Source organism: Streptomyces sp. NPDC093984, assembly GCF_044764595.1.
GTDB lineage: Bacteria > Actinomycetota > Actinomycetes > Streptomycetales > Streptomycetaceae > Streptomyces > Streptomyces cynarae.
In genome coordinates this window covers 1-56,465 of sequence record NZ_JBIWIM010000004.1, presented here as the reverse complement: position 1 = coordinate 56,465, position 56,465 = coordinate 1, and the positions used below count along the sequence as shown (strand labels likewise).

At 71.8% G+C, this 56,465-nt stretch carries 51 protein-coding genes (1 of these 51 running past the window's edge); 29 read left to right on the top strand and 22 right to left on the bottom strand.

Annotation, left to right across the window (positions count from 1 at the left end; translation table 11 throughout):
• The 3 genes from ACIRC0_RS16305 to ACIRC0_RS16295 form a co-directional block, all read right to left on the bottom strand.
• A protein-coding gene (locus ACIRC0_RS16305; RefSeq protein WP_403616632.1) for a nuclear transport factor 2 family protein crosses the window boundary here: on the bottom strand, positions 1-66 show its beginning. The gene continues 435 nt to the left of window position 1, outside the view; 66 of the gene's 501 nt are visible here — the first part of the coding sequence; its start codon is at positions 64-66; its stop codon lies off the left edge, out of view.
• Positions 63-950, bottom strand: a complete 888-nt coding sequence (folP, locus tag ACIRC0_RS16300; protein WP_403616630.1) for a dihydropteroate synthase — start codon at positions 948-950, stop codon at positions 63-65. Before folP ends, ACIRC0_RS16305 begins: the two co-directional genes overlap by 4 nt.
• Before the next feature lie 301 nt (positions 951-1,251).
• On the bottom strand, positions 1,252-3,090 hold the full coding sequence (locus tag ACIRC0_RS16295; RefSeq protein ID WP_403616628.1) for a phosphatidylglycerol lysyltransferase domain-containing protein: 1,839 nt from the start codon (positions 3,088-3,090) through the stop codon (positions 1,252-1,254).
• A 210-nt stretch (positions 3,091-3,300) separates the two neighbouring features.
• Between ACIRC0_RS16295 and ACIRC0_RS16290 the strand changes: the two genes are divergently transcribed.
• Both ACIRC0_RS16290 and ACIRC0_RS16285 read left to right on the top strand, forming a co-directional pair.
• Positions 3,301-4,431: an alpha/beta hydrolase gene (locus tag ACIRC0_RS16290; RefSeq protein WP_403616625.1), complete on the top strand. Its 1,131-nt coding sequence runs from the start codon at positions 3,301-3,303 to the stop codon at positions 4,429-4,431.
• Positions 4,432-4,793: 362 nt separating this feature from the next.
• Positions 4,794-5,960, top strand: a complete 1,167-nt coding sequence (locus ACIRC0_RS16285; protein WP_403616622.1) for a hypothetical protein — start codon at positions 4,794-4,796, stop codon at positions 5,958-5,960.
• A 95-nt stretch (positions 5,961-6,055) separates the two neighbouring features.
• Here the strand turns inward: ACIRC0_RS16285 and ACIRC0_RS16280 are convergent, their stop codons facing one another.
• Together ACIRC0_RS16280 and ACIRC0_RS16275 are read right to left on the bottom strand one after the other, a co-directional pair.
• Positions 6,056-7,387, bottom strand: a complete 1,332-nt coding sequence (locus tag ACIRC0_RS16280) for a PH domain-containing protein (protein ID WP_403616620.1) — start codon at positions 7,385-7,387, stop codon at positions 6,056-6,058.
• The gene (locus ACIRC0_RS16275) at positions 7,384-7,875 is read right to left on the bottom strand and encodes a PH domain-containing protein (RefSeq protein WP_263231220.1); all 492 of its coding nucleotides are present in this window, start codon (positions 7,873-7,875) and stop codon (positions 7,384-7,386) included. Before ACIRC0_RS16275 ends, ACIRC0_RS16280 begins: the two co-directional genes overlap by 4 nt.
• Positions 7,876-7,906: 31 nt before the next feature.
• On the opposite strand from ACIRC0_RS16275, the gene ACIRC0_RS16270 reads away from it, so the two are divergent.
• Positions 7,907-9,058, top strand: a complete 1,152-nt coding sequence (locus tag ACIRC0_RS16270) for an NADH-quinone oxidoreductase subunit D (protein WP_403616618.1) — start codon at positions 7,907-7,909, stop codon at positions 9,056-9,058.
• A gap of 91 nt (positions 9,059-9,149) precedes the next feature.
• On the opposite strand, the gene ACIRC0_RS16265 is transcribed toward ACIRC0_RS16270, so the two are convergent.
• Positions 9,150-10,154, bottom strand: coding sequence for an SAM-dependent methyltransferase (locus tag ACIRC0_RS16265; RefSeq protein WP_403616615.1), 1,005 nt, complete (start codon positions 10,152-10,154; stop codon positions 9,150-9,152).
• Positions 10,155-10,384: 230 nt separating this feature from the next.
• Here ACIRC0_RS16265 and ACIRC0_RS16260 point away from each other — a divergent pair, with 230 nt between their 5' ends.
• On the top strand, positions 10,385-11,590 hold the full coding sequence (locus ACIRC0_RS16260; protein ID WP_403616612.1) for a sensor histidine kinase: 1,206 nt from the start codon (positions 10,385-10,387) through the stop codon (positions 11,588-11,590).
• Positions 11,591-11,641: 51 nt separating this feature from the next.
• Positions 11,642-12,313 (top strand): response regulator, encoded by a 672-nt coding sequence (locus ACIRC0_RS16255; RefSeq protein WP_403616610.1) that lies wholly within the window; start codon positions 11,642-11,644, stop codon positions 12,311-12,313.
• Between the two features lie 40 nt (positions 12,314-12,353).
• Here the strand turns inward: ACIRC0_RS16255 and ACIRC0_RS16250 are convergent, their stop codons facing one another.
• Positions 12,354-13,460, bottom strand: a complete 1,107-nt coding sequence (locus ACIRC0_RS16250; RefSeq protein WP_403616607.1) for a DUF5937 family protein — start codon at positions 13,458-13,460, stop codon at positions 12,354-12,356.
• Between the two features lie 54 nt (positions 13,461-13,514).
• Positions 13,515-14,735, bottom strand: coding sequence for a threonine aldolase family protein (locus ACIRC0_RS16245; protein WP_403616605.1), 1,221 nt, complete (start codon positions 14,733-14,735; stop codon positions 13,515-13,517).
• Between the two features lie 196 nt (positions 14,736-14,931).
• Here ACIRC0_RS16245 and ACIRC0_RS16240 point away from each other — a divergent pair, with 196 nt between their 5' ends.
• The 10 genes from ACIRC0_RS16240 to ACIRC0_RS16195 all read left to right on the top strand — a co-directional run bounded on the left by ACIRC0_RS16240 (position 14,932) and on the right by ACIRC0_RS16195 (position 23,386).
• A complete protein-coding gene (locus ACIRC0_RS16240) occupies positions 14,932-15,864 on the top strand; it encodes a Rossmann-like and DUF2520 domain-containing protein (RefSeq protein WP_403616603.1) in 933 nt (310 codons plus the stop codon).
• Entirely contained in the window at positions 15,861-16,901 is a 1,041-nt protein-coding gene (gene panC / locus ACIRC0_RS16235) for a pantoate--beta-alanine ligase (RefSeq protein WP_403616600.1), read from the top strand. The genes ACIRC0_RS16240 and panC overlap by 4 nt, the downstream gene beginning before the upstream one ends.
• Positions 16,898-18,631, top strand: coding sequence for an L-aspartate oxidase (locus ACIRC0_RS16230; RefSeq protein WP_403616598.1), 1,734 nt, complete (start codon positions 16,898-16,900; stop codon positions 18,629-18,631). The genes panC and ACIRC0_RS16230 overlap by 4 nt, the downstream gene beginning before the upstream one ends.
• 5 nt (positions 18,632-18,636) lie before the next feature.
• Positions 18,637-19,614: a carboxylating nicotinate-nucleotide diphosphorylase gene (nadC, locus tag ACIRC0_RS16225; protein ID WP_403616595.1), complete on the top strand. Its 978-nt coding sequence runs from the start codon at positions 18,637-18,639 to the stop codon at positions 19,612-19,614.
• Positions 19,615-19,624: 10 nt separating this feature from the next.
• The gene (locus tag ACIRC0_RS16220) at positions 19,625-20,428 is read left to right on the top strand and encodes a type III pantothenate kinase (RefSeq protein ID WP_403616593.1); all 804 of its coding nucleotides are present in this window, start codon (positions 19,625-19,627) and stop codon (positions 20,426-20,428) included.
• Between the two features lie 199 nt (positions 20,429-20,627).
• Positions 20,628-21,350, top strand: coding sequence for a hypothetical protein (locus ACIRC0_RS16215; protein WP_403616591.1), 723 nt, complete (start codon positions 20,628-20,630; stop codon positions 21,348-21,350).
• A 92-nt stretch (positions 21,351-21,442) separates the two neighbouring features.
• Positions 21,443-21,622: a hypothetical protein gene (locus ACIRC0_RS16210; RefSeq protein WP_403616588.1), complete on the top strand. Its 180-nt coding sequence runs from the start codon at positions 21,443-21,445 to the stop codon at positions 21,620-21,622.
• A gap of 202 nt (positions 21,623-21,824) precedes the next feature.
• On the top strand, positions 21,825-22,253 hold the full coding sequence (locus ACIRC0_RS16205) for a BlaI/MecI/CopY family transcriptional regulator (protein WP_403617343.1): 429 nt from the start codon (positions 21,825-21,827) through the stop codon (positions 22,251-22,253).
• Positions 22,254-22,262: 9 nt separating this feature from the next.
• A complete protein-coding gene (locus ACIRC0_RS16200; protein ID WP_200422411.1) occupies positions 22,263-22,796 on the top strand; it encodes an amino-acid N-acetyltransferase in 534 nt (177 codons plus the stop codon).
• 251 nt (positions 22,797-23,047) lie between these two features.
• Entirely contained in the window at positions 23,048-23,386 is a 339-nt protein-coding gene (locus ACIRC0_RS16195) for an Lsr2 family protein (protein ID WP_366028054.1), read from the top strand.
• Here the strand turns inward: ACIRC0_RS16195 and ACIRC0_RS16190 are convergent.
• On the bottom strand, positions 23,365-23,997 hold the full coding sequence (locus ACIRC0_RS16190) for an SCO3374 family protein (protein WP_403616586.1): 633 nt from the start codon (positions 23,995-23,997) through the stop codon (positions 23,365-23,367). The genes ACIRC0_RS16195 and ACIRC0_RS16190 overlap by 22 nt on opposite strands.
• 430 nt (positions 23,998-24,427) lie before the next feature.
• Between ACIRC0_RS16190 and ACIRC0_RS16185 the strand changes: the two genes are divergently transcribed.
• Complete coding sequence (locus tag ACIRC0_RS16185; protein WP_388988020.1) at positions 24,428-26,947, top strand: ATP-dependent Clp protease ATP-binding subunit; 2,520 nt, start codon at positions 24,428-24,430, stop codon at positions 26,945-26,947.
• A 73-nt stretch (positions 26,948-27,020) separates the two neighbouring features.
• Here ACIRC0_RS16185 and ACIRC0_RS16180 read toward each other — a convergent pair whose 3' ends face one another.
• Positions 27,021-30,128 carry an NACHT domain-containing protein gene (locus ACIRC0_RS16180; RefSeq protein WP_403616584.1) on the bottom strand — a complete coding sequence of 1,036 codons (3,108 nt, stop codon included), beginning with the start codon at positions 30,126-30,128 and terminating at the stop codon, positions 27,021-27,023.
• Between the two features lie 239 nt (positions 30,129-30,367).
• On the opposite strand from ACIRC0_RS16180, the gene ACIRC0_RS16175 reads away from it, so the two are divergent.
• On the top strand, positions 30,368-30,928 hold the full coding sequence (locus tag ACIRC0_RS16175) for a M23 family metallopeptidase (RefSeq protein ID WP_403616581.1): 561 nt from the start codon (positions 30,368-30,370) through the stop codon (positions 30,926-30,928).
• Between the two features lie 18 nt (positions 30,929-30,946).
• Here ACIRC0_RS16175 and ACIRC0_RS16170 read toward each other — a convergent pair whose 3' ends face one another.
• Positions 30,947-31,546 carry a TetR/AcrR family transcriptional regulator gene (locus ACIRC0_RS16170; RefSeq protein ID WP_403616579.1) on the bottom strand — a complete coding sequence of 200 codons (600 nt, stop codon included), beginning with the start codon at positions 31,544-31,546 and terminating at the stop codon, positions 30,947-30,949.
• 172 nt (positions 31,547-31,718) lie between these two features.
• Between ACIRC0_RS16170 and ACIRC0_RS16165 the strand changes: the two genes are divergently transcribed.
• The 3 genes from ACIRC0_RS16165 (at position 31,719) to ACIRC0_RS16155 (ending at position 34,366) form a co-directional block, all read left to right on the top strand.
• Positions 31,719-33,314 carry an MDR family MFS transporter gene (locus ACIRC0_RS16165; protein ID WP_403616576.1) on the top strand — a complete coding sequence of 532 codons (1,596 nt, stop codon included), beginning with the start codon at positions 31,719-31,721 and terminating at the stop codon, positions 33,312-33,314.
• Positions 33,315-33,450: 136 nt separating this feature from the next.
• Positions 33,451-33,864: a helix-turn-helix transcriptional regulator gene (locus ACIRC0_RS16160; RefSeq protein WP_403617342.1), complete on the top strand. Its 414-nt coding sequence runs from the start codon at positions 33,451-33,453 to the stop codon at positions 33,862-33,864.
• A gap of 58 nt (positions 33,865-33,922) precedes the next feature.
• Positions 33,923-34,366, top strand: a complete 444-nt coding sequence (locus tag ACIRC0_RS16155) for a VOC family protein (protein WP_384611750.1) — start codon at positions 33,923-33,925, stop codon at positions 34,364-34,366.
• A gap of 57 nt (positions 34,367-34,423) precedes the next feature.
• Here the strand turns inward: ACIRC0_RS16155 and cseC are convergent, their stop codons facing one another.
• The 5 genes from cseC to ACIRC0_RS16130 all read right to left on the bottom strand — a co-directional run bounded on the left by cseC (position 34,424) and on the right by ACIRC0_RS16130 (position 39,012).
• Complete coding sequence (gene cseC / locus ACIRC0_RS16150) at positions 34,424-35,764, bottom strand: two-component system sensor histidine kinase CseC (protein ID WP_403616573.1); 1,341 nt, start codon at positions 35,762-35,764, stop codon at positions 34,424-34,426.
• Positions 35,765-35,778: 14 nt separating this feature from the next.
• Positions 35,779-36,483 carry a two-component system response regulator CseB gene (gene cseB / locus ACIRC0_RS16145; protein ID WP_366028062.1) on the bottom strand — a complete coding sequence of 235 codons (705 nt, stop codon included), beginning with the start codon at positions 36,481-36,483 and terminating at the stop codon, positions 35,779-35,781.
• A gap of 25 nt (positions 36,484-36,508) precedes the next feature.
• Positions 36,509-37,165 carry a hypothetical protein gene (locus ACIRC0_RS16140; RefSeq protein ID WP_403616571.1) on the bottom strand — a complete coding sequence of 219 codons (657 nt, stop codon included), beginning with the start codon at positions 37,163-37,165 and terminating at the stop codon, positions 36,509-36,511.
• Positions 37,153-37,692, bottom strand: a complete 540-nt coding sequence (locus ACIRC0_RS16135; RefSeq protein WP_200422421.1) for a SigE family RNA polymerase sigma factor — start codon at positions 37,690-37,692, stop codon at positions 37,153-37,155. Before ACIRC0_RS16135 ends, ACIRC0_RS16140 begins: the two co-directional genes overlap by 13 nt.
• 360 nt (positions 37,693-38,052) lie before the next feature.
• Positions 38,053-39,012 (bottom strand): A/G-specific adenine glycosylase, encoded by a 960-nt coding sequence (locus ACIRC0_RS16130; protein ID WP_403616568.1) that lies wholly within the window; start codon positions 39,010-39,012, stop codon positions 38,053-38,055.
• Between the two features lie 239 nt (positions 39,013-39,251).
• Here ACIRC0_RS16130 and ACIRC0_RS16125 point away from each other — a divergent pair, with 239 nt between their 5' ends.
• Positions 39,252-40,064 carry a hypothetical protein gene (locus ACIRC0_RS16125; protein WP_403616566.1) on the top strand — a complete coding sequence of 271 codons (813 nt, stop codon included), beginning with the start codon at positions 39,252-39,254 and terminating at the stop codon, positions 40,062-40,064.
• 112 nt (positions 40,065-40,176) lie between these two features.
• Here the strand turns inward: ACIRC0_RS16125 and disA are convergent, their stop codons facing one another.
• Both disA and radA read right to left on the bottom strand, forming a co-directional pair.
• Complete coding sequence (disA, locus tag ACIRC0_RS16120; protein ID WP_103842159.1) at positions 40,177-41,301, bottom strand: DNA integrity scanning diadenylate cyclase DisA; 1,125 nt, start codon at positions 41,299-41,301, stop codon at positions 40,177-40,179.
• An 81-nt stretch (positions 41,302-41,382) separates the two neighbouring features.
• Complete coding sequence (gene radA, locus ACIRC0_RS16115) at positions 41,383-42,792, bottom strand: DNA repair protein RadA (protein ID WP_403616563.1); 1,410 nt, start codon at positions 42,790-42,792, stop codon at positions 41,383-41,385.
• Positions 42,793-43,017: 225 nt separating this feature from the next.
• On the opposite strand from radA, the gene ACIRC0_RS16110 reads away from it, so the two are divergent.
• Positions 43,018-44,739, top strand: a complete 1,722-nt coding sequence (locus ACIRC0_RS16110) for a hypothetical protein (RefSeq protein ID WP_403616561.1) — start codon at positions 43,018-43,020, stop codon at positions 44,737-44,739.
• A gap of 24 nt (positions 44,740-44,763) precedes the next feature.
• Here the strand turns inward: ACIRC0_RS16110 and ACIRC0_RS16105 are convergent, their stop codons facing one another.
• On the bottom strand, positions 44,764-45,633 hold the full coding sequence (locus tag ACIRC0_RS16105) for a hypothetical protein (RefSeq protein WP_403616559.1): 870 nt from the start codon (positions 45,631-45,633) through the stop codon (positions 44,764-44,766).
• Between the two features lie 71 nt (positions 45,634-45,704).
• On the opposite strand from ACIRC0_RS16105, the gene ACIRC0_RS16100 reads away from it, so the two are divergent.
• From ACIRC0_RS16100 to ilvD, 3 genes are all read left to right on the top strand, one after another.
• Complete coding sequence (locus ACIRC0_RS16100; protein ID WP_403616557.1) at positions 45,705-46,637, top strand: Ppx/GppA family phosphatase; 933 nt, start codon at positions 45,705-45,707, stop codon at positions 46,635-46,637.
• A gap of 176 nt (positions 46,638-46,813) precedes the next feature.
• Positions 46,814-47,638: a sugar phosphate isomerase/epimerase family protein gene (locus ACIRC0_RS16095; RefSeq protein ID WP_403616555.1), complete on the top strand. Its 825-nt coding sequence runs from the start codon at positions 46,814-46,816 to the stop codon at positions 47,636-47,638.
• A gap of 137 nt (positions 47,639-47,775) precedes the next feature.
• Positions 47,776-49,629 carry a dihydroxy-acid dehydratase gene (gene ilvD / locus ACIRC0_RS16090; RefSeq protein ID WP_403616553.1) on the top strand — a complete coding sequence of 618 codons (1,854 nt, stop codon included), beginning with the start codon at positions 47,776-47,778 and terminating at the stop codon, positions 49,627-49,629.
• Between the two features lie 49 nt (positions 49,630-49,678).
• Here ilvD and ACIRC0_RS16085 read toward each other — a convergent pair whose 3' ends face one another.
• Positions 49,679-51,772, bottom strand: coding sequence for a serine/threonine-protein kinase (locus tag ACIRC0_RS16085; protein ID WP_403616550.1), 2,094 nt, complete (start codon positions 51,770-51,772; stop codon positions 49,679-49,681).
• A gap of 181 nt (positions 51,773-51,953) precedes the next feature.
• Here ACIRC0_RS16085 and ACIRC0_RS16080 point away from each other — a divergent pair, with 181 nt between their 5' ends.
• The 4 genes from ACIRC0_RS16080 (at position 51,954) to proC (ending at position 54,596) form a co-directional block, all read left to right on the top strand.
• Positions 51,954-52,268, top strand: a complete 315-nt coding sequence (locus ACIRC0_RS16080; protein ID WP_403616547.1) for an SH3 domain-containing protein — start codon at positions 51,954-51,956, stop codon at positions 52,266-52,268.
• Between the two features lie 48 nt (positions 52,269-52,316).
• Positions 52,317-52,811: an EamA/RhaT family transporter gene (locus ACIRC0_RS16075; RefSeq protein ID WP_403616545.1), complete on the top strand. Its 495-nt coding sequence runs from the start codon at positions 52,317-52,319 to the stop codon at positions 52,809-52,811.
• 66 nt (positions 52,812-52,877) lie between these two features.
• Positions 52,878-53,654 (top strand): class I SAM-dependent methyltransferase, encoded by a 777-nt coding sequence (locus ACIRC0_RS16070; protein ID WP_403616542.1) that lies wholly within the window; start codon positions 52,878-52,880, stop codon positions 53,652-53,654.
• Positions 53,655-53,786: 132 nt separating this feature from the next.
• On the top strand, positions 53,787-54,596 hold the full coding sequence (gene proC, locus ACIRC0_RS16065; protein WP_403617341.1) for a pyrroline-5-carboxylate reductase: 810 nt from the start codon (positions 53,787-53,789) through the stop codon (positions 54,594-54,596).
• A gap of 122 nt (positions 54,597-54,718) precedes the next feature.
• Here proC and trpS read toward each other — a convergent pair whose 3' ends face one another.
• Positions 54,719-55,753: a tryptophan--tRNA ligase gene (gene trpS / locus ACIRC0_RS16060; RefSeq protein ID WP_403616539.1), complete on the bottom strand. Its 1,035-nt coding sequence runs from the start codon at positions 55,751-55,753 to the stop codon at positions 54,719-54,721.
• Position 55,754: 1 nt separating this feature from the next.
• A complete protein-coding gene (locus ACIRC0_RS16055) occupies positions 55,755-55,904 on the bottom strand; it encodes a hypothetical protein (protein WP_200422434.1) in 150 nt (49 codons plus the stop codon).
• Positions 55,905-56,465: the final 561 nt, after the last annotated feature.

Genomic DNA, 56,465 nt, shown 5'->3' with positions numbered 1-56,465 from the left:
CATGGCCTCGTAGAAGGCGGTGTTGGCCAGTTCGACCTGTTCGACGTCGGTGTGGGCGGTGCTCACCGGGCTCCTTCGGGGGTTCCGGTCGTGCGTGCGTCCTCCAGGGCGCGGGCGACGCGTACGGCGTCCGCCGTCGCGCGCACCTCGTGCACGCGCACGGCCCAGGCGCCGGCGTCCGCGGCGAGTGCGGAGACGGCGGCCGTGGCGGCGTCGCGCTCCCGTGCGGGCGGGGGTGCGCCCTCGGGCCCGGCCAGGACGCGGCCGAGGAACCGTTTGCGGGAGGCGGCCACCAGGAGGGGGTGGCCGAGGCCGAGCAGGCGGTCGAGGTGGGCGAGCAGGACGAGGTCGTGCTCGGCGTCCTTGGAGAAGCCGAGACCGGGGTCGACGACGATGCGGTCCGGGGCGACGCCGCCCTCGAGGACGGCCTCCACGCGCGCGTGCAGCTCGTCCACGACCTCGGTGACGACGTCCCCGTACACGCCCTTGACGTTGCCGCCCTGCAGGAAGCCGCGCCAGTGCATGACCACGAAGGGGGCGCCCGTGGCCGCGACGACCGGGATCATCGCGGGGTCGGCGAGGCCGCCGCTGACGTCGTTGACGAGCGCGGCACCGGCGGCGAGGGCCTGCTCGGCGACACTGGCGCGCATGGTGTCGACGGAGACCGTGACACCCTCGGAGGCGAGGCCGCGCACGACGGGGATGACCCGCCTCAGCTCCTCGGCCTCGTCGACACGGGTGGCACCGGGGCGGGTGGACTCCCCGCCGACGTCGACGAGGTCGGCGCCCTCGGAGACCAGGTCGAGACCGTGTTTGACGGCGACGGTGGTGTCGAACCAGCGGCCGCCGTCGGAGAAGGAGTCGGGGGTGACGTTGACAACCCCCATGACCGCACAGCGGTCCCACACCGGAAGACCGGCCACGCGGCCCCGCCCACTCTTCGTGCTCATACGTTCAGCGTAGGCCCCCGGGGCCTGTCTTTCGGATCAGCTCGGCGTCGTGAGGCGTGGCAAAGACAGGCCCGAGCCGCCCGGCACCCGGCCCACGGGGCGGGTGGCCGCCACAGCGGGTCGGCGGCGCCGGGGGCGGCGCCTCCGGGATACGGCTGGGTCGGAGGACGGCTCGTCGGGCACGGCGCCGCCTGGGACGGCTCCGCCCGTCGCTGCGGAGTGCGGCTGCGGCCGGCTCCGGGGACGGCCCGGTCGAGGCCCCCCGGGGGATCGGGGCCTCGACCGGGCCTGGCGGGGCCTGTCAGGCCCGGCTGGGGGTCCGTACCCCGCGTTCCGCCACGCCGTGCGCGCACGGGCGCGGGGCCCGGGACCTGCGGCGCAGGACGCGGGGGAGGGCCAGGTTCACGAAGCCCTCGGCCTGCATGACCGCGAAGCCGATGCGCGGGAGGTCGCGGGTGGAGGCGTACACCATGAAGCGCGGCTCCCAGCGCGGCTGGAACTTGGCGTTGAACTTGTACAGGGACTCGATCTGGAACCACCGGGAGAGGAAGACCAGCAGCCCTCGCCACGCCCGCAGCACGGGCCCCGCACCGATCTTCTCGCCGCGGGCCAGCGCCGAGCGGAACATCGCGAAGTTCAGCGAGACCCGCTCGATGCCGAACTTCGGGGCGGCCTGCAGCGCGGCCACGATCAGCAGTTCGTTCATGCCCGGGTCGGCCGAGCGGTCGCGGCGCATCAGGTCCAGGGAGGCCCCGTCCGTGCCCCAGGGGACGAAGTGCAGGACGGCCTTGAGGTCGCCGTACGCTCCCGCCTCGGCGTCCGCCTTGTGGGCCGTCGCGATCAGGCAGTCGCCGTCGGCCGGGTCCCCGACACGGCCGAGCGCCATGGAGAAACCGCGCTCGGTGTCCGTACCGCGCCAGTCCTCGGCCGCCCGTCGTATGCGCTCCAGCTCGCCCTCGCCGAGGTCACGGATGCGCCGTACCCGGGTCTCGTAACCGGCGCGCTCGATGCGCTTCACCATCTGGCGCACGTTGCGCATCGCGCGCCCGGAGAGGGAGAAATCCTTGACGTCCACCACCGCCTCGTCACCCAGTTCGAGGGCGTCCAGGCCGGTCTCGCGGGTCCACACCTCGCCGCCCGTCTCCGAGCAGCCCACGACCGCGGGCGTCCAGGAGTGCGCCTTGGCCTCGTCCATGAACCGCTCGATGGCGCCCGGCCAGGCCTCCACGTCGCCGATCGGGTCGCCGCTCGCCAGCATCACGCCCGACACGACGCGGTACGTCACCGCCGCCTTGCCGCTCGGTGAGAAGACGACCGCCTTGTCGCGGCGGAGCGCGAAGTGGCCGAGGGAGTCACGGCTGCCGTGCTTGTCCAGCAGGGCGCGCAGCCGTGCCTCGTCCTCCTCGGTGAGCTGGGCGGCCGGGTGTTCGGGCCGGAACGCCAGGTAGATCGTGGTGATCGCGGTGATCAGACCGAGCGCGCCGAGCGAGAAGCCCACCGTCCAGGAGGTGTTGCCGGTGTAGTCGACCGGGCCCTCGAAGCCGAACAGGCCGTACAGGACGTGTTCGAGGCGGTCGGACAGGCTCGGGTCGCCGACCATGCGGTGCGAGTGGACGCTGACGATGACCAGGCCCAGCCCCACGGAACCGGCGCCCATGAGGATGAAGTTGGCCAGGGCGCGCCAGCGGCTGCGCGGGTCGGGCAGGGCCGCGAACTCGCCTCGGTGGCGCAGCAGCGGCACCAGCAGCGCCACCGCGATGAGCACGCCGACGAGCGAGTGGCGGTAGACGTACTCCGACACGGCGCCCGCCGGAAGGAGCAGTACCGCGGCGCGCCACGCCCGGCGCTTGCGCCGGCGCAGCCCGTGGGCCAGGAGCAGCAGCAGGACGCCCGCGCTCAGGGACAGGGCCGCGGCGAAGGGCCCGAACGAGCCGGGCAGGACCTCGGCCATGCGGTGCATACGGCTGTGCCGGAAGCGCGGGAACACGCCGCCGGCGATGTCCAGGACTCCCACGAGGGTGCAGGCCCTGGCGATCAGCGTGGGAACGGCCTCCGGACGCGGGCCACGGAGTATGCGCCGCACCACAGGTGATCGCTCCGGAACCTCACCCGACTTTTCCCCATCTATCCTGACAGACATCGCATCCCGTAGTTCTGCGAGAGACCTTGAGCCCGGTGCCGATCGGGGCATCCGGCGACATTGCGCCCTCTAGGACGGTGTCTCGGGGAGAGAGGTTCACTCCCCATCACAAAGCTGGTTCAAAGCCGACGGAAAGTCCGGGGCAAGGACCGGCGAAACCGCGGGGGCGGGCCCCGCGGCCGTATGGAAAGCGCAGGCAGGAAAGAGCCCATGGGTCTCACGAGCAACAAGGTGCTGGCGCTGGCGATCGTGTTCGCCGTGCTGCTGTTCGCCGGCACGGTGTGGTACTGGCCGCGGCTGGCGCGACGGAACTGGCGGGCCGTCAGTGGACGGGTCGGTCTGCTGTTCGCCACCCAGTTGTCGATCTTCGCGTCCCTCGGGCTCTTCGCCAACCAGTCCTTCGGCTTCTACGCCAGCTGGTCCGATCTGTTCGGGCAGGACAAGGGACAGGGCGTGGTCGTCGACAACGGTGCCACGGGAGCGAGCGGCGGAGCCGTCCAGGTGGTCGGCACGCAGAAGGTGAACGTGGCGGGCGGCGGACAGCCGCAGATCGGCGGACAGATCCAGAGAATCACCATATTCGGCGCCAAGACCCATATCGCCACGCCGGCGTACGTCTACCTGCCGCCGGAGTACTTCCAGCCGCAGTTCCGCACGCGGTCGTTCCCGGTGGGCGTCGTCCTCACCGGCTACCCGGGTACGGCGGAGGCGCTCATCAAGGGGCTGAAGTACCCGCAGACGGCGCACGACCTGGCCAAGAGCGGCAAGATGCAGCCGATGATCCTGGTGATGCTGCGCCCGACCGTGGTGCCGCCGCGGGACACGGAGTGCGTGGACATCCCGGGCGGGCCGCAGGTCGAGACCTTCTTCGCGAAGGACCTCCCCGACTCGATCAAGTCCCACTACAAGAGGGTGGGCGTCAGGCCCGCCGGCTGGGGCATCATCGGCGACTCCACGGGCGGCTACTGCGCGCTGAAGTTCGCGATGCACCACCCGGACGTCTATGCCGCCGCGGTGGGTCTGTCGCCGTACTTCAAGGCGCCGATCGACCCGACCACGGGCGACCTCTTCCACGGGAACAAGGATCTGCAGAACCGCGCCGACCTGATGTGGTACCTCAAGCACATGCCGGCGCCCAACACCTCACTGCTCGTCACGAGCAGCAAGCACGGCGAGTTCCATTACAAGGCCACGCTCAAGTTCATTCAGCAGGTGCGGGCCAACAAGGTGACCCGGATCTCGTCGCTCATCCTCGACAGCGGCGGCCACAACTTCAACACCTGGCTGCGGGAGATCCCGGGTTCGCTGGAGTGGCTGAGCGGGCGGCTCAGCGACCGCTGAGCGGGTGAATGGGCGGTATCTCCACGGGAATTCGCCGCAATCCGGAGACGGCCGGCTCCCAGTTCCCTTTCGGGAGGGGAGCCGGGCCGCGGTAACGAGCTTCCGGCCGCACGATAAACGATCTTGAAGATCTGTCCCGGCGGCTCAGGAAGGGGCTCGCGGAGTGCCGAAACGGCCCGGCGGAGCGGCCCATGCCTCCCCTTCGGGCGCCGGTGGCGTATCCGCGTCCGAAGGGAATCTCCCGGATTCGGGAGGGTGTTGTTCTCATTCCGGTGCCGTGGGGCTGTGGGAACGTTGCGGTGTGGCCGCATTTTTACCGGGCGTGGCACCATCATTCGCCTACGCGCGGTAAGTTTCTGGCCATGCCACGTGGACGTCACCGTCATTCCCCACCCTTGCACAGGCTGTTGCCTCCTTCGGTGATCGCAGGCGTCTCGGTCGTCTGCGCCGTGGGGCCCTGGTTGTTCACGGAGCCGCTGGTGCTCCGTGGGCTGGCCGCGGGTGCCGCGGTCACGACGATCCTGGGCTCGGTCGTCATGCGCCGCTGGGACCTGGCCGCGGGCAAACGCGTCGCCGACCTCACGCGCGCGCGTGCGAGCGACGAATGGCGTCACGAGGAGCGCGTCGCCGAGCTGGAGACCGACCTCGAGGAGTCGCGCGAACTGCGCGCCAAACTGGAGCAGAGGCTCCGCGCCAAGCGCACGGAACTGGCCAATCTCCGCAACGAACACGCCGCCCTGCTGCGGCGGTACGCCACGGCGGAGACGGAGCGCGCGAGCGCCCTGGAGGGCCGCCGCCGGCTGGCGATCGAGGCCGCGCCCGCTTCGCGGGAGCTGTCCGCGCCGGTCACGGAGGCGCCCGCCACCGAGCCGGACAAGGACGCCGGGCCGGCACCGTCCGCGCCCCGGGCGTTCTCCCCGGAGGGCCCGGCGCTCTTCGCGGCGGCCAACGAGGCGCTGGCACGGCTTGCCCGGGGCGGGGACGCGGGCGCGGCCGGAGAGCCGGACGCCGGCTCCGGGGCGGCGAGCGAGAAGGACTCCCCGACGAAGGGCGGCCCGGACGACGACGGTGGCGAGCGCGCCTCCGCCGACCCCGACGCCCCGGAGGGCCCCGAGGCCGGCGCCGAGACCGAGGGCGAGGGCGAGTCGGCCGCCGAGCAGGAACCCCCGGCCGCCTCGAAGGAGCAGCAGCCCCAGCCCCCCGCCGCCAAGTCGGCCCACACCACCGGTCACTTCACGGTGCCGACCGCCGTGGCCGTCGTGCCGTCGGCCCCGCGTCCGCGCCCGGCCGTCGAGGGCGGGTTCGACTTCTTCGGCACCAAGTCGCGGCAGAGCCTGGAGTCCGTGCAGAACGAGGACCTCGCGGACGTCGTCGGCCAGGAGGCGCTCGCGGTGCACAAGGCGGAGTCCGAGTCCGGCTTCAAGTCCGCGGATCCCGAGGCGCGCGCCGTCGGCCAGGTCATCGACCTGACGGCGCACGACGAGACCGAGCGGATCGACGTCCAGGGGCTGCGGACCGCGGCCTCCTGAACCCGCCAGGACGTGGAATGAGGGGCGGCGGCACATCAGGTGCCGCCGCCCCTCACGTCGTCACGTCGCCCCTCGTCGCGTGGTGGCGCTGCCGCCTACGAGGCCATCCACCGGTCCGGCCGGGCGTCCCGACGCCCCGTGCGCGACCGGTCCGCCTGCGCGTACAGCAGCTCCGTCGCCTCCTTTGCGTCCCTCAGGCCCGCCGTGACCGTCTCGTTCGCGCCGGTGTCCAGGTGCACGTCGGCGACCCGCCACAGTCGCTGCCAGGGCCCCTGCGTCAGCCGTGCGCTCTGCACCTTGGCGTGCGGGACGAGGGACAGGGTGCGGCGCAGCAGGCCGCGCCGGGCGGCGAAGACCGCCTCGGTGACGGCCAGCCCCTGGCCGCGCCACCACACCGGCAGGCACCGGGCCGCGCGCCGCGGCGGCCGGGACAGGGACGTCGGCACGGTCACCCCGGGCAGCACCCGGGCGATCACCGACTCGGCGGCCGCGCGCGGGGCGACCGGGACCAGCACCGAGTTGGACGAGCCGGCCACGCCCAGTTCCACCCGCACCCAGCCGCGCCTCCGCCACAGCAGCGGCTCCACGATCCGTACGCTCTGCACGCGCCCCGGCGGCACCGTCTCGTGCGACCGGTCCAGCAGCCCGTGGTCGATACGGAGCCCGTCCGGCGACTCGCCCACCGTCCAGTCGTACGCGCGCACGAAACGCCCCGCCGACCTGGTGGCCGCGCCGCCGAGCAACGGCAGCCCGGCGGCCAGCACCGCCCCCACGCTGTGCGTGCCGAGCCACACCAGCGTCGGCACGACCAGGGCGGCGAGCAGCGAGCCCCAGGTGGCCCCGATGAGGAGGAGCGAGACGGCCAGGTCGCCCGGCGGCACGTGCAGCAGCCGGCGCACCGGCGCCTCGCCGACCTCGCGCGCCGCCTCGGGGGCGAAGCCGGCCGCGCGGGCGAGGAGCTCGGCCCGCAGCGCCCGCGCCTCCCCCTGGCCGAGATAGGCCAGTTCGTCCTTCTTGTGGGTGCCGATGACGTCCAGCTTCAGCTTGGCGACACCCACGAGGCGGGCCAGCAGCGGCTGGGTGACGTCGACGGCCTGCAGCCGGTCCAGACGGATGTGCGCGGTACGGCGGAACAGCAGGCCCGTGCGGATGCGCAGTTCGGTGTCGGTCACCGAGAAGTGCGTGAACCACCAGCTGAGGAAGCCGTACAGGGCGGCGGCCGGCACCAGGACCGCGAGCCCGATGAGGAGCGCGGTCGCGGTCAGCTTCGCCAGCTGCTCCTGGGCCTGGTTCGGGTCGTGCACGGCCCAGCCGACGACCACGGCGACCGGCGCCCAGGCGCGCCGCAGCGGGGTCACGGGATGCAGCCGCCGCTCGGCGCCGCGCTGCCCCTCGGGTATGCCGGGCTGTGCCCCGCCGTCGCTCACAGCCCCGCCGATCGGGCCTCGCCCAGCTCGGTCAGCCGGTCCCGCAGCCGCTCCGCCTCGGCCGGATGCAGCCCCGGGATCCTGGCGTCGGTCGCGGCTGCGGCGGTGTGCAGCTGGACGCTCGCCAACCCGAAGTGCCGTTCGACGGGACCGGAGGTCACCTCCACGAGTTGCATGCGGCCGTAGGGCACCACGGTCTCCTCCCGCCACAGCACGCCCCGGCTGATCAGCAGGTCGTCGGCGCGCTCGGCGTACCGCCAGGAGCGCCAGTTGCGGCCGAGCAGCACCCAGCCCCAGGCGAGCCCGGCCAGCGGCAGCAGTGCGAACAGCGCCCACACCGGCCCTGCCAGCAGCCCGGGCAGCAGCGCCACCACAACGGCCCCCAGCCCCAGCCACACCACCAGCAGCATCCGCCGCATCCTCAGCAGCCCCGGCGGCAGACCCGTCCAGAGGGGCTCCCCGCCCGCCTTCACCGTCCCCGTTTCCATGGCGCAAGCGTACGTACGAGAGACTGTTTCCATGACTCCTACGACGGAGACCATGGTCGGGATCGGCGGCGCCGCGGAGAGCACCGACATGGTGCTCAACATCGGGCCCCAGCACCCGTCCACGCACGGTGTGCTGCGGCTGAAGCTGGTGCTGGACGGCGAGCGGATCAGGCGCGCTGAGCCGGTCATCGGCTATATGCACCGCGGTGCGGAGAAGCTGTTCGAGGCGCGTGACTACCGCCAGATCATCATGCTGGCCAACCGCCACGACTGGCTCTCCGCCTTCTCCAACGAGCTGGGCGTGGTCCTCGCCGTCGAGCGGATGCTCGGCATGGAGGTGCCCGAGCGCGCCGTGTGGATGCGCACGCTGCTCGCGGAGCTGAACCGGGTCCTGAACCACCTGATGTTCCTCGGCTCCTATCCGCTGGAGCTGGGCGGCATCACGCCGGTGTTCTACGCGTTCCAGGAGCGCGAGGAGCTCCAGAACGTCATGGAGGAGATCTCCGGCGGCCGCATGCACTACATGTTCAACCGGGTCGGCGGGCTCAAGGAGGACCTTCCGGCCGGCTGGACCGCACGCGCGCGTACCGCCGTCCGTGACGTGCGCTCCCGTATGGACCGGTTCGACGACCTGGTGCTCGGCAACGAGATCTTCCGGGGGCGCACCCGGGGCGTGGGCGTCCTCGCGCCGGAGATCGTGCACGCGTACGGCGTGAGCGGACCGATCGCACGCGCCTCCGGTGTGGACTTCGACCTGCGCCGGGACGAGCCGTACCTGGCCTACGGGGAGCTCCAGGACACCCTCAGGGTCGTCACCCGGCAGGAGGGCGACTGCCTGGCCCGCTTCGAGTGCCTGCTGGAGCAGACGCACGTCGCGCTGGACCTGGCCGACGCGTGTCTGGACCGGCTCGCTGAGCTGCCGCCGGGGCCGGTCAACCAGCGCCTGCCCAAGGTGCTCAAGGCGCCCGAGGGCCACACCTACGCCTGGACCGAGAACCCGCTCGGCATCAACGGCTACTACCTGGTCAGCAAGGGCGACAAGACCCCGTACCGGCTCAAGCTCCGCTCGGCCTCGTACAACAACATCCAGGCGCTGACCGAGCTGCTGCCGGGCACGCTGGTCGCGGACATGGTGGCGATCCTGGGGTCGATGTTCTTCGTGGTGGGGGACATCGACAAGTAGCTTCCCCGAGCCGTTCGGGCCGTCGAGCCCGTCGAGCCCGTCGAGCCCGTCGAGCCCTCAGAGCCCTCCGAGCCCTCCGAGTCTTCGTGGCCTACGAGCCTTCGAGTCCTTCGAGGGCCGCTTCCGGGATGCCCACGGGCTGGAGCAGCCAGCCGAAGTCGCCGAGGCCGCCGGGCGCGGTGAGTTCGGCGGCGGCTCCGGCGTGCGCGAGGGCGCGTACGTACGCGGTGGGGTCCGTAGAGGCGAGCGTGAGCGGGGGGCGTGCGCCGGTGACCCCAAGGGCTCGCAGCGCGGCGCGCTGGGTCAGCAGGCGTGCCCCCGGCAGGGCACACGCGTCCAGGGCCACATGCGCCGTGATGTCGCAGGAGCCGTCCGGCACGGGAGCGCACTCCCGGCCCGCGCGGAACCCGGTGAGCGTCCCGAACGGCGGCCGGGCGTCCCCGCGGTGCGCGTAGTCGACGGCGACGGCCAGCCCGCGCTCGACGGTGGCGACCGCGGCGGCCCACGCGGTGTCCCGGGGCGCGCCGATCTCGGCCCGGGTCCCTTCGGCGGACAGCGGCCACCAGCGCTCCAGCCACGCCGCCTCGGCTCCCGTGACCGGCTCCCCGAGCCGCTCGGTCCCGTCCCGCCGGACCAGGACCAGCCGGGGCACGCCGTCGGCGTCCGCCTCCGCGACCTCGACCGGCACGTTGTCCAGCCACTCGTTCGCGAACAGCAGCCCGGTGATCTTCTGCGGAGGCTCGCCCAGCCACTCGATCCCGGGATCCAGGCCCCGGGGCCTGCCGGCGATCTCCACGGCGCACGCGCGCGTGCGGGCGGCCACGTCCCCGGGCAGCGCGTCCAGGACCCCGGCGACCAGTTCGCCCCGCCCCGCCGCCATGTCCACGAAGGTCAGCTCGGCCGGCCGCCCGAGCGCCTCGTCGACCAGGCACAGCAGCCGGGCCACGGCCGCGGCGAACAGCGGCGAGGCGTGCACGGACGTGCGGAAGTGCGCCGCGGGCCCCTCGGGCCGCCGGTAGAAGCCGTCCGCCCCGTACAGCGCCTCCTCGGCCGCCGCCCGCCATCCCCGCCACTCACCGCTCAGCCGCTGTCCCACGGGGTCAGGCTAGGGCCAGGCCTGTCTTCGGATCAGGTCGGCTCGAGGAAACACTCCTCTTCAGCCCAGTCGAGCGGGGGTCTGGTGCGGGCAGCTGCAGGGCGGAGCCCTAGGTGCCCCTCCGACCATGGGGTGCCGACGGGTATCCACCTTGCGGAGTACGTGTGTCCGTCACGGATCGGTCCTCCGGTTGACCCCCGCACCCTGCGCGTTTCCCTACTCTGGGTTACGTGCAGCGCCTCTACGACTTCCTCCGCAGGCATCCCACCTGGGTCGACAGTTTCTGGGCCGTCGTCCTGTTCGGGCTCTCCTGCGTGAGTCTGACGAACCTCAACGGGGCGCCGGACCACCACGGATCGCTCCCGGTCGGGCTCGCCGTCTCCGCCGTGCTCTGCCTCGTCGTCGCGCTGCGCCGCCGTATGCCGGAGAAGATGCTGATCGTCGCCGCCGGCATGGGCCTGGCCCAGCTGGTCCTGGACGAGCAGTCGATGATCGCCGACTTCGCCATGCTGGTGATCATCTACACGGTCGCCGCCCTGGGCGCCCGCTGGGCCTCCCGCGTCGGCCTGATCGCCGGCCTGAGCGCGGGCGCCCTGGCCACGATCCGCTGGCCGGAACACCACTCGGGTGCCCTCGGCAACATCGCGATAGCCGTCTTCCAGACCGTGCCCTTCGCCCTCGCCTGGGTCCTCGGTGACTCCCTGCGCACCCGGCGTGCCTACTTCGCCCAGCTGGAGGAGCGCGCCGCCCGGCTGGAGAAGGAGCGCGAGGCGCAGGCCAAGGTCGCGGTCGCCGCCGAGCGCGCCCGTATCGCCCGCGAGCTGCACGACGTCGTCGCGCACAACGTCTCGGTGATGGTGGTGCAGGCCGACGGCGCCGCCTACGTCCTCGACACCGCCCCCGACCAGGCGAAGAAGGCCCTGGAGACGATCTCCACCACCGGCCGTCAGGCCCTCGCCGAGATGCGCCGGCTGCTCGGCGTGCTGCGCACCGGCGAGCACAAGGAGGAGGGCGAGTACGTCCCGCAGCCCGACGTCGAACAGATCGACGACCTGGTCGAGCAGTGCCGCAGCGCGGGCCTGCCCGTGGACTTCAAGGTGGAGGGCACCCCGCGCCCGCTGCCCAGCGGCGTGGAGCTGACCGCGTACCGCATCGTGCAGGAGGCGCTCACCAACACCCGCAAGCACGGGGGGCCGGGAGCGGGCGCCAGCGTGCGCCTGGTGTACTTCGACGACGGCCTCGGACTTCTCGTCGAGGACGACGGCAAGGGCGCCCCGCACGAGCTCTACGAGGAGGGCGGCCTCGACGGCCAGGGCCACGGTCTGATCGGCATGCGGGAGCGCGTCGGCATGGTCGGCGGAACCCTGGACGCGGGCCCCCGCCCCGGAGGAGGCTTCCGCATCAGTGCCCTGCTTCCGCTGAAACCAGCCCACTGACACGTGCCCGCCCCGGCCCGCCCGACACCCACCGACCGGAGGACCCCCGCCATGCCGATCCGCGTGATGCTCGTCGACGACCAGGTGCTGCTGCGCACCGGGTTCCGGATGGTGCTGGCCGCCCAGCCGGACATGGAGGTCGTCGCGGAGGCGGGTGACGGCGTCGAGGCCCTCCAGGTGCTGCGTTCGACCGAGGCCGACGTGGTGCTGATGGACGTGCGCATGCCCAAGCTGGACGGCGTGGAGGCGACCCGCCGCATCTGCGCGGACCCCAACCCGCCCAAGGTGCTGATCCTCACCACGTTCGACCTGGACGAGTACGCGTTCTCGGCGCTGAAGGCGGGCGCCTCCGGCTTCATGCTCAAGGACGTGCCGCCCGGAGAACTGCTCGCCGCCATCCGCGCCGTGCACAGCGGCGACGCGGTGGTCGCGCCGTCCACGACCCGTCGTCTGCTCGACCGGTTCGCACCGATGCTGCCGGGCGGCAGCACCGAGCCCCGGCACAAGGAGCTGGAGCGGCTCACCGACCGCGAGCGCGAGGTCATGGTGCTGGTGGCCCAGGGCCTGTCCAACGGCGAGATCGCGGCCCGGCTGGTGCTGTCCGAGGCGACCGTGAAGACCCATGTGGGCCGCATCCTGACCAAGCTGGGGCTCAGGGACCGGGTGCAGGTGGTGGTCCTCGCCTACGAGACGGGGCTCGTCCGGGCGGGCGGGCACGGCTGAGTCACCACCGAGCTGCGGCCGCGCCCCGGCCGGTGCGCGCCTACCTGAGGATGCCCTCCAGGAAGTCGCTGCCGAGCCGGGCCACCGCCGTGACGTCCATCTGGTGCAGGACGTACCGGCCGCGTCGGCGGGTGGTGATCAGACCGGCCTTCTTCAGGACGCCCAGGTGCCGGGATATCTCGGGGGCGGTCATCCCGTGCGCCTGCGCCAGCTCGCTCGTCGTGTACGCGCTGCGGGCCAGATGGCGGCAGATGCGCATCCTCACCGGGTGGGACAGGGCGGTCATCCGCAGGGTCAGCTGCTCCAGCGAGGGCGGCGCCGACAGCTCGGGGGACGCGACCGGGTAGTGCAGCACCGGCTGCCAGCCGTGGCGGTGAAGGACCATCAGGTGCGGCCAGCCGAGGCTCGTCGGGACGAGCAGCAGGCCGCCGTCCCCGGTGGCGGTGCGGCCCTCACCGAGCTTGTCCACGACGATCCGGTCCTTCGTCTCGTCCAGCGTCACGGCGGGCGACACAGCCGCCAGTGCCTCCGCCAGACCCCTGCGCCGCAGCAGGTCCGTCTTGTGGCGGGCGTCCGCGGCGAGCTGGTGGCGCAGCCGGGACCAGGCGTCGGCGAAGAACGCCTCGTCGCAGTCCTGAAGGAACTGCCGCAGCCAGGCCCGAGTGCGCGGTGGGTCGGCCAGCAGCCGCTCCGTGAAGCGCAGTTGGCGAGGTCCTCGCGCGGCGGCCAGCTCCAGGGCGCGGCCCCGTACCCCGGCGTCCGAGAGCGCCGTCGGGCCGGGCGTGCTGTAGCACGTGGCACAGGTGAACTCCAGGGCCGCGTCCACGAACTGCTCGTCGCTGAGCTTGTCCAGCAGGTCCATGTCCTCGGCGAGGGTGGCACCGGGGAGGGCCGCGCGGCCCGGGATGCCCGCGTAGGGCAGGAACAGGTCCGAGAACGTGGTCCGCCACAGGAAGTCGGCCTCGCACATCCGGTCGGCCAGGTGCGAGTCGAGCCGGGCGGTCACGCCCGTCACCCATCCCTGAAGGCCCGGATGGTGCCCCGGCTCGGCCAGTGCGTGCAGCGCCATGCTGAGCTCGGCCAGGGGAGAGGGCACGACGGAAACCCTCTCCGGCCGCAGCCCGCTGATGTCGATGTCCACGCTCATGGCCTCATGGTGCACCCCGTCACTGACAGAGCCGCCCTCGTTTGACGGAGGCCGTCAAACGGACCCGTCGACTCCCGGCAGCCGCTCCACGAACTCCACCGCCGCCTTCTTCACGTCGTCCGCCGACCACTCCAGGGCGGCGGCGCGTACGTAGACCTCGGTGAAGGCCAGGCCCGGACCACCGCGGTCCCAGGGGTTGGCGAACAGGAGCGTCCCCGTCTCCTCGCCTTGGCGGACGGCGGCCTGAACGAGGACGTCCGCGTCGTACGGCAGCCAGACCTGGAACTCGTGGGTGTGCGGCGGGTCGGGGTGCACCCGCGCCCACGGCAGCCCCGCCGCCGCGAACCCCTCGCGCAGCGCGGCGGCCACCACGCGCGCGTGGCGCACGTACTCCGGCAGCCGGGGCAGCTCACGCTCCAGTCCCGCCAGGGCCGACAGCACCGTCGGGAACTGCTGGAAGACCGCGCCGCCGTAGCGGTGCCGCCAGGTCTTCGCCTCGTCGACGAGGGTCCTGGGGCCCGCGAGCGCCGCGCCGCCGTACCCGTCGAGGGACTTGTAGAACGACACGTAGACGCTGTCCGCGAGGCCCGCGATCTCCTCCAGCGGACGGTCGAAGTGGACCGTGGTCTCCCACAGGCGCGCGCCGTCGAAGTGCACCACCGCGTCGCGCTCGTGCGCCGCCTCGACGACCTCGCTGAGCTCCTCGAAGGAGGGCAGGACGAAACCGGCGTCCCTGAGGGGCAGTTCGAGCATCAGCGCTCCGAAGGGCTCCTCGAAGTCGCGCACCTCCTCGGCGGTCGGCAGCCGGGGCTCGCTCGTCACGGGCACCGGGTGCAACCCGCTGACCTCGCTGAACGCCTTCCGCTCGTGCACCTCGGGGTGGGCGAGCGCATGCAGGGCCACCGTGGGGTCGCCGGTGCGGCCCGCCCAGCAGCGCAGCGCCACCTGCTGGGCCATGGTCCCGGTCGGGAAGAAGGCGGCGGCCTCCTTGCCCAGCAGCCCGGCGACCCTCTCCTCCAGCGCCTCGACGATCCCCGTGCCGTACATGTCCCCGGTCTCGTCCAGGTCGTACAGGGCCTCCGCGCCGTCGAGCAGCGCGAGCCGCTCCCGCAGCGTCCCCAGGAACCCAGGGCGCGCCAGCACGCGCTCCGCGCCCCGGTAGGCGGCGATCCGGCGTTCCCGCATCCGGCGCCGCAGTTCCTCGGGTGACTCCGCCGGGTCTTCCCCGCCCTCCCGAGCCGGCTCTCCGGCGACCTGTCCAGCCGTTCGCGCCATGTCCCCCTCCGCCCTCGTCCTCATCCCGGGATCATGCCGCGCGCCCGCCCCTGCGGCACCCCGATTTCCATACCGGCCACCACCTGCGGGAACCCACAGCCTGTGGACAACCGGCCGCCTCGCCCCCCAATCGCGTTAACATGACGAGAAATCGTCCGGTACCCAGAGCGGACTGGAACGGGAAGGCCACCGTCGAGTGAGTACAGTCCAGCAGCCAGACCCCAAGGACCGCCCCGCGCGGCTCACCGTGGGCGTGATCGGAGCCGGCCGGGTCGGGCCCGCGCTCGCCGCGTCGCTCCAGCTCGCCGGGCACCGCCCGGTCGCCGTCTCCGGGGTCTCGGACGCCTCCAGACGGCGCGCCGAGCAGATGCTCCCCGACGTGCCGCTCGTGCCGCCCGCCGAGGTGATGGAGCGCGCCGAACTGGTCCTGCTGACCGTCCCGGACGACACCCTGCCGGGCCTCGTGGAGGGCCTCGCCGAGACCGGGGCCGTACGCCCGGGCCAACTGCTCGTGCACACCTCCGGGCGGTACGGCACACGCGTGCTCGACCCCGCCCTGCGCGCCGGAGCGCTGCCGCTCGCCCTGCACCCCGCGATGACCTTCACCGGCACCCCTGTGGACGTCCAGCGCCTGGCCGGATGCTCCTTCGGGGTCACCGCGCCCGAGGAGCTGCGGCTGGCCGCCGAGGCCCTGGTGATCGAGATGGGCGGTGAGCCCGAGTGGGTCGCCGAGGAGATGCGCCCGCTGTACCACGCGGCCCTCGCCCTCGGCGCCAACCACCTGGTCACCCTGGTCGCCCAGTCCATGGAGCTGCTGCGCGCGGCGGGCGTCGAGGCCCCCGACCGCATGCTCGGCCCGCTGCTCGGCGCCGCCCTGGACAACGCGCTGCGCTCCGGCGACGCGGCGCTGACCGGCCCCGTCGCGCGCGGAGACGCGGGCACGGTCGCCGCGCACGTCTCCGAGCTGCGCAGGCACGCCCCCCAGACCGTCGCCGGCTACCTGGCGATGGCCCGCGCCACCGCCGACCGGGCCCTGGCCCACGGACTGCTGAAGCCGGAGCTGGCCGAGGACCTGCTCGGAGTCCTCGCCGACGGCACCGACCTGCCCGAGAACGGGGAAGACCGATGAGCCGCCGTCCCTTCGAACTGGTCCCCACGGTGGACGACCTGCGGTACGTCCAGGACCACCACGCGGTGCCGGGACGCACCGCCGTCGTGATGACCATGGGCGCCCTGCACGAGGGCCACGCCACCCTGATCCGGGCGGCGCGCAAGCACGTCGGCGGCAAGGGCCTCGTGATCGTCACCGTCTTCGTGAACCCGCTCCAGTTCGGCGCGGGCGAGGACCTCGACCGCTACCCGCGCACCCTGGACGCCGACCTGAAGGTGGCCGAGCAGTCCGGCGCGGACGTGGTGTTCGCCCCGTCCGTGGACGAGGTCTACCCGGGCGGCGAGCCCCAGGTGCGGATCTCCGCCGGCCCCATGGGCGAGCGCCTGGAAGGCGCCTTCCGCCCGGGCCACTTCGACGGCATGCTCACCGTCGTGGCCAAGCTGCTCCACCTCACCCGCCCCGACGTGGCCCTGTACGGGCAGAAGGACGCCCAGCAGCTCGCCCTGATCCGCCGGATGGTGCGGGACCTGAACTTCGGCGTGGAGATCGTCGGCGTGCCCACCGTGCGCGAGGAGGACGGGCTCGCCCTGTCCAGCCGCAACCGCTACCTCTCGCCCCAGGAGCGGCACACCGCGCTCGCCCTGTCCCGCGCCCTGTTCGCGGGCCGCGACCGGCACGCCGCCCAGGAGGCGCTGCGCGCACGTGCCCTGGAGGTGCCCGCCACGCACGCGCGTGCCGAGGCCCTGAGCGCCATAGGCGAGTCGCGCGCCGCCGCCGACGCGCACGCCGTCGCCAAGGCCGCGCCCGGCGGTCCCGCCGCCGTCCGCGCCGCCGCGAAGCTCGTCCTGGACGAGGCCGCCCAGCTGGACCCGCCACTGGTCCTGGACTACCTGGCCCTGGTCGACCCGTCGGACTTCACCGACATCCCCGACGATTTCACCGGCGAGGCGGTCCTCGCCGTCGCCGCCCGGGTCGGGACGACCCGGCTGATCGACAACATCCCGCTCTCCTTCGGAGCACCCGAACCCGTCGACCCTCACGGAGCCGCCTCGTGACCGGCACAGGCATACGACTGCACGCGCCCGCCCCGGGCTGGTCCATCCCCGCCGACGTCGTGGTGGTCGGCTCCGGCGTGGCCGGCCTCACCGCGGCGCTGCGCTGCGACGCCGCCGGCCTGAACACGGTCGTCGTCACCAAGGCGCGCCTCGACGACGGCTCCACCCGCTGGGCGCAGGGCGGCATCGCGGCGGCCCTCGGCGAGGGCGACAGCCCGGAGCAGCACCTGGACGACACCCTGGTCGCGGGCGCGGGTCTGTGCGACGAGGAGGCCGTCCGCATCCTCGTCACCGAGGGCCCCGACGCCGTACGGCGGCTGATCTCCACCGGCGCGCACTTCGACACCGACGACGAGGGAGGCATCCAGCTCACCCGCGAGGGCGGGCACCACCGCCGCCGCATCGCGCACGCGGGCGGAGACGCGACCGGCGCCGAGATCTCCCGGGCGCTGGTGGAGGCGGTACGCGCGCGTGGACTGCGCACGATCGAGAACGCGCTCGTCCTGGACCTGCTCACGGACGCCGACGGCCGTACCGCGGGCGTGACCCTGCACGTCATGGGCGAGGGCCAGCACGACGGCGTGGGCGCCGTGCACGCGCCCGCCGTGGTCCTCGCCACCGGCGGCATGGGCCAGGTCTTCTCCGCGACCACCAACCCCTCGGTGTCCACCGGCGACGGCGTGGCGCTCGCCCTGCGCGCCGGCGCTGAGGTCAGCGACCTGGAGTTCGTGCAGTTCCACCCGACCGTGCTGTTCCTCGGCCCGGACGCGGAGGGCCAGCAGCCCCTCGTCTCCGAGGCGGTCCGCGGCGAGGGCGCCCACCTGGTGGACGCCGACGGGGTGCGCTTCATGGTCGGTCAGCACGAGCTGGCGGAGCTCGCGCCCCGGGACATCGTCGCCAAGGGCATCATGCGCCGGATGCAGGAGCAGGACGCCGAGCACATGTTCCTCGACGCCCGCCACTTCGGCGCCGACATGTGGGAGCACCGCTTCCCCACGATCCTGGCCGCCTGCCGCGCCAACGGCATCGACCCGGTCACCGAGCCCGTCCCGGTCGCCCCGGCGGCCCACTACGCCTCCGGGGGCGTGCGCACCGACTCCCACGGCCGGACGACCGTGCCGGGCCTGTACGCGTGCGGCGAGGTCGCCTGCACGGGCGTCCACGGCGCCAACCGGCTCGCCTCCAACTCCCTCCTGGAGGGCCTGGTCTACGCCGAGAGCATCGCCGCCGACATCGCCCGGGAGCAGACGGAGAACGGCCTCCACGCGCGCGTGCCGCAGCCCGTCCCGTACTCGGAGAAGCCGGCGCACCCGCTGCTCGGCCCCGAGGCCCGCTTCGCGATCCAGCGGATCATGACGGAGGGCGCGGGCGTCCTGCGCTCCGCCGAATCCCTGTCCAAGGCCGCCGACCAGCTCCAGCGGCTGCACACCGAGGCGCGCGACGTCCTCCAGGAGAACGGCAAGACCGCCGAGCCCGGCGTCGACACCTGGGAGGCCACCAACCTCCTGTGCGTGGCCCGCGTCCTGGTCACCGCCGCCCTCCTGCGCGAGGAGACCCGCGGCTGCCACTGGCGCGAGGACCGGCCCGACCGCGACGACGCGAACTGGCGCCGCCACATCGTCGTACGGCTGAATCCCGACCGATCGCTGGCGACACGCACCACGGACACCGCAGACTTCCCCCCGACCCGCCCCGAGGCCCCCGCGCCTCAGCGTCCCCAGGAGCAGTGACCGAAGTGAGTACCCCCGACCTCCCTCTCGCCTCCAACGGCGGCTGCGGCGACGGCTGCGGCTGCGGCGCGGACGGCGACGAGGAATACCTGGAGTGCGGGCTCGACCCCGCGCTCGCCCAGCTCCTGGCCGACGCCGGACTCGATCCCGTGGAGGTCGAGGACATCGCAGGCGTCGCCATCCAGGAGGACCTGGACCACGGCGTGGACGTGACGACGGTCGCGACGATCCCCGAGGACGCGGTCGCCACCGGCGACTTCACCGCGCGCGAGGCGGGCGTCGTGGCGGGCCTCAGGGTCGCCGAGGCCGTGATCTCCGTGGTGTGCACCGACGAGTTCGAGGTCGAGCGCCACGTGGACGACGGCGACCGGGTGGAGGCCGGCCAGAAGCTGCTGACCGTCACCACCCGCACCCGTGACCTGCTCACCGCCGAGCGCAGCGCGCTGAACATCCTGTGCCGCCTGTCCGGCATCGCGACGGCCACGCGCGCGTGGGCGGACGCCCTGGAGGGCACCAAGACGCGCGTACGGGACACCCGCAAGACGACGCCGGGCCTGCGCTCCCTGGAGAAGTTCGCGGTCCGCTGCGGCGGCGGCGTCAACCACCGCATGTCCCTCTCGGACGCGGCCCTGGTGAAGGACAACCACGTCGTCGCGGCCGGAGGCGTGGCCCAGGCCTTCCAGGCGGTCCGTGAGATGTTCCCGGACGTGCCGATCGAGGTCGAGGTCGACACCCTGCACCAGCTGCGCGAGGTCGTCGACGCGGGCGCGGACCTGATCCTCCTGGACAACTTCACGCCCACCGAGTGCGAGGAGGCGGTGGCGATCGTCAAGGGCCGCGCCCTGCTGGAGGCCTCGGGCCGCCTGACCCTGGGGAACGCCAAGGCGTACGCGGACACGGGCGTCGACTTCCTGGCGGTCGGAGCGCTCACACACTCCTCCCCGATCCTGGACATCGGCCTGGACCTGCGAGCGGCGGAGTAGGTAGAGCCCCATGCTGCTGACCATCGACGTAGGCAACACGCACACCGTCCTCGGCCTGTTCGACGGCGAGGACATCGTGGAGCACTGGCGCATCTCCACCGACGCCCGCCGCACGGCCGACGAGCTGGCGGTCCTCCTCCAGGGCCTGATGGGCATGCACCCGCTCCTCGGAGAGGACCTGGGCGACGGCATCGACGGCATCGCGATCTGCGCCACCGTGCCGTCCGTGCTGCACGAGCTGCGCGACGTGACCCGCCGCTACTACGGAGACGTGCCCGCGGTCCTCGTGGAACCCGGCGTCAAGACGGGCGTACCGATCCTGACCGACAATCCCAAGGAGGTCGGCGCCGACAGGATCATCAACGCGGTCGCCGCCGTCGAGCTCTACGGCGGCCCGGCGATCGTCGTGGACTTCGGCACGGCCACGACGTTCGACGCGGTCAGCGCGCGGGGGGAGTACGTCGGCGGTGTCATCGCACCCGGCATCGAGATCTCGGTCGAGGCACTGGGCGTCCGGGGCGCGCAGCTGCGCAAGATCGAGGTGGCCCGGCCGCGGAGCGTGATCGGCAAGAACACGGTCGAGGCGATGCAGGCGGGCATCGTCTACGGCTTCGCGGGCCAGGTGGACGGCGTGGTCACCCGCATGGCCAGGGAACTGGCCGACGACCCGGACGACGTCACGGTCATCGCGACGGGCGGCCTGGCTCCCATGGTCCTGGGCGAGTCGGCGGTGATCGACGAACACGAACCATGGCTGACGCTGATCGGCCTGCGGTTGGTCTACGAACGGAATGTGTCACGTATGGGGGGTTGAGGCGCCCCGTAAGGGGCGCGGGGCTGTGTCGATGTGCGGCTCCGCCGCGTGGGCGTGACGAGCACGACGAGGCAGCACCCGCCGAAAGGCGAACAGCTCAACGGCGAACAGGCGGACCCGCGCCCCCACCTGGGGGAACTCCAGAGCGACACGGCACCCGGAGAGACCCGGTTTGTCCGATTAGCGGTAGCGTCCCCGCATGCCCACGCCACACGGATCCCGAGGCGCCCTGGCCTTCGGCGCGGAGGAGCTGCGCGTGCTCCGCCGCGCCCTCGCCCTGGCCCTGAACCCCCGCACCGCTTCCGCCGAGGACGTCCAGGACTGCCTCCGCCTCGCCGAGTCCGTCGACGCGGCGGTGCGCGAGGGGGACCGCCTGAGGGCCTTCCTGCTGGCCGACCTCGCCCGCTACCGGGCCGCCCTCCCCGGCGCCGCCGGCGGCTACCTCACCCTCCTCCAGGACGCTCTGCGCGCCGGCTACCGCCCTGCCCCGGACGACCTCGCCGCGCTGCGCGCCCTGCGCGGCACGCCCCTGGCCGCCGCCCTGCTCGACCGCTGCCGGGCCCTGGTGCCCCAACAGGCGACGTTCGCCCCGTCGCGAGGTACGCCCGGTACGAGGACTTCGGCACCGGCCGAGCCCGGCGGACGGGCGCACCTCACTCCCCGCAGGGCCGCGGCTCCCGTCTGCCGTGCGCGTCTGACGGCCCTGCCCGGCGGCCGTGCGAGCGAGGAGGAGCGGCCCGAGGAGCCGGCCCGCAAACCCGAGCAGAAGCCCGAGCGCAAGCCGGAAAAGCCCGCTCCCCGCCGTGAGCCGCAGGCCCCGCGCCCGACGCGCCGCCCGATCCCGACCCCCGGCGAGGTCTTCCCGCCGAAACGGAAGCCGAGCCCCCCGGCCCACTCCCACGGGCAGCTCGCGGCCGGCTAGGGCCTGCCGAACGGGCAGACCCCGGATCGGGCGCAATCCGGTGACGCCCACCCGACCGGGATCCTTCGGACACCCCTGGCTACTCTTGACGCATGGACTACGTCTCCGCGCTCGTGCCCCCGGTCGTCATGGCCGTGTTCTTCATCGGGCTCATCCGGGTGATCGTGAAGACCCAGGGCGGCGCCAACAAGGCCAAGGAGGACGCCGCCGTGGACGCGGCCCTCGCGCGCGCGGAAAGCGCTCCCCAGAAGTCCGGGGACGCCGACGCCTGACCCCCCTTTTGCGGCCCTCGGCCCTTCCGGACGGCACCCGGTGCCACCGGGCGTACGACTCATGCCCTGAGCGCGTTTAGGAGTCGTACGCCCTTTTTGTTGTGGTTTGTCGCGTAAGTGCACGTCCCGCAAGCCATTGGTGACTTCTCCCACTATTGTGCTAAGCGTGCCTCGCCCATTGGGAGAACTCGAAGACGCGGTCATGACGCGGGTGTGGAAGTGGAACCGCCCGGTGACCGTTCGAGAAGTCCTGGAAGACCTACAGCAGGAACGGTCCATCGCCTACACCACGGTGATGACCGTTTTGGACAATCTCCATCAGAAGGGCTGGGTCCGCCGGGAAGCGGAAGGCCGGGCCTATCGATATGAGGCGGTCTCCACCCGCGCCGCCTACGCGGCTGCCCTGATGAACGACGCCTGGTCGCAGAGCGACAACCCGGCCGCCGCGCTCGTCGCCTTCTTCGGCATGATGAGCGACGAACAGAGACAGGCACTCCGTGACGCGATGCGCGTCGTGCAGGGCCCGGAGAGCACCCAGGAGCCCCCGAGTGAGGAAACGGGCTCCGAGAACCCGGCCGGGACGCCCGAGGAGAACAACCCCGCCTCGGCGGAGGGCGACACCGGGCGATAGCGTCCGCTCATGCCAGCGAAGCGCCCCGAAGCCACCACAAAAGCCATCACTGTCCGACGGGCCAGGACGAGCGATGTCCCGGCGGTGCGCCGCCTCCTCGACTCCTACGTCCGCCGCGGCATCCTGCTCGACAAAGCGACCGTCACGCTTTACGAGGACATCCAGGAGTTCTGGGTCGCGGAACGCGACGACAACGGCGAGGTCGTGGGCTGCGGCGCCTTGCACGTGATGTGGGAGGACCTGGCGGAAGTCCGCACTCTCGCGGTGATGCCCGAGGCCAGGGGCCTGGGCGTGGGGCATCAGTTGCTGGAGAAGTTGCTGCAGACCGCTAGGTGGCTCGGCGTTCGCCGCGTTTTCTGTCTCACCTTCGAAGTGGACTTCTTCGGGAAGCACGGCTTCGTGGAGATCGGCGAGACGCCCGTCGACCAGGATGTCTACGCCGAGCTGTTGCGTTCCTATGACGAGGGCGTGGCGGAGTTCCTCGGTCTCGAACGAGTGAAACCGAACACCTTGGGCAACAGCCGGATGCTTCTGCATCTGTGATCGCCGGGCGATCGGAGGCGACTATTCAGCCGCGCTTCAGCCCGACGACCTTGCCCAGGTTCCCTATGTCCGAAACGCGTATGTTTCCGGTCTCCCAGCCGCCCGTCGGGCTCTCCCGGGGGGTTTGTGTTTTTCCGGCAAAAGCGGTTTGCTTTCCGACGTACTGCAGTACTGCATATAACAGGGGACGCGAAACGGGCGGCACCGGGCGCAGACCCTAGGCCCTGAAGTTATCGATGAAAGGAAATCCGGTGGCACAGAAGGTTCAGGTCCTTCTTGTCGACGACCTCGACGGTGGCGAGGCGGACGAGACCGTCACGTTCGCACTGGACGGCAAGACGTACGAGATCGATCTCACGACCGCCAACGCGGACAAGCTGCGCAGCCTTCTCGATCCGTATGTGAAGGGCGGCCGTCGTACCGGAGGCCGTGCTTCGGGTGGGCGTGGAAAGGCCCGTGCGGCCGCTTCCGGTGGCAGCCAGGACACCGCGCAGATCCGCGCCTGGGCGAAGGAGAACGGTTACGAGGTCAACGACCGCGGCCGTGTTCCGGCGACCATCCGCGAGGCCTACGAGAAGGCGATGGGCTGAGCGCACGCGCGCCGCAGCCGGACCCGGTGGCACTGCGTCGCCACCGTGTCGACCAGCCGTACCAGATCGGGGGCGCCCCCACCGCCCCCCACGGCCGACAACGTCGGCAGCACCTGTTCGACCTCGCACCCCGGCTCGGGGGGCCGCAGCCAGACGGCGGCCCCCTGTGAAACGGCCCGGTCCAGGGGAAGCGGCCGGGACCCCGGGGTGCCGGCCGGATCCGGCACCGAAGCCGGCGCCCAGCCCGGCGGCAGCGGCGCCTCCGTCTGCCCGCCCGCCCCGGTGGCCGTGAGGTCCAGGGCCAGCGCTCCCCACTCCAGCCAGTCGAGCAGCCCCGGCAGCTCCTCCGCGCTGCCAGCCGCCACCAGCAGCCGCATCCGCCCGGCGCACAACGCGACCGGGGACGCGGGCCCCAGATGCCTGAGCGCGGCGAAACCGGCCTCCGCGGGCACGTCGAGCACGTCGAAGCGCACCCCGGTGACCAGCCGCACCGGCTCTCCGGGCGCCGTCGCCCAGCCCAGCTCGTTCTCGTACCACTGACGCACCGTGCCGCTCGTGCCGGGATCGAGTGGCCTTCGGGGGTGGGGCACCGGGTGGACCGTGTGGACCATGTACGGAGCAACCGCCCGAGCCGGCGTCGGGTTACGCTGGGTGGCCGACCGATTGCGCCAAGTGCCGAAAAAAGGGGCGTACGGGGGTGTTCGGCGGCGCAAGGATGTTCGCCCGTAGCGGAGGGAAACGGTGCGCGCGGCATGGACTGTCGGTGTCGGCGGGTAAGACATCCCTAGTGGGAGGGGGCGTTGCGCGGGAGAGGCCGTCTCACGTTCGCCATCGGCGTACTGGCGAGTGGGGTATCTGCCTGGCCTGCGGGAACATCGTCTCGCACCATCGGGTTGGAGCAGATGTCGGCGTTCGGGGTCAGGAGGCCATCGACGGTGTCGGCAGTTGGAATGAGCGGTCCCCGCTTGCGGGACTAAGCTGCGGAAGGACAGGGAGGGGAAGTTCCCCCCACTGCCTGACCGCTCTGAGGAGCGATTAACGATGTTCGAGAGGTTCACCGACCGCGCGCGGCGGGTTGTCGTCCTGGCTCAGGAAGAAGCCCGGATGCTCAACCACAACTACATCGGCACCGAGCACATCCTCCTGGGCCTGATCCACGAGGGTGAGGGTGTCGCCGCTAAGGCCCTGGAGAGCCTCGGGATTTCGCTCGAGGCGGTCCGCCAGCAGGTGGAGGAGATCATCGGCCAGGGCCAGCAGGCCCCGTCCGGGCACATCCCCTTCACCCCCCGTGCCAAGAAGGTCCTGGAGCTGTCGCTCCGCGAGGCCCTTCAGCTGGGCCACAACTACATCGGCACGGAGCACATCCTGCTCGGCCTGATCCGCGAGGGCGAGGGCGTCGCCGCCCAGGTCCTGGTCAAGCTCGGAGCAGACCTCAACCGTGTCCGCCAGCAGGTCATCCAGCTGCTGTCGGGCTACCAGGGCAAGGAGACCGCCGCCGCGGGCGGCCCGGCCGAGGGCACGCCCTCGACCTCTCTCGTCCTGGACCAGTTCGGCCGGAACCTCACCCAGGCCGCTCGTGAGTCCAAGCTCGACCCGGTCATCGGGCGCGAGAAGGAGATCGAGCGGGTCATGCAGGTGCTGTCCCGCCGTACCAAGAACAACCCGGTGCTCATCGGCGAGCCCGGCGTCGGCAAGACGGCGGTCGTCGAGGGCCTGGCGCAGGCCATCGTCAAGGGCGAGGTGCCCGAGACCCTCAAGGACAAGCACCTCTACACCCTCGACCTGGGCGCGCTGGTCGCCGGCTCCCGCTACCGCGGTGACTTCGAGGAGCGCCTGAAGAAGGTGCTCAAGGAGATCCGCACCCGCGGCGACATCATCCTGTTCATCGACGAGCTGCACACGCTGGTCGGTGCGGGTGCCGCCGAGGGCGCCATCGACGCGGCCTCCATCCTGAAGCCGATGCTGGCCCGTGGTGAGCTGCAGACCATCGGCGCCACCACGCTCGACGAGTACCGCAAGCACCTGGAGAAGGACGCGGCCCTGGAGCGCCGCTTCCAGCCCATCCAGGTCGCGGAGCCGTCGCTGCCGCACACCATCGAGATCCTCAAGGGCCTGCGCGACCGTTACGAGGCGCACCACCGCGTCTCCATCACGGACGAGGCCCTGGTCCAGGCCGCCACCCTGGCCGACCGCTACATCTCGGACCGCTTCCTGCCGGACAAGGCGATCGACCTGATCGACGAGGCCGGTTCCCGGATGCGCATCCGCCGGATGACCGCGCCGCCGGACCTTCGCGAGTTCGACGAGAAGATCGCGGCCGTCCGCCGGGACAAGGAGTCCGCGATCGACTCCCAGGACTTCGAGAAGGCGGCTTCTCTCCGTGACAAGGAGAAGCAGCTGCTCGCCGCGAAGGCCAAGCGGGAGAAGGAGTGGAAGGCCGGCGACATGGACGTCGTCGCCGAGGTCGACGGCGAGCTGATCGCCGAGGTGCTGGCCACGGCCACGGGCATCCCGGTCTTCAAGCTGACCGAGGAGGAGTCCAGCCGCCTGCTCCGCATGGAGGACGAGCTCCACAAGCGGGTCATCGGCCAGGTGGACGCCGTCAAGGCGCTGTCGAAGGCGATCCGCCGTACGCGTGCGGGCCTGAAGGACCCGAAGCGTCCGGGTGGTTCGTTCATCTTCGCCGGCCCGTCCGGTGTCGGTAAGACCGAGCTGTCCAAGGCGCTGGCGGAGTTCCTGTTCGGTGACGAGGACGCGCTGATCTCCCTCGACATGTCGGAGTTCAGCGAGAAGCACACGGTGTCGCGTCTCTTCGGTTCGCCCCCCGGTTACGTGGGCTACGAGGAGGGCGGCCAGCTGACGGAGAAGGTGCGGCGCAAGCCGTTCTCGGTGGTCCTCTTCGACGAGGTCGAGAAGGCCCACCCGGACATCTTCAACTCGCTGCTGCAGATCCTGGAGGACGGTCGCCTGACCGACTCCCAGGGCCGGGTCGTGGACTTCAAGAACACGGTCATCATCATGACGACCAACCTCGGCACCCGGGACATCTCCAAGGGCTTCAACCTCGGCTTCGCCGCCGCGGGCGACACGAAGACCAACTACGAGCGCATGAAGAACAAGGTGTCGGACGAGCTCAAGCAGCACTTCCGGCCCGAGTTCCTCAACCGCGTCGACGACGTGGTGGTCTTCCCGCAGCTGACCCAGGCGGACATCCTGGCGATCGTCGACCTGATGATCAGCAAGGTCGACGAGCGGCTCAAGGACCGGGACATGGGCATCGAGCTCGCCCAGTCCGCGAAGGAGCTGCTGGCGAAGAAGGGCTACGACCCCGTGCTGGGCGCCCGGCCGCTGCGCCGCACGATCCAGCGCGAGATCGAGGACACGCTGTCCGAGAAGATCCTCTTCGGGGAGCTGCGTCCGGGCCATATCGTGGTCGTCGACACGGAAGGCGAGGGCGACGCCCAGAAGTTCACCTTCCGTGGTGAGGAGAAGTCGGCTCTGCCGGACGTTCCGCCGATCGAGCAGGCGGCCGGTGGCGGTCCGAACCTGAGCAAGGACTGACCCCTGCGGGGGTGAGACGGAAAGGGGCTGCCCCGGGACTTCGGTCCCGGGGCAGCCCCTTTTCCATGTGCGGTCACAGCACGCTGTCGGTGCGCTCGATCACGGGCCGGACCGGCAGAGGATCCAGGACGTGATCCGGGAGGTCGGACACGTCGGGGGCGAGGCGAAGGGTGAGGTCTCGCACTCCGGGGAAGAGCGTGGAGAGTTTCGAGAGGTCCTCGGTCCCGGTGAACATGTTCAGCCGCAGCCGGGTGATCCGGGCCAGAACTGGGCCCGATTCCCAGCCGGTGGCATTCCAGATGAGCCGCAGATCCTCCAGGGCCGGCAGGGCGGCGATTTCCTCGAAGTGCTCCGGGGGAAGCTCTTTCGGAAGGGAGGCCAGGCTCAGCCTCTTCACCGTGTGCAGGTGCCGTAGCCCCCGCAGTCCGGTGAACCGCAGTGCCTTTTCGGAGAGCCGGAGGTATTCCAGGGGGTGTTCCCGGGGGAGGACCGCGTCGAGGGAGTCGCCGTGCAGCCGGATACTGAGGTCGAGCCCCGTCACGGTGGGTCCGAGTCGGGCCAGTGCCTCCGGCGTCCCCAGACGAGAGGTGCCGTGCAGCGACAGCAGGGTGATCGGCAGTTCCGCGAGCGGCGAGAGATCGTCGACGTCCGGGTCCAGGCTCCCGAGATCCAGTTCCTTCAGCCGCCCCTGATCGGAGAGACAGCTCAGGTCCCGCAATGCGCGGTTGTCGCGGACGACCAGCTTGCGCACCTGGTCCGGGCGGAGCGCGGCCCGGATGTCGTCCGATCCGACGTCGCCGACGATCTGGAGCAGGGACGGCCCGCCCAAGTCCCGCAGAACGCGCAGTTCGGCCGCCGAGTGCGCCGCGAAGTACAGGCCCTCCGGCCGTAGATGCGCGATCACCTCCTCCGCGTACCGCTCGGTGTGGAAGCGGTGCCAGGTCCACGTCAGTTGCGCCCGCACGGACAGGGCAGGATGCGACCGGAACCGGGCCAGTACCGGAATGGCCGCCTCGGTGCCGATCAGCGACGCGGTGATGACCACCGCCCTCGCCTCCGCGTCCGTCAGCCCCTCCGGGCCCGGGAGCAGTTCCAGGACGAGGGGGCCGGCGCCGGCGAGGGCGCGGGCCTCCGCCGTCGTACGGGGTGGGATGAGCGCGGCGGCCTCGGACTCCACCCGGGCGCGGACACGGGGGTCGAGTTCCGTCGCGTGTTCGAGCGAGGCGAGCGCCAGGAGCCGGATGCGCGTCCCGGCCGCTGCCGGGGCCCGGTCGGCCGAGGCGCTCAGGTCGTCCAGCAGTTCGGCCCTCTCCCGCGGCCGTGCGTGCGCCACCGCCATGCGGATCACGTCCGCCCACTGTTCGTCGGCGGCGCCCCGCACCAGCAGCCCGAAGTCCCCGTCCTCGACCGCCGCCTTCGCGCCCAGGTAGTCCTGGAAGGTGCGGTGGACGAACTCGACCGTACCGGGGGCGGGTTCGCGCAGCAGTCCGCTGCGGACCAGGAGGTGGCGCAGGATCTGTCCGGCGTCGCCCTGGGAGGCGGCGGCCGGCAGCGAGGGCAGCACGTCGGCGACGATCCGCTCCGCGCGCTCACGGTCCATCTCGGACTGGTTGTTGCGGATCAGCCAGTACGCCAGGCGCTGCAGCAGCTGGATCTGCGGGGCCTCGGTCAGGTGGATGCCGTCCTGCCGGACGAACATGTCCCGCTCCTCGTCGCGCCGCGCCAGCAGCATCGACAGGGCCGCCTCGTACAACTCCTGCCTGCCGTGCGGCAGATACCCCCGCCGGTCCCGGTGCAGGGCGCAGATCAGCCCGCACATCAGCGGGTTGGTGGCGAGCCGGCCGAGGTCCGGTTTGGTGCGTACGGCGTCCAGGAGCGAGTGTTCGTAGTCGTCGAGGCGGTCGGTGTCGGGGGCGCCCACGCGGGCCGCGGTGTGCCAGCGGCGGACGAACGCGGCGACGTCGTCGCGGCTCATGGGGGCGAGGGTGAGTTCGGTGAAGCCGTCGGCTGCGAGCCAGTCCTCGCGCACGGCGGAGGGGCGCGAGGTCACGAGCCACTGGTTGCCGGGGTAGACGTCGAGCAGGTCGCGCAGCCAGCGCCGGGTGCGTTCCCGTTCACGCTCGGGGATCTCGTCGACGCCGTCGACGAGCAGGAGCGCGCGGCGGGCGGTGAGGACCCGGTCGGCCCAGCCGGGCGGCTGGGTGGCGTGGAAGGGGACGCGGACGGCGTCCAGGAAGGTGTCGGGCGCCGGCAGCCCGCCGGGGCGGCGCAGGAGGGTGCGCAGCGGCAGGACGAACGGGATCCGGTCGCCGCGCTCACCGCGGGCCGCCGTCACCGCGAGCCACTGCACCAGCGTGGTCTTGCCGGAACCGGCGACCCCGCGCAGCAGGATCCGGTCGTGGCCGGTGAGGGCCTGGTCGGCGGGCAGGGCCGCGGAGGCGGTGGCGATACGGGCGTCGGTCTCGTCGTCCGGGCGCAGTGCCTGGAGGCTGAGGTAGGCCGCGTCGAGGGGCCAGCGCTCCGGGGAGTTGACGAGATCGATTCCGTAGATGGTCAGGTGGCTGTGCTTGGTGGCGACATAGGCGAGGTAGCGCTGGTCGAAGGCGGGGTCGGTGCCCCCGGTGGGCGGGGTGCGGGCGATCAGCTCGTCGATCTTCGTGATGATCTCGGCCTGCCGCCGGGTCTGTTCGACGAGGGTGCGGGGCACAAAGGTGGACCGCTGTGTGAAGAAGTGCAGGATGTGCAGGCAGGCGATCTCCAGGACGCGCTCGTAGAAGAGGGTGGCGTCGAGTGAGAGGTCGCGGTCGGGGGTGCCGCTCGCGGCCCGCAGGTGCAGGGCGAGGGTCTGGTGGCCCAGTCGCACGGCCTGGACGTCGGTCATGTCGAGGTCGCCGAGGGCGTGCAGGGTGGTGGCCAGGGCGAGGACGACGGCGGGTGTCTCGTCCTCGGGCAGCGGGCGTTCGCCCTCCGCCGTGACGGCCCGCCTGACCAGCTCGGCGGCGAGCTTGGTGAGCTCCTTCTCGGCGAGGGCGCGCTTCTCGCCGCGGAACGAGACGAACTCCGAGACGCGCACCGGCTTGTCGACGAGCCCGGCGCCGGGCCCCTCCGTGACGAAGAGCCGCTTCACGAGCGGGGTGACCACGCTGGAGGCCACCTTGACGCCCAGGGCCGCTGGATCCATCTGCTCCCCCGTGCTCGGTCCGTGACGGTGGGTCAGCCTAGCGGGCCCGCCGGGTGACATGTCGCACAGGGGGAGGAGCCGGTACGAGGTCGCCTAGTAGCGGCCGCCGCCAGGCAATAGCCCCAGCAGGGGGTGATTTCGCCACGAGTACGGCATGGCCTCGTAGATCGCGCGTTTGGTAATCAACCGGGCCGACTTGTACCAAGAAACGGTCAAGCCGCCTACTTCCCGAGGTCTCCATGTCCCAGAGCGTCATGCCCTCCTCCTCCCGTACGTCCCGGATGCGTGCCCGGCTGGCCGTGCTGGCCGCCGGTGCCGGGGCTTCAGCCGTGCTGGGGGCCGGTGTGGCGGCCGCCGCCGGAAGCGGCGCGGTGAGCGCCGCGTCCTGGGTCCATCCGGTCAGGAACTACTCGCTCACGGCCGGCTTCAACCAGGCCGGCGGCATGTGGAAGTCCACCCACAGCGGGCAGGACTTCGCCGTGCCGAGCGGGACGAGCGTCGTCGCCGCGCACGCCGGGACCGTCGTCAAGGCCGGAGCGGGCGGGGCCGGGGAGGGGGTGGCGTACGGCAAGGCCGTCGTCATCAGGCACGCGGGCGGCATCTACTCGCAGTACGCCCACCTCTCGCGGATCGACGTCAGGGTCGGCCAGGCCGTCGCCACCGGTCAGCGCATCGGGCTGTCCGGCAACACGGGCAACTCCAGCGGCCCGCATCTGCACTTCGAGGTCCGTACGACCCCGCACTACGGATCCGCCGTCAACCCCGTCGCCTACCTGCGGGGCAGGGGCGTGGCCCTCTGAGGTGTGCCCGGGCCCTCCCTACACTGTCCCCTCACCCGAGTGGGCCTGCGTGACCAGGTCGATCGCGACCTCCAGGACCGCCTTGCGCTTGTCCTCCGGATCGCCCTCGACCTCCTGCAGGACGAACATCCCCGCGTGCATCGTGAACAGCGCGCTGACGCAGCGGACCTGGTCGGTCAGGGAGGCGTCCGGGTCCCGGATGATGTCGCGCATCTGCAGCATCCGGTCCTTGAACTGGTTACCGATGCTCAGCTCGCGGATCGTGGCCTGGTTCTCCTGCATGAAGCGGAAGAGCGGGGCCGCGCCGGCCAGCGCCTCGCTGTAGCGGCGCAGCACCTCCTGCTTGGTCTCGAGGGTGTGCGGCTGCGCCTTGCCCCACTCGATCAGTTCGTCGATCGGGCGGGTCAGGTCCTCGAAGATGCTGGCGAGGATCTCTTCCTTGGTCTTGAAGTGGTAGTAGAGCGCGGCCTTGGTGACGTCCAGGCGCTCGGCGATCTCCCGGAGCGAGGTCTTCTCGTAGCCCTGCTCGGCGAAGAGGTCGAGCGCCACGTCCTGGATGCGCTGGCGGGTGTCCCCGCGCCGCTGCCGCTTGGTGCCTTCCATGGTGGTGCCGCCCATCCTCGTACTCCTCGCACTCCCGGAGAGCCCGTGTGCAGGCCTCCTTGCCGAGCCTACGAAACTTACTTGACGCACGGCTAGTTACGGGGCTATCTTCCCCGAGAATAGTGAACTAGCCGGGCGACAAGTAAGTAGCCGGGCGGCGGGCAGTACCAAGGGGAGTCTGGGGACCATGGCGGACAGCGCGGCACCGGCCGCTGACGGCGAGAAGAGTGAGAAACAACCTCGGAGCATACGGGTCGTCCTGCTCGCGCTGATGATCACGATGATGCTCGCGATGCTCGACAACATGATCGTGGGCACGGCGATGCCGACCATCGTGGGCGAGCTGGGCGGCCTCGAGCACCTGTCGTGGGTGGTGACCGCGTACACCCTCGCCACCGCCGCCGCCACGCCGCTGTGGGGCAAGCTCGGCGACATGTACGGGCGCAAGGGCTCGTTCATGACCTCGATCGTGATCTTCCTGGTCGGCTCCGCGCTCAGCGGCATGGCGCAGAACATGGGCCAGCTCATCGGCTTCCGCGCCGTCCAGGGTCTCGGCGCCGGCGGTCTCATGGTCGGCGTCATGGCCATCATCGGTGATCTGATTCCGCCGCGGGAGCGCGGCAAGTACCAGGGCATGATGGCCGGCGTCATGGCGCTCGCGATGATCGGCGGTCCGCTGGTCGGCGGCACCATCACCGACAACTGGGGCTGGCGCTGGGCCTTCTACATCAACCTTCCGCTGGGTGTCGTCGCGCTGGTCGCCATCAGCGCCGTCCTGCACCTGCCGAAGAAGCGGTCCCAGGCCCGTGTCGACTACCTCGGCGCCGCGCTGCTGACCGTCGGCATCACCTCGATCGTGCTGGTCACCACCTGGGGCGGGTCCCAGTACGCGTGGACGTCCGCGCGGATCATGGAGCTGATCGGGATCGGTGTCGCCGCGCTCGTCGGATTCCTGTTCTGGCAGACGAAGGCCGCCGAGCCGGTCGTGCCGCTGCACATCTTCCGCAGCCGGAACTTCTCGCTGATGTCGGCGATCGGTTTCATCACCGGGTTCGTGATGTTCGGTGCGACGCTGTTCCTGCCGCTGTACCAGCAGTCCGTGCAGGGTGCGTCCGCGACCAACTCGGGGCTGCTGCTGCTGCCGATGCTCGGCGCCATGCTCGTGGTGTCGATGATCGCGGGGCGGGTCACCACCAACAGCGGGCGGTACAAGGTCTTTCCGGTGGTCGGCAGCGTGCTGATGATCGTGGGCCTCTTCCTGCTGTCGCGGATGGACACGGAGACCAGCCGGTTGACCTCGGGCCTGTACATGGCCGTGCTGGGTGCCGGGATGGGCTGCCTGATGCAGATCACCATGCTGGTGGCGCAGAACAGCGTCGAGATGCGGGACATGGGCGTCGCCTCGTCGACCACGACCCTCGCGCGGACGCTGGGCTCCTCCTTCGGCGTGGCGATCATGGGCGCGCTGTTCAACAACCGGGTGCAGCACGTGATGGCCGAGCGGGCCGGTGCGCTGGGGTCGAAGATCACCGAGCAGTCGGCGCAACTGGACGCGAAGAGCCTCCAGAAGCTTCCGGCGGCGGCGCGGGAGGCGTACCAGCACGCGGTGTCCGCGGGCACGCACTCGGCGTTCCTGCTCGGCACGGTGGTGGCCGTGCTCGCGCTGGCCGCGGCGGTGTTCGTGAAGGAGGTCCCGCTGCGGGGGGCTGGGCCCGACAAGCAGGCCGGGGGCGCGGCTGGGGACGCCGCGGATGTGCCGCCGGCGGTTGCAGAGGCCGTCTGACCGGCAGGGGCTCCGGCCCGAGGCCCCCGGGTGCGTGCGCCCGGGGGCCTTTTCCCGCGCGGACGGGCACACCCGGTCGAGTCTCGCCCCCGCCGCCCTGTCAGTGCCGCGTGGCAGCATCGGGGGCGTGGACAAGATGCGGCAGTTGCGGCTGGCCAAGGATCTGATGGATCGGGACTGGGCCGACCCCGCGCTCGATCTCGGGGCCGTGGCCGACCGTGCCGGGTACTCGCGGTATCACTTCCTGCGCGCCTTCAAGGAGGCGTACGGCGAGACGCCGCGGCAGTATCTGACGCACCGGCGCATCGAGCGCGCCGAGGACCTGCTGCGTACCGCGAATCTGTCCGTGACCGAGATCTGCCATCTCGTGGGGTTCAGCAGCGTCGGCACGTTCTCCGCGCGGTTCAAGGCCTGGACCGGGCTCACGCCCAGCGAGTACCGCGCCAAGCACGTCGGCCGCGGCGCCGCGCTCATACCCGGGTGCTACGCGATGCTCTGGGCGGGCGGATTCCGCAGGAGCGAGCAGAGCAATTCCGGAGAAGCGGGGTGAAGGGCCCGCTGCTTACCGTGGCAGCGCACACCGCACCTCCCACCTCCAGGAGCACGCCATGATCAAGGGGCTCGCCATCACCACCGTCTGGGTCCTCGACCAGGACCGGGCCAAGGAGTTCTACACGCAGAAGCTCGGCCTCGAGGTCCGTACGGACATGACCATGGGCGACGGCGGCATGCGCTGGCTCACCGTCGGCGCCCCGGACCAGCCCGACGTCGAGCTGACGCTCATGGTGCCCGGGCCGCCCGCGATGGACCCCGAGTCCGCCGAGATGATGAAGAAGCTCATCGCCAAGGGCGCTCTCGGTGCCGGTGTGCTGGCCACCGACGACATCCACGGCGACTACAAGCGGCTCAAGGACCGCGGAGTGGAGTTCCTCCAGGAGCCGCAGGAGCGGCCGTACGGCACCGAGGCGCTCTTCCGCGACGACTCCGGCAACTGGTTCTCCTTCACCCAGCGCCGCGAGGGCGGTCTGGACTTCGAGAAGGAGTGGAGCTAGCCGGCTCTTCCCTGTCCTTCTGCCGACCCCGGTCCTGCGGCCTCCCGGTCCCGCTCCTCACTTGCCCGACAGCGGCAGCGTCGGGAAGCTGCCCGTGTCCGTCGGCGCGTGCTCCGGCAGCCACAGCACCGCCACCGCCCCCTCGGCCGGCACATCGTCCGGCACCCCGGGCGCCCGGATGTTGCGGAACGTCAGCCGGGCGCCCAGCACCCGCGCCTGCCCCGCCGCGATCGTCAGACCCAGCCCATGACCCTGGCCCGAGCGGTCCGAGCTGCCCGTACGGAACCGGCTCGGGCCCTCGGCCAGCAGCTCCTCGGGGAAGCCGGGCCCGTGGTCCCGTATCCGGATCACCCGGCCCTCGACGGACACCTCGATGGGCGGCTTGCCGTGCCGTGCCGCGTTCGCCAGCAGGTTGAACAGCACCCGCTCCAGACGGCGCGGGTCCGTGGTGACCTCCGACTCGTGGATCACCCTGACCTCGACGTCCGCGTCCTTCGCGGCCACCCGCCGGGTCACGAACTCACCCAGCATGATGTCCTGCAGCTCGGCCCGCTCGGAGGCGCCGTCCAGACGGGCCACCTCCAGGACGTCCTCCACGAGCGTCCGCATGGCCTTCGCGCGGTCCAACACCAGTTCGGTGGGGCGGCCCGGCGGCAGCAGCTCCGCCGCGGTGAGCAGGCCCGTCACCGGCGTGCGCAGCTCATGCGCGATGTCCGCCGTCACCCGGCGCTCCGCCTCCAGCCGCTGCTGCAACGCGTCCGCCATCGCGTCCACCGCCCGCGCCAGATCGTCCGTCTCGTCGCGTACGACACCACCGATCGCGTCCCGTACGCGCACGTCCGCCTCGCCCTTGGCGACCCGGTTCGCCGCGGCGGCCGCCTTGCGCAGCCGGCCCGACAGCTGCCCGCCGATCAGCACGCCGAGCGCGGAACCGCCGAGGACGACCGCGATCGAACCGATGATCAGGGCCTGGTCGAGGTCCTTGATCACCCCGGCGCTGCGGTCCGTGCGGGTGTGCAGGGACAGCACCCGGCCGTCCTTGAGCGGTACGGCGGCCCAGGTGTCCGGCACCCCGTTGCGGTCCCAGGACGCGAAGGTGGCGCGCCTGCCCTGCATGACCTTCTCCAGCAGGTCCCGTGGGATGGCCGGATCGTCGATTCTGGTTCCGAACGTCTGGGTGCGCCCGGACTCGTACATCCGCTGCGCCACCTGGATGCGCTCGTAGGCGAGGTCACGTGCGCTGTTCAGCATCGACACCTGCGCCGCGTTGTGCACGACCAGGCTCAACGCGATCGCGACGAGCGCCCCGACCAGGGCGATCGCCGCGCTGAGCTTCCATCTCAGACCGGTTCGTATGGCCGCGTCCTCGGGGACGAGGCGGCCGATGATCCCCCGCATGCTCCTGTCCCCGCTCACGCCTTCAACTTGTAGCCGAAGCCGCGGACCGTCTCGATCCGGTCCTGGCCGATCTTGGTGCGCAGCCGCTGCACATGGACGTCGACGACACGGGTGTCCCCGCCCCAGCCGTAGTCCCACACGCGCTCCAGCAGCTTGTCGCGCGACAGTACGGTGCCGGGCGCCGACGAGAACTCGAGCAGCAGGCGCATCTCGGTCGGCGTCAGGGCCACCGGCTGCCCGGCCCGCCGGACCTCCATCCCCTCGGTGTCGACCTCCAGATCACCGAAGGTGAGCACTCCGTCGTCCCCGGACGAGGTGTCCTCGGCCGCCCGGCCGGCGCCGCTCGCGTGCCCGAAGCGGCGCAGCACCGCACGGATGCGCGCCACCAGCACGGCGCCGTCGAAGGGCTTGGTCACGTAGTCGTCGGCGCCCGCCTCCAGACCGAGCACCACGTCGATCGAGTCGGCCCGCGCGGACAACATGATGACCGGCACGGTCGACTCGTCGCGGATGCGCCGGCACAGGCTGACCCCGTCCAGGCCCGGAACCATCACGTCCAGCAGAGCGATGTCGGGACGGCGGGCGCGGAACGCCTCCAAGCCCGACAGGCCGTCGGGCATGGCGGTCACCGCGAAGCCGTCCCGCTCCAGCGCGAGCTGGGTGGCCTCGCGGATGACGTCGTCGTCCTCGACGAACAGGACGTGTGTCTGCTCTGCCATCCGCTGCTCTCAGTAGGGGTCGCTGTCAGTTCTTGGTGGGGGCGGCGGTGCCGCTGTTGCCCACGGCGTTGCTGTACTCGTTGCGCGTGCGGGCTATCTCGGTGAAGTGGCTGGTCCTCCAGTCGTAGGTGATCACTTCCTCGCTGGAGGGGTACGACACCGGGTCGCCCTTCTGGTACATCTGCTGGGTCACCACCAGGTCGCCGCGGTCGATCTCCGCGTAGACCGGCGGCTCCTCGGCCTTGAAGACATTCTGGTACCTGTGGTTCTTCATGCGGTACACGTACGAGCCGATCCCGACCGCGTCACCGCACGTCATCACGTTGACCACGATGTCGTCGACATCGCCGCCGGTGAGGTCGCCGTAGGACACGTCGACCGGATACTCGTCGGCCACGCAGGGCTTCAGGTCCTCCTTGACCACCTTGGCGACCTGCGGGTCATCCTTGACGATCTTCACCACCTCGGCGCGCGTGGGCTCCTTGGTGGTGGGCGACGGCGACGGCGTGGCGGCACCCGAGATCACCGGGTCGCTGCCCGCGGGTCCCTCGTCCCGGGCGCCCGCGCCGCCGGTGGCGCAGGCGGATACGAAAAGCCCGAGGGCGGTGACCGCGGCCACCGCCGCCGTCACCGCCTTCAGGGCTCCGCTGAGCCGTATGACCCCCGTGCCTAGGCCGCGCAACGCTCCCGCTCCTCACGCTCCAGCGCGCGTGCGTCCAGGTCGCGGGCTTCCAGCTCCTCGCGGAGCCGGGCGAGCGCCCGGTGCAGCGTGCTCTTGACCGTACCGGCCGACATGCCGAGGGCGGCGGCCGTCTCCTCCGTGGACATCTGCTCCCAGTGTCGCAGCACGACGACGCTGCGCTGCTTGGGAGCGAGCACCTTCAGGACGTCCATCAGCAGGGCGCGGGCGGCGTGCTGCTCCGTGGAGTCCTCCACCGACGCGTCCGGGAGCTGCTCGGTGGGGACCTCCTCCAGTTTGCGCGAGCGCCACCACTCGGTCCGCGTGTTGATCATGACGCGGCGCAGGTAGGCGTCGGCCAGCCGCTTGTCCGCGATGCCGTCCCAGCGGCCGTACGTGCGCACCAGCGCGGTCTGCAGCAGGTCCTGGGCGTCGGTCGGGTCGGGGACCAGCCGGCGCGCGCTGCGCAGCAGCGCGTCCTGCCGGGTGCGTACGTATTCTTCGAACTCGAGCACCTCGCCGTGCGCCATTCCAACCGCCTCCGTTCCCCGTTTCCCGACCTGTGGTCCGGCTGCGCCCCGCAGCCCGGCCGGTTCCTCACAACCTCGAGCGGGCCCGTCCCGAGCCCGGGTGCCGCACTGCCGGCGGCACGCATATGAAGTTACGGACGAGTTGTCACGGCGTTGTCCGTTCCAGGCTGCGGAGAGCACTCGGCTGTCCGTCGGTTGTGTAACAGGCGTAGGAACGGGGTAAAGGCAGGCGGGAGTTGGGGCGGGTATGGGGTGATTTGTCAAGCGGGTAGGGAGCGGAAGGCTGTGATGTGGCGGCGGTGTTGCTGTGACGGGACCAAGGGTTGGCTGTGAAGTCACCGAGCGGGGCGCTCGGACGGGTCAGGTGAGGGGCAGGCGGTAGAGGCGCCCCGGGAGGGGCTCCACCAGGCCGTCGGAGACCAGGCCGTCCAGGGCGCGGGCGCGCTGGACCGGGTCGTCCCACACGCGGTCGAGCGCCGACTGCGGTACCGGGCCCGCGGCCTCCCGCAGCACGGCCAGCAGCCGGCCGCGCACCTGGCGGTCCGTGCCCGCGTACGTCTGGCCGCGGCGCGGCGGACCGTCGTGCTCGGGCTTCCCGGCCAGTCGCCAGGCGCACTGCGTGGCGATCGGGCAGCGGTGGCAGTTCTCGTTCTTCGCCGTGCAGATCAGCGCGCCCAGTTCCATGGAGGCGGCGGCCCAGCGCGAGGCGGTGCGCTCGTCGTCCGGCAGCAGTTCCCGGGCGAGCCTGCGCTCGGCGGCGGTGGTGGCGTTGGGCGGGTACTGAACACCGGTGACCGCGCGGGCCAGGACCCGGCGCACATTGGTGTCGAGCACCGGGTGCCGCTGGCCGTAGGCGAACGACGCGACGGCGGCGGCCGTGTACTCGCCGATCCCGGGCAGGGCGAGCAGTTGGGCGTGGTCGGTGGGGACGTCGCCGCCGTGCCGTTCCGTTATGGCGACCGCGGCGCCGTGCAGGCGGAGGGCGCGGCGGGGGTAGCCGAGGCGGCCCCAGGCGCGGACCGCTTCGCCGGGGGGTTCCTTGGCCAGGTCGGCCGGGCGGGGCCAGCGGGTGAGCCACTGCTCGTAGACGGGCAGGACGCGGTTGACCGGCGTCTGCTGCAGCATGAACTCACTGACCATCACGCCCCAGGGCCCGGCCTCCGGGCGCCGCCACGGGAGATCACGGGCGTGCTGCTCGAACCAGGCGATGACCGGGCCGTGCAGGACCGTGCCGGGGGCTTGGCCGGTGGCGGTGGAGCCGGGGGTGCCGTCGGTCTGAGTGGGGGCGGTGGCGGGGGCGGGGGTGGTGGGTGCAGTCATGGCGTAGTCGATCCTGCCATGCCGGGGGTGGTCGGGTGGGGAACCGGCTCGGGGTGGTTTTGTCCGGGATGACCTCTCGTGGGCTCCGGGGGCCGGGCTCGGTGTCCGTGGGTGAGGGCGCCCGCCGGAGAGCCGCCGGCTCGGCGGACGCGGTTCTTCGAGATGATGATCCGGAAAAGTTGTGCTCCGGGCGGCGGGTGGGGCCAGGTGTGGGGGAGATCTCTCGTACAGTTTGCGCCGTGGGATCTCTGCGCAATCCGGTTGGGCCGCTTCCCTCCTCCATCTACTGGCGACGGAGGGCCGTAGCGCTGTCCGTGGTCGCCCTGTTGGTGATGCTCGTCGTGTGGGCGGTCACCTCTTCCGGCGGCGGCGGGAAGAACAAGGCGGACGGCTCGAACGGCAAGCATCCCACGTCGGCGATCACGCCGGGCCCGTCCGGTACGGGGCCCGCGATCAGTCAACGCCCGGGCGGGCGCGACGAGTCGGGCGGTGGCGACGGTTCCGGGTCCTCCGGGTCGTCGGGCTCCGGAGCCTCCGGTGGAACGAGCGGCGCCGGATCCGGTGGCACGGGTGACGGAGCCAACGGCGGTGGTGGCGGCGGCACTTCCTCCGCCGCCGACCAGCTCCCCGCCGGCGGCGGGGCGACGCTGCCCAACTGCGCATCGGGAACGGTGCAGTTGACGCTGCGGAGCTTGCACAACACCTACGAACCCGGGGACACCCCCACCTTCCAGCTGATCGCCAAGAACACCTCCGGCAGCGACTGCAAGGTCGACCTCGGCCCCAAGTACGCGGTTATGACGATCACTCAGACGGGAAGCGGCAGCGCCTTCTGGACCTCGGCGGACTGCCCCGGCGGCTCGGGCAGCGCGCTGTTCCGAGTGCCCGCGAACGAGCAGGTCACCTACACCGTGAAGTGGGACCGCAAGCACAGCGCACCCAACTGCGCGACACCACCGGCGGGTTCCGCGCCGGCGGACACCTACCTGGTCGAGGCGAAGGTCCCCGGCTTCCCGAAGACGCAGACGTCGTTCGTGCTGGCGAAGGACTAGAGCCCGTCTTTCGCACGGGCCCGGCGTCGCGGGCCCCGGGCCGCGAGTACGGCGCCCCCGACTGCCGGGTGCCGTGCACGTCACGGTGCCCCGGCCCCGGCTCAGCCGTCGGTCAGACGTACCGTTCGAGGATCGAGGACTCCGCCAGCCGCGACAGGCCCTCGCGTACGCTCCGCGCCCGGGCCTCGCCCACGCCGTCCACCGTCTGCAGGTCGTCCACGCTGGCCGCCAGCAGTTTCTGGAGGCCGCCGAAGTGCTCCACCAGGCGGTCGATGATCGCGCCGGGCAGCCGCGGGACCTTCGCCAGCAGGCGGAAACCGCGCGGGGACACCCCGGAGTCGAGCGCCTCGGGGGAGCCGGTGTAACCCAGCGCCTTGGCGACCGTGGACATCTCCAGGAGCTCCGCGTGGCTCAGCGCGTCCAGCTCGGCCAGCGCCTCCTCGACCGTGCGGGAGCGCTTCGCGGTCGGTTCCGGCACGTAGTCCCGGACCACCAGTTCGCGCTCGGGTTCCACGCCCGCGATCAACTCGTCGAGCTGGAGGGCGAGGAGGCGGCCGTCCGTGCCCAGCTCGACCACGTACTCCGCGATCTCGGTGGCGATGCGGCGCACCATCTCCAGCCGCTGCGCCACCGCGGAGACGTCCCGGACCGTCACCAGGTCCTCGATCTCCAGCGCGGACAGCGTCCCGGCCACCTCGTCCAGGCGGAGCTTGTACCGCTCCAGCGTGGCCAGGGCCTGGTTGGCGCGGGACAGGATCGCCGCCGAGTCCTCCAGGACGCGGCGCTGCCCGTCGACGTACAGCGCGATCAGCCGCATCGACTGGGACACGGAGACCACCGGGAAGCCGACCTGCTTGCTCACCCGGTCCGCCGTGCGGTGCCGGGTGCCCGTCTCCTCGGTCGGGATCGTGGGGTCGGGGACGAACTGCACGCCCGCCCTGAGGATCTTGGACAGGTCCGAGGAGAGCACGAGACCGCCGTCCAGCTTGCACAGCTCCCTGAGCCGCGTGGCCGTGAACTCGACGTCCAGGACGAAACCGCCCGTGCACATCGCCTCGACGGTCTTGTCCGAGCCCAGCACGATGAGGCCGCCGGTGTTGCCGCGGAGCACGCGCTCCAGTCCGTCACGCAGGGGCGTGCCAGGTGCCACGGCGCTCAGCGAGGCGCGCATCAGGCGATCGGAACCGGCACTCCCACCGGACTTTCCGGGAGCTGCTGCCCGGTCGTTGGCTGCCACTGCACTCCTCCGGTCGCAGGTTCTGGGGCGCTCCCGTGTCGCACACTCGGTTCGTACGGACGGGCGAGACCAGGGCAAAGTCTACCGGCGGTCTTCCTCCTCCCGTGGGGCCTCTCGGCGACGGGAGCGGGGGAGGACCCGCAGCGCGTCCCCTATGTCCGCCACTTCCAGCACCTTCATCCCGGGCGGGATCCTTCCCGGATCGGCCGGTACGAGGGCGTGGGTGAAGCCCAGGCGGTGGGCCTCGGCCAGGCGGCGCTGGACGCCCGTGACCCGTCTGACCTCTCCGGCGAGGCCGACCTCGCCGATCGCCACCAGGTTCTTGGGCAGCGGGGTGTCGCTCGCGGCGCTCGCCAGCGCCAGTGCCACCGCCAGGTCGGCGGCCGGTTCGGAGAGCTTCACGCCGCCGACGGTCGCGGAGTAGATGTCCCGCTTGCCCAGGGCGCTGATCCGGCCGCGCTGCTCCAGCACGGCGAGCATCATCGAGACGCGGGAGGTCTCCAGGCCGGACGTCGTACGCCGCGGGGAGGGGATCTGCGAGTCGACGGTCAGGGCCTGCACCTCGGCCACCAGGGGGCGGCGGCCCTCCAGGGTGACGGTGAGGCAGGTGCCGGGGACCGGCTCGGCGCGGCGGGTCAGGAACAGGCCGCTGGGGTCCGCGAGGCCCGTGATGCCCTCGTCGTGGAGCTCGAAGCAGCCGACCTCGTCCGTGGCGCCGTAGCGGTTCTTCACGCCCCGGACCAGGCGCAGGCGCGCGTGCCGGTCGCCCTCGAAGTGCAGGACGACGTCCACCAGGTGCTCCAGCAGGCGCGGACCCGCGATCGCGCCGTCCTTGGTGACGTGGCCCACCAGGAGCGTGGCCATGCCGCGCTCCTTGGATGCGCGGATCAGGGCCCCGGCGACCTCGCGCACCTGGGCCATGCCGCCGGGCGCGCCGTCGATCTCCGGGGAGGCGACGGTCTGGACCGAGTCGAGCACGAGCAGGGACGGCTTGACCGCGTCCAGGTGGCCGAGGACGGCCGCGAGGTCCGTCTCCGCCGCCAGGTAGAGGTCGTCGTGGATGGCTCCGATGCGGTCGGCGCGCAGCCGCACCTGGCTCGCGGACTCCTCGCCGGTCACATACAGCGTGCGGTGCTCGTCGCTCGCCGCCTTCGCCGCGACGTCGAGCAGCAGCGTGGACTTGCCGACGCCCGGTTCGCCCGCCAGCAGCACGACCGCGCCCGGTACGAGTCCGCCGCCGAGGACGCGGTCCAGCTCGGGCACGCCGGTGGGGCGGGCGGTGGCCTGCCGCCCGTCGACCTGGCCGATCGGCAGGGCGGAGGTGGTCACCCGCCCCGGTGTCGTCGTGCGCACGGCGGGCGCGCCGTACTCCTCGATCGTCCCCCAGGCCTGGCACTCGGGGCAGCGGCCGAGCCACTTGGCCGTCTGCCAGCCGCACTCGGTGCAGCGGTAGGACGGCCGGTCCTTGGAGGTCTTCGTACGGGCAGCCATGGTCGAAACCGTAGCGGGGGCCACTGACAACCGGTCGCACGGCGACCGGGAGGGGAGCTTCGGCAGGGCGGTCCTACAATCCGGCGCCCCGCCGCCCTGCGCGCCCCCCAAACTGCGGAATACATCGCTCCTGTCCCCTTATGAGGGATCGTTTCACCCGTACGGAGTAAAAGTGCTCAAGGGGGAAGAAGGTGCCGGTCATCGCCGCCTACGGTCGCACGGGTGATGAGCAGCAGGCCGGAGATCTCGACGCACGCCACCGGCGCACACCCGGCGCGCAATGACGCGCGGCAGCGGGGAAGCGCGCCCTGTGGCGCGACCCCTCGCACCCTGGCGCAGCGCCTGCCCGCGCGCTACGACCCCTACGTGGACGGACTGTTCACGTACTGCCTGTCCGTGCTGTGCGACCACGACGCGGCGACCGAGGCCCTCGGGGACGCCCTCGCGCTCGCCGAGCGCCGGGGTACCCGCGGCCCGCGGTCCCACGACGACCACCGCGCCTGGCTGTACGCCCTCGCCCGCTGGTCCTGTCTGCGCCGCCTCGCCGAGGCCCGGCGCCACCGCCGGGCCGGGCGCGACCGCGACCTCGGCGCGCACAAGGAAGCCGCCGACCGGCGCGCCGCCGCGGCCCTCGGCACCACCCCCGAGCCGGCCGAGGAGACCGAGGAGCTGCGCCGCCGCGAGCTCGCCCAGCTCGCCTGGCCGGAGGCCGCCGGCACCACCCCCGAGCAGCGCGAAGCGCTCGAACTCGCGGTACGCCACCAGCTCGCCCCCCGCGAGGTCGCCGCCGTTCTCGGCCTGGACCCCACCGCCACCCGGGAGCTGCTGGCCGCCGCCGCGTGCGAGGTGGAGCGCACCCGCGCCGCCCTCGCCGTCGTCGAGACCGGCACCTGTCCGGGCGTCGCCCGCCTCACCGGCGACCGCCGGCTCGTCCTCAGCGCCGCCCTGCGCCGCGAGCTCGTCCGGCACGTCGACGACTGCCCCCGCTGCCGCCGTACCGCGGAGCGAGCCGTTCCCGGAACCTGGCCCGGCACCAGCGTCACCCCCGCCGCGCTGCCCGTCCTTCAGGCCCCGCGCGCGGCCCTGCACACCGCGATGACGCACGCAGCACGCGCGCGTGGCGGCGCCCCCCGCTTCGACCGGCGCGGCTTCCCCATGGACCCGAAGGACCACGCGGCCCGCCGCGACCGCCTGCGCGCGCGTGCCGTCACCACGACCGTCGTCGCCACCGTGGTCGCCGCCCCGGTGTTCGCCCTGTGGGCCGCCTACCGCGGCCCCCTCACCGGCGAGGCCGCCGACGGCCGCCCCGCCACCGCGCGCGAGGTGCAGGGCACGGCGTCGATCGGCGGCGAGGGTGCGACCGGGTACGAGAACGCGGGCAACGCCAGCGCGCGGGCCGGCGCCCGCCTCCCCGGCAAGGACGGCCGCACACCCGACGTCTCCGTCGAGGTCATCGGCGTGTCGACGGGCGCCCCGGGCGAGGGGCATCTGTCGGTGACAGCCCGCAACGACGGCACCACCACCCTGATCACCCTCACCGCGTCCGGCAGCTCACCGGTCCGCTGGTCCGCGACCACGGGCGCCTCCTGGCTGTACATGAACCAGTCCTCGGGCACGCTCGACCCCGGCGCGTCGTTCACGATCCGCGTCTACGTCGACCACCTCCACGAGCCCACCGGCCCCTGGCACGCGCAGGTCGCGGTGGCCCCGGCGGGCGCCGTCGTCTCGATCGACGGCTACGGCACGGCAGGCCCCTCCGAGCCGCGCCCCACCCCCACCCGGACCGTCCCGTCCGACCCCTCACCGACCGGTCCGCCGCCCGGCTCGGACCCCACCCCCGGCGATCCGACGCCGACCGACCCGCCGACCTCCAGCCCGTCGCCCTCCGATCCGCCGGCCTCCAGCCCGCCGCCCACCGACAGCGGCGCGCCGAGCCCGGCGTCGTAGGCCGCCTCGTCCGTGCCGATACCGTCAGGCCACGGGATCCGCGGGATGCGGTGCCACCAGCGGCAGCTGCGAGGCCAGGCGCTGCTCGCACAGCTCGGCCAGGCGGTCGTACCCCGCCTTGCCCATCAGCTCGGTCAGCTCCGCCCGGTAGGAGACGTACACCGGCTCGCCCGCGCCGTGCGCCGACGTCGCCGAGGTGCACCACCAGTGCAGGTCGTGGCCGCCCGGACCCCAGCCCCGGCGGTCGTACTCACCGATCGACACCTGCAGCACCCGGGTGTCGTCGGGCCGGTCGATCCACTCGTACGTGCGCCGGATCGGCAGCTGCCAGCACACGTCCGGCTTGGTCTCCAGCGGCTCGCGTCCCTCCCTGAGGGCGAGGATGTGCAGCGAGCAGCCCGCGCCGCCCGCGAACCCCGGCCGGTTCTGGAAGATGCACGAGCCCTGGTACGGGCGGGTCTGCCGGGACCCCTCGTCGTCCTCCGCGACCCAGCCCGTCTCCATGCCCACGTCATGGTGCTGCCAGATCTCCGGGGTGAGCCGTGCCACGTGCTCGGCCACCCGCTTCTCGTCGTCCTCGTCCGAGAAGTGCGCCCCCAGCGTGCAGCACCCGTCGTCCGCGCGGCCCGCCTGGATGCCCTGGCAGCCGCTCCCGAAGATGCAGTTCCAGCGCGAGGTCAGCCATGTCAGATCGCAGCGGAAGACCTGCTCGTCGTCGGCCGGATCCGGAAACTCCACCCACGCGCGCGCGAAGTCGAGCCCCTTCTCGTCACTCGCCTTCAGGGCTTTCTTCGCCATCTTCAGGGCCTTCTCTGACGGGGACGCCTTCGCCTGCGAAGAATCCTTCGATCCCTTGGAGGATTTGTCGGTCTTCGCCTTTTTCGTCTTTGGCACGCCTCCAGAGTAAGTGGCCGCGGACCGCTCCGGGGACGGCAGATCCCGGCACTGGCAGTAGCGTTCCGTACATGAGACTCGGTGTCCTCGACGTGGGTTCGAACACGGTGCATCTGCTGGTGGTGGACGCCCACCCCGGCGCGCGCCCCCTGCCCGCGCACTCGCACAAGGCGGAGCTGCGACTCGCCGAACTCCTGGAGGGCGGCGGAGCCATCGGCCAGGAGGGCGTGGACAGACTGGTCGCCGTCGTCCGGGACGCCCTCCAGGCCGCCGAGGACAAGGGCGTCGAGGACCTGCTGCCGTTCGCCACCTCCGCGGTGCGCGAGGCCGGCAACGCCGACGACGTCCTCGCCCGGGTCGAGGACGCCACGGGCGTCGAGCTGCAGGTGCTGACCGGCGAGGAGGAGGCCCGGCTGACCTTCCTCGCCGCCCGCCGCTGGTTCGGCTGGTCCGCGGGCAAACTCCTCGTCCTCGACATCGGCGGCGGCTCCCTGGAGATCGCCTACGGCATCGACGAGGAACCCGACGCCGCGGTGTCCCTGCCACTGGGCGCCGGCCGGCTGACCGCCGCCTGGCTGCCCGGCGACCCGCCCGACCCCGAGGACGTCAGGGCGCTGCGCCGCCACGTGCGGACCGAGATCGCCCGCACGGTCGGCGAGTTCAGCCGCTTCGGGGCGCCCGACCACGTCGTCGCCACCTCCAAGACGTTCAAGCAGCTCGCCCGCCTCGCCGGGGCGGCCCGCTCCGCCGAGGGCCTGTACGTCCAGCGCGAGCTGAAGCGGGAGTCGCTGGAGGGCTGGGTGCCCCAGCTCGCCGGGATGACGGCCGCGCAGCGCGCGGAGCTCCCGGGCGTCTCCGACGGCCGCGCGGGCCAGCTGGTGGCCGGGGCGCTGGTCGCGGAGGCGGCGATGGACCTCTTCGGCGTGGAGGCACTGGAGATATGCCCCTGGGCACTGCGGGAGGGCGTGATCCTGCGGCGGCTGGACCACATGGGCTCGGTGTGAACAGGGGGTACCCCCACAAGGGCGCGGGGCTGTGACAGGTGCGGCTCCCCGCATGGCTGCGAGCGGCCACGGCCCGTGACACCGAGCTGATCCACAAGACGCCCCCTAGTGACCTCGGCCACCCCCACCCCCCACTCCCGGCCCAACGACCGGAGGCACCCCGTACCCTGTCCCTCGTGGCAGAACCAGCGGTGCGCATCCCGGATGCGAAGGTCGCGCTGTCGACGGCCTCCGTCTACCCGGAGTCGACGGCGACGGCCTTCGAGATCGCCGCGCGCCTCGGGTACGACGGGGTCGAGGTCATGGTGTGGACCGACCCGGTCAGCCAGGACATCGAGGCGCTGCGCCGGCTCAGCGACTACCACCAGATCCCCGTTCTGGCCGTCCACGCCCCCTGTCTGCTGATCACACAGCGGGTGTGGTCCACCGACCCCTGGGTCAAACTCCAGCGGGCCCGGGCGGCCGCCGAGAAGCTCGGCGCCGGCACCGTCGTGGTCCATCCGCCCTTCCGCTGGCAGCGCCAGTACGCGCGTGACTTCGTCGACGGCATCTGGCGCATGGCGAACGAGACGGATGTGCGGTTCGCCGTCGAAAACATGTACCCGTGGCGCTACCGGGACCGCGAAATGCTCGCGTACGCCCCCGACTGGGACGTCACGAAGGACGACTACCGGCACTTCACGATCGACCTCAGCCACGCCGCGACGGCCCGCACGGACGCCCTGCAGATGCTCGACCGCATGGGCGACCGCCTCGGCCACGTCCACCTCGCCGACGGCAACGGCTCGAACAAGGACGAGCACCTCGTCCCCGGCCGCGGCGTACAACCCTGCGCCGAGGTCCTGGAGCGGCTGGCTCTGGGCGGCTTCGACGGGCACGTCGTCATCGAGGTCAACACCCGCCGCGCCATGTCCGGCGCCGAGCGCGAAGCCGACCTCGCGGAGGCCCTGGCCTTCACCCGGCTGCACCTGGCGTCGGCGGTGCGGGTGCCCCGCCGGTGAGCGGGCCGGAAGCCGGCTGAGACACACGTCCCGCATTCCGGACATCGTGTCCGTCCCTTGGAGCACCGGCGTACGCTCGACGTGAGCCAGAACTCCGCCAGGCTCCCTGGCGGAACTCTCCGAAGGAGCGAGCGACGATGCCCGAGCTGAGGTCCCGCACAGTCACCCACGGACGCAACATGGCGGGCGCCCGCGCCCTTATGCGCGCCTCCGGTGTACCCGGTGCGGACATCGGACGGAAGCCGATCATCGCCGTCGCCAACTCCTTCACCGAGTTCGTCCCGGGCCACACCCACCTCCAGCCGGTCGGCCGGATCGTCAGCGAGGCGATCAAGGAGGCCGGCGGCATCCCGCGCGAGTTCAACACCATCGCGGTGGACGACGGCATCGCCATGGGCCACGGCGGCATGCTGTACTCCCTGCCCTCCCGCGACCTGATCGCGGACAGCGTGGAGTACATGGTGGAGGCCCACTGCGCCGACGCCCTGGTCTGCATCTCCAACTGCGACAAGATCACCCCGGGCATGCTGATGGCCGCCCTGCGCCTGAACATCCCGACGGTCTTCGTCTCCGGCGGCCCCATGGAGTCCGGCCGGGCCACCCTGGTCGACGGCACCGTCCGCACCCTCGACCTGGTCGACGCGATCTCCGACGCCGTGAACGACAAGGTCTCCGACGAGGACATTCTGCGTATCGAGGAGAACGCCTGCCCGACCTGCGGCTCGTGTTCCGGCATGTTCACCGCCAACTCGATGAACTGCCTGACCGAGGCGATCGGCCTCTCCCTCCCCGGCAACGGCTCGGTCCTCGCCACCCACACCGCCCGCAAGCAGCTGTACGTGGACGCGGCCCGCACGGTCATGGACCTCACCCGCCGCTACTACGAGCAGGACGACGACACGGTCCTGCCGCGCAACATCGCCACCTTCTCCGCCTTCGAGAACGCGATGGCCCTCGACATCGCGATGGGCGGCTCCACCAACACGATCCTGCACCTGCTGGCGGCGGCCCAGGAGGCGGGCGTCCCCTTCGGCCTCGAGGAGATCGACCACGTCTCGCGCCGGGTGCCGTGCCTGGCGAAGGTCGCCCCCAACGTCGCCAAGAACCGCACGTACTACATGGAGGACGTGCACCGCGCCGGCGGCATCCCCGCCCTCCTCGGCGAGCTGCACCGCGCGGGCCTGCTGAACGAGGACGTGCACGCCGTCCACAGCCCGTCCCTCTCGGACTGGCTGAAGACGTGGGACGTCCGCGGCGGCTCCCCCTCCCCGGAGGCCGTGGAACTGTGGCACGCGGCCCCCGGCTGCGTCCGCTCGGCCGAGGCCTTCTCCCAGTCGGAGCGCTGGGAGGCCCTCGACGAGGACGCGGAGAACGGCTGCATCCGCTCCGCGGAGCACGCGTACTCCAAGGACGGCGGCCTCGCGGTCCTCAAGGGCAACCTGGCCGAGGACGGCTGCGTGGTGAAGACCGCGGGCGTCGACGAGTCGATCTGGACCTTCGAGGGCCCGGCGGTCGTCTGTGAGTCGCAGGAGGAGGCCGTCGAGAAGATCCTCACCCAGCAGGTCAAGGAGGGCGACGTCGTCGTCATCCGCTACGAGGGCCCCAAGGGCGGCCCCGGCATGCAGGAGATGCTGTACCCGACCTCGTACCTGAAGGGCCGCGGCCTGGGGAAGGCCTGCGCGCTGATCACGGACGGCCGCTTCTCCGGCGGCACGTCGGGCCTGTCGATCGGCCACGCGTCCCCCGAGGCGGCCTCCGGCGGCACGATCGCCCTGGTGCGGGACGGCGACCGCATCCGCATCGACATCCCGAACCGCACGATCGAGCTCCTGGTCTCCGACGAGGAGCTCGACACCCGCCGTGCCGCGCTGAACGGCGTCTACGCCCCCGCGAACCGCGACCGCAAGGTCTCCGCGGCACTGCGCGCGTACGCCGCGATGGCGACGAGCGCGGACAAGGGCGCGGTGCGCGATGTGACGAAGCTGGGCTGAGGATCCACTCCCGGAAGGGCCGCCCGTCGCCGGGCGGCCCTTCCGCGTCCTACCAGCGGGCCGGGTCGCGTCCGTCGACGGCGAAGACGGTGCCGTCGGGGGCGGTGGCGTAGACGTGGTGGTCGATGACCAGGGGTTCGGGCAGCGCGGCCACGACCCGGTCCGAGCCCGGGCCCAGCCGTGGCCGGGTCTGACCGGTGAGCTTCCCGTCACGGGCGTCGACGGCGATGAGCCGCCCGTCGGCCGCCGTGAAGTACACCTGCCCGTCGGCCACGACCGGCGCCGAACCGCGGCTCACGGACGTCTCCAGATGCCATAGTTCCTTCCGCGTGTCCAGGTCCACGGCCTTCAGCGCACCGCCCCCCGCCAGGAGGTAGACGACGGTTCCGTGCACGGTGGCGTGAGCGCTCTCCAGCGCGATGGTCAGGGGCACGCGGAGCGCCGACCCGGAACCGGGGGTGTAGCGGGCGACCGCTCTCGTCTCCCCGTAGTCGCCCAGGGAGAGGAAGAAGAGGGAGCCATCCTGGGAGGCGAAAGGTTCGAGCTGCCCGCTGAGCCGGGCGTCCCACCGCACGTCGCCGGTCACCGGGTCCACCGCGGTGACGCGCGTCCTGCTCCCGTCGTCAGAGACGCTCGCCGCGTACGCCGTCGGGTCTCCGGGGAACGAGGTGAACAGGGGCATGCTCTGGCCGGGGATCCGCCGGCGCCATTTCGTGTCGCCCGATGCGCTGTCGACGCCGGTGACGGTGCCGTCCTTGCCGGTGATCAGCAGCATGCCTCCGGCGGACCGCAATCCGTTGTACGGCGAGACGCCGCGCTGCCAACGCGCCCTGCCCGAAGCGGGGTCCAACGCCCCCATACGCTGCCCCTCGCCCAGCAGCGGCTGCACGAGGCCGCCCGACAGCACCGGCGGCCCGCTTCTGAGCGCCGGGGCGACGCCATGCCGCCACAGCAGCGTGCCGTCGGCCGGATCGAGGGCATAGACGAGCCCTGACCGTGCGCAGAGCAGCTTCCCCGCCCCGTAAGAACAGTGGGGCGTACCGGTGCCCCCGGAAACCGGACGCGCCTGCCACTCATGGAATCCGTCCGCCGGGGCCGACCGGGTGGTGTTCCGCAGTGGCCCGCCGTCTCCCAGCAGGGGAATCGAGGCGAACGCGCCGACGGCCACCAGACCGAGCGCCCCGGCGGCCAGAGCCACCCGCTTGCGCAGCCGCCCCCTCAGCCGCGGCTGCCGCTTCTCGGGGCCGGCCGCGGACTTCGGTACGTCGCTGTCGCCCGCCCGCTGCGCCGGTATGAACGGCTGGGTGTCGTACGAGGCCGCCACCGACCGCAGTTCCCGCATCAGTTCGTCCGGCGTGGGCCGGTCCTCGGGTTCCTTGGCGAGGCACCGCAGCACCAGCGGCGCCAGATCCTCCGGTACGCCGGCCAGTTCCGGTTCGTCGTGCACCACCTGGTAGGCCACGATGTACGGACTGTCCGAGTCGAACGGTCCCCGCCCGGTGGCCGCGTGCACCATCACGGACCCGAGCGCGAAGACGTCGGCGGCCGGCCCGACCTCCCTCGGCCGCCGGAACTGCTCGGGCGCCATGAAGGGCGGCGTACCGATCAGCTTGCCGGTCTCGGTGCGCAGTTCGCTGTCCTTGGGCCGGGAGATGCCGAAGTCGATGACCTTCGGGCCGTCCTGGGCGAGCAGCACGTTGCTCGGCTTGAGATCCCGGTGCACGACCCCGGCCCGATGGATGTCGCGCAGCGCCTCCGCGAGCCCGGCCATCAGCCGGCGCAACTGGGCCGGGACCATGGGCCCGTTCCGCTTCACATGGTCGGACAGGGTCGGTCCGGGGATGAACAGCGTGGCCATCCAGGGCCGTTCGGCCTCCGGGTCGGCGTCGACGACGGGCGCGGTGAAGGCACCGCTCACCCTCCGGGCCGCGGCAACCTCCTGCCGGAAACGGCCCCTGAACTCGGGGTCCTTCGCATACTCGGCGTGGACGACCTTCACCGCCAGCTTCATCCCGGAGGCGCTGCGGGCCAGGTGCACCACGCCCATGCCACCGGAGCCCAGGCAAGAGTCCAGACGGTAGTGGCCGGCGTACTCGGGAAGTTCCGCTTCCGCGCCCGCTTCGGTGTTGCGCTGTGGCGTCATGGACCACCCCCGTGCTGTTCGTCCGCGCGCGCGACGCACGGAGCCTAGTCGATGACTCGTGCGAGACCGAGGCGGCTTGCCAGCGTCCGCGGGCGCGTCATACACGTGTGTTTGAAGATGTGACACGAGGGAATCAACGGGACCCCATGACAGTCATGGGGCTCAACGGGGGAGGATGTCCATGTCTGTCGACCACGTGGAAGACGCGCAGCGCGACACCGAGCAGCAGACCGTCACGACGACGGCCCTTCGCTACTACTCGGTCGCCCCGGGCGTCCGGCTCAACGTCCGCAGCGGCCCCGGCACCGGCTACACCATCGTCCGGGTCCTGCCCGAGGGCGCCAAGGTGCCGATCTACTGCCAGACGCCGGGCACGACGGTGACCGGTCCGTACGGCACGAGCAACATATGGGACAACATCGCCGACGGCGAGTACGTCTCGGACGCGTACGTGAACACGGGCAGCGACGGCTACGTAGCCCCCCGCTGCGGCTGACCGGCACCGCGGCGGGGGCCGTCGGCTCTCCGGAGTGATAATCGACGCGTGAGCGACGACAACGGCACTCCGGACACCCCCAAGGGCGGCCCCCGCCCCGAACCGATCCGCTTCTTCGGCACCACCTGGGTGGATCACGACGGCGGCTACACGGCACGCCGTATCGCCGTGTCCGCCGGCTCCCTCGCCGCCGCCGCGATCTCCTGCCTCGTCCTGCGCTTCGCCTACCAGGGCCTGAGCATCGCCGACGTCGGCGCACCGGTGACGTTCCTGGTCGTGGTCATGTTCGCCGTGTGCAGCGCACTGGCGTTCGGCCACACCTGGGGAGCCTTCACCAAGCGCCCCGACCCGGAGCGCCAGTCCTCCCTCCGCGGCCTCCTCACCATCGGCTTCGTCGGCTCCCTCCTCGCCTACTTCTTCCGCTCCCTGACCGAGGCCCCCGGCGAGAGACTCCACCGCGAGGAGTACGACCAGGCCCGCGCCGCCCACGAGAAGCGCACCTCGCGCCGCACCGGCAACCCCTCCCGCCGGCGCCGTTCCTGACCCGGGCCCCGCCCAACGCCGCGTAAACCCGCTGCCCCGGCCCCGGCCGCCCGCCACCATGGGCGTATGACCGCTCCCTCCCGAGCCGCCCGCGCCCACTCCTTCAACGCCGCCGCGGCCCAGTACGCCGCGAACCGCCCCTCCTACCCGCCCGCCCTCTTCGACGCCCTCGAAGACCTCGCCGGCCGCCCCCTCGCCGGCGCCCGCGTGGCCGACATCGGTGCCGGTACCGGTATCGCCACCGCCCTGCTCAAGGCCCGCGGCGCGCACGTAATCGCTGTGGAGCCCGGCGCCGGCATGGCCGACCAGTTCCGCCGCACCCTCCCCGACGTCCCCCTCCTGCGCGGCGACGGCAACGCCCTCCCCCTCGCCACCGCCTCCACCGACGTCCTCACCTACGCCCAGTCCTGGCACTGGACCGACCCGGCCCGCTCGGTCCCCGAGGCCCTGCGCGTCCTGCGGCCGGGCGGCGCGCTCGCGCTGTGGTGGAACATGGACGCCCAGGACATCCCCTGGATAACCGAGCAGGCGGACCGCATCAAGCGCTTCTTCGGCACCGAGAAGGCCACCAAGAACGGCACCGGCGACACCCATATAGAACTCGCCTTCGAAGGCGCCCCGGAGGTCCCCGCCCACACCCGCCGCGTCGTCCGCTGGAGCCGCACGGTCCCCCTCGACACCCACCTCGCCAACATCGGCAGCCACTCGATCTTCCTGGTCGGCGGCGAGGAACTCGCCAGGGCCTTCCTCGCCGAGGAGCGGGACCACCTCCTCAAGACCTTCCCGGACGGCCGTGTCGAGGAGGTCTACGACGTGGTACTGATCGTGGCCCGGCCGCTCTAGCCGCGGGCAGTCGTGCGTGGGGCGGCACGGCAGCGCACAGCCACCGTCCCGCCCACCGGACACTCCGCCGAGCGCACCCTCCCCGGTGCGAGGATGACCGAAGGACGACGCACCCCGGAGGGCCCCACCACCATGACCCAGAAAGTCGCAGTCCTCGGTACCGGCAAGATCGGCGAAGCCCTGCTCAGCGGAATGATCCGAGCCGGCTGGGCCCCCGCCCACCTCCTGGTGACCGCCCGCCGCCCGGAGCGGGCCGAAGAGCTCCGCAGCCGCTACGGCGTCACCCCGGTCACCAACCCCGAGGCCGCGAAGAGCGCCGACACGCTCATCCTCACGGTCAAGCCCCAGGACATGGGCACGCTCCTCGACGAACTCGCCCCCCACGTCCCCGCCGACCGCCTGGTCATCAGCGGAGCCGCCGGTATCCCCACCTCCTTCTTCGAGGCCCGTCTCGCCGTCGGCACCCCGGTCGTCCGCGTCATGACGAACACCCCCGCCCTCGTCGACGAGGCCATGTCCGTCATCTCCGCCGGCACCCACGCCACCGCCGACCACCTGGCCCACACCGAGGAGATCTTCGGCGCCGTCGGCAAGACCCTCCGTGTCCCCGAGTCCCAGCAGGACGCCTGCACCGCGCTGTCCGGCTCGGGCCCGGCGTACTTCTTCTACCTGGTCGAGGCCATGACCGACGCCGGCATCCTGCTCGGCCTGCCCCGCGACAAGGCCCACGACCTCATCGTCCAGTCCGCGATCGGCGCGGCGGTGATGCTCCGCGACAGCGGCGAGCACCCGGTCAAGCTCCGCGAGAACGTCACCTCCCCCGCGGGCACCACCATCAACGCCATCCGCGAACTGGAGAACCACGGCGTACGGGCCGCCCTCATCGCCGCCCTGGAAGCCGCCCGCGACCGCAGCCGCGAACTGGCCTCCGGCAACAACTGACATCCCCCCGGGGGGCGGGTGCCGGGTCGCCCCGCCCCGCGCACGACCGCCTCCGTGGTCACCACGCGCGCGACCCCGCCCTCTTCAGGGACACCGGCCTCCCCATGCCCGGGATCGCGCGCCTACCGAGCCGCGTTCACCACGGGCTCCCGCACCCCGGAGGCCGCCGGCAGCAGGCCGATCGCGCGATACGCGGCATCCACGGTCGGCCGTGCCACCGCCCGCGCCCGCTCCGCACCGTCGCGCAGCACCTCCTCCACATACGCGGGGTCGGCGCACAACTCCCGATGCCGCTCCTGCACCGGCCTCAGCAGCTCGACCACCGCCTCCGCGGTGTCCTTCTTCAGAGCGCCGTACGACGTGTACGCACCGCTCAACTCCTCGGGATCACCCCCGGAGCAGGCGGCGAGGATCTCCAGGAGATTGGCCACGCCGGGTCGCGCCTCCCGGTCGTACACGACCTCCGCCCCACTGTCGGTCACCGCACGCATGACCTTCTTCCGTACGACGTCCGGCTCGTCGAGCAGATAGACGATCCCAGGACCGGAGTCATCGGACTTGCCCATCTTCGACGTCGGGTCCTGAAGGTTCATCACGCGGGTCGCGATCTTCGGGGGCGTCGCCCGGGGCACCACGAAGGTGTGCCCGTAGCGCTGGTTGAACCGCACGGCCAGATCCCGCGCCAGCTCCACGTGCTGCGTCTGATCGTCCCCGACCGGCACGTCGTCCGTCCCGTACGCCAGGATGTCCGCGGCCATCAGCACGGGATACGTCAGCAGGGACAGCCGTACGCTCCTACCCCGCGCCTGCTCGCGCGCGGCCTTCTCCTTGTACTGGATCATGCGCCGCATCTCGCCGTCGGTGGCCACACACTCCAGCACGTACGACAGCCGCGCGTGCTCGTCGACGTGGCTCTGCACGAACAGGGTGCACCGCTCCGGCTCTAGCCCGGATGCCAGCAACAGCGTCGCCGCCTGCCGACTGAGCCTGCGCACCCTCGCCGGATCGTGGTCCACGGTCAAGGCATGCAGGTCGACGACGCAGAAGAGCGCGTCCGCCTGGTGCTGGTCGACGTCCACCCACCGCTGAATGGCGCCCAGGTAGTTTCCCAGCGTCAGGTGCCCGGTCGGCTTGACCCCGCTGAAGACCCGTGTCATCTCACTCCACCTCCTGGTCGGGGCCGCCGCCTTCGGCCGGCCGCCCCTCGGAGATCCGGAGGGAGATACGAGAACGGCCGCCGAGGCGGCGGCCGTTGAGCGCATACGTGAGTCCGGCCGCCGTCAGGCGGCCCACCACAGCTGGTTGCACGTACGCGAAGTCATGGCACCGAGGGTACGCCCACCGGGACCTGACGCAAGGGGTACGGGACCGAGTTGACACGTACCGGACCGATCCGTAGTGTTCTCCGGGTTGTCCGACGTGAGCGCCGACTCCGGTCGGTCCCCGGGCAGCCATTCCGCAGGTACCAACCGACAATCGGCGCGACGTCGTCGTATGTATTGGCGTGCGTATTTTCGGAATGTAGGAACGAAGCCCCCGATTAGCTCGGGAGCCGAGAATCCGCTAAAGTCTCACTCGTCGGAACGGCCCAAGGGCCGCGAGGACAAGCCCGGTTGACTGGGCGTCAGGCCCCGAAGGGAACTGAGGGATCTGATAGAGTCGACAAAGCCGGAAGGCCGAAAGGCCGGAAAGCACCGAGGAAGTCGGATCGGAAAGATCTGATAGAGTCGGAAACACCGAAGGGAAGCGCCCGGAGGAAAGCCGAGAGAGTGATTCTCTCCGGTGAGTACAAAGGAAGCGTCCGTTCCTTGAGAACTCAACAGCGTGCCAAAAGTCAACGCCAGATATGTTGATACCCCGTCTCCGGTC

Coding starts and splice junctions, on each gene's coding strand:
- folP (WP_403616630.1), bottom strand. CDS start 950: ATGAGCACGAAGAGTGGGCGGGGCCGCGTGGCCGGTCTTCCGGTGTGG.
- ACIRC0_RS16295 (WP_403616628.1), bottom strand. CDS start 3,090: ATGTCTGTCAGGATAGATGGGGAAAAGTCGGGTGAGGTTCCGGAGCGA.
- ACIRC0_RS16290 (WP_403616625.1), top strand. CDS start 3,301: ATGGGTCTCACGAGCAACAAGGTGCTGGCGCTGGCGATCGTGTTCGCC.
- ACIRC0_RS16285 (WP_403616622.1), top strand. CDS start 4,794: ATGCCACGTGGACGTCACCGTCATTCCCCACCCTTGCACAGGCTGTTG.
- ACIRC0_RS16275 (WP_263231220.1), bottom strand. CDS start 7,875: ATGGAAACGGGGACGGTGAAGGCGGGCGGGGAGCCCCTCTGGACGGGT.
- ACIRC0_RS16270 (WP_403616618.1), top strand. CDS start 7,907: ATGACTCCTACGACGGAGACCATGGTCGGGATCGGCGGCGCCGCGGAG.
- ACIRC0_RS16255 (WP_403616610.1), top strand. CDS start 11,642: ATGCCGATCCGCGTGATGCTCGTCGACGACCAGGTGCTGCTGCGCACC.
- ACIRC0_RS16250 (WP_403616607.1), bottom strand. CDS start 13,460: ATGAGCGTGGACATCGACATCAGCGGGCTGCGGCCGGAGAGGGTTTCC.
- ACIRC0_RS16245 (WP_403616605.1), bottom strand. CDS start 14,735: ATGGCGCGAACGGCTGGACAGGTCGCCGGAGAGCCGGCTCGGGAGGGC.
- panC (WP_403616600.1), top strand. CDS start 15,861: ATGAGCCGCCGTCCCTTCGAACTGGTCCCCACGGTGGACGACCTGCGG.
- ACIRC0_RS16220 (WP_403616593.1), top strand. CDS start 19,625: ATGCTGCTGACCATCGACGTAGGCAACACGCACACCGTCCTCGGCCTG.
- ACIRC0_RS16215 (WP_403616591.1), top strand. CDS start 20,628: ATGCCCACGCCACACGGATCCCGAGGCGCCCTGGCCTTCGGCGCGGAG.
- ACIRC0_RS16210 (WP_403616588.1), top strand. CDS start 21,443: ATGGACTACGTCTCCGCGCTCGTGCCCCCGGTCGTCATGGCCGTGTTC.
- ACIRC0_RS16205 (WP_403617343.1), top strand. CDS start 21,825: ATGACGCGGGTGTGGAAGTGGAACCGCCCGGTGACCGTTCGAGAAGTC.
- ACIRC0_RS16200 (WP_200422411.1), top strand. CDS start 22,263: ATGCCAGCGAAGCGCCCCGAAGCCACCACAAAAGCCATCACTGTCCGA.
- ACIRC0_RS16190 (WP_403616586.1), bottom strand. CDS start 23,997: ATGGTCCACACGGTCCACCCGGTGCCCCACCCCCGAAGGCCACTCGAT.
- ACIRC0_RS16185 (WP_388988020.1), top strand. CDS start 24,428: ATGTTCGAGAGGTTCACCGACCGCGCGCGGCGGGTTGTCGTCCTGGCT.
- ACIRC0_RS16180 (WP_403616584.1), bottom strand. CDS start 30,128: ATGGATCCAGCGGCCCTGGGCGTCAAGGTGGCCTCCAGCGTGGTCACC.
- ACIRC0_RS16175 (WP_403616581.1), top strand. CDS start 30,368: ATGTCCCAGAGCGTCATGCCCTCCTCCTCCCGTACGTCCCGGATGCGT.
- ACIRC0_RS16170 (WP_403616579.1), bottom strand. CDS start 31,546: ATGGGCGGCACCACCATGGAAGGCACCAAGCGGCAGCGGCGCGGGGAC.
- ACIRC0_RS16165 (WP_403616576.1), top strand. CDS start 31,719: ATGGCGGACAGCGCGGCACCGGCCGCTGACGGCGAGAAGAGTGAGAAA.
- ACIRC0_RS16160 (WP_403617342.1), top strand. CDS start 33,451: ATGCGGCAGTTGCGGCTGGCCAAGGATCTGATGGATCGGGACTGGGCC.
- ACIRC0_RS16155 (WP_384611750.1), top strand. CDS start 33,923: ATGATCAAGGGGCTCGCCATCACCACCGTCTGGGTCCTCGACCAGGAC.
- cseC (WP_403616573.1), bottom strand. CDS start 35,764: ATGCGGGGGATCATCGGCCGCCTCGTCCCCGAGGACGCGGCCATACGA.
- cseB (WP_366028062.1), bottom strand. CDS start 36,483: ATGGCAGAGCAGACACACGTCCTGTTCGTCGAGGACGACGACGTCATC.
- ACIRC0_RS16135 (WP_200422421.1), bottom strand. CDS start 37,692: ATGGCGCACGGCGAGGTGCTCGAGTTCGAAGAATACGTACGCACCCGG.
- ACIRC0_RS16130 (WP_403616568.1), bottom strand. CDS start 39,012: ATGACTGCACCCACCACCCCCGCCCCCGCCACCGCCCCCACTCAGACC.
- radA (WP_403616563.1), bottom strand. CDS start 42,792: ATGGCTGCCCGTACGAAGACCTCCAAGGACCGGCCGTCCTACCGCTGC.
- ACIRC0_RS16110 (WP_403616561.1), top strand. CDS start 43,018: ATGAGCAGCAGGCCGGAGATCTCGACGCACGCCACCGGCGCACACCCG.
- ACIRC0_RS16100 (WP_403616557.1), top strand. CDS start 45,705: ATGAGACTCGGTGTCCTCGACGTGGGTTCGAACACGGTGCATCTGCTG.
- ilvD (WP_403616553.1), top strand. CDS start 47,776: ATGCCCGAGCTGAGGTCCCGCACAGTCACCCACGGACGCAACATGGCG.
- ACIRC0_RS16085 (WP_403616550.1), bottom strand. CDS start 51,772: ATGACGCCACAGCGCAACACCGAAGCGGGCGCGGAAGCGGAACTTCCC.
- ACIRC0_RS16080 (WP_403616547.1), top strand. CDS start 51,954: ATGTCTGTCGACCACGTGGAAGACGCGCAGCGCGACACCGAGCAGCAG.
- ACIRC0_RS16070 (WP_403616542.1), top strand. CDS start 52,878: ATGACCGCTCCCTCCCGAGCCGCCCGCGCCCACTCCTTCAACGCCGCC.
- proC (WP_403617341.1), top strand. CDS start 53,787: ATGACCCAGAAAGTCGCAGTCCTCGGTACCGGCAAGATCGGCGAAGCC.
- trpS (WP_403616539.1), bottom strand. CDS start 55,753: ATGACACGGGTCTTCAGCGGGGTCAAGCCGACCGGGCACCTGACGCTG.